The 55687-nt window shown below is 63.9% G+C and carries 54 protein-coding genes and 1 other RNA gene (2 of these 55 only partly in view); 20 read left to right on the top strand and 35 right to left on the bottom strand.

Going from position 1 to position 55687, the window contains the following annotated elements; all coding sequences use genetic code 11:
- The 6 genes in view from CK219_RS22745 to mraZ are tightly spaced (at most 54 nt apart) and all read right to left on the bottom strand, a layout consistent with a single transcriptional unit that may run on beyond the window.
- Positions 1-404: the start of a UDP-N-acetylmuramoylalanyl-D-glutamyl-2,6-diaminopimelate--D-alanyl-D-alanine ligase gene (locus tag CK219_RS22745; RefSeq protein ID WP_095768990.1), read on the bottom strand. The gene continues 1030 nt to the left of window position 1, outside the view; 404 of the gene's 1434 nt are visible here — the first part of the coding sequence; its start codon is at positions 402-404; its stop codon lies off the left edge, out of view.
- A complete protein-coding gene (locus CK219_RS22740; RefSeq protein ID WP_095768989.1) occupies positions 401-1855 on the bottom strand; it encodes a UDP-N-acetylmuramoyl-L-alanyl-D-glutamate--2,6-diaminopimelate ligase in 1455 nt (484 codons plus the stop codon). Before CK219_RS22740 ends, CK219_RS22745 begins: the two co-directional genes overlap by 4 nt.
- A gap of 54 nt (positions 1856-1909) precedes the next feature.
- Complete coding sequence (locus CK219_RS22735; RefSeq protein ID WP_095768988.1) at positions 1910-3631, bottom strand: penicillin-binding protein 2; 1722 nt, start codon at positions 3629-3631, stop codon at positions 1910-1912.
- On the bottom strand, positions 3628-4023 hold the full coding sequence (locus CK219_RS22730) for a hypothetical protein (protein WP_095768987.1): 396 nt from the start codon (positions 4021-4023) through the stop codon (positions 3628-3630). Before CK219_RS22730 ends, CK219_RS22735 begins: the two co-directional genes overlap by 4 nt.
- 4 nt (positions 4024-4027) lie before the next feature.
- Positions 4028-5044 carry a 16S rRNA (cytosine(1402)-N(4))-methyltransferase RsmH gene (gene rsmH / locus CK219_RS22725; RefSeq protein WP_095768986.1) on the bottom strand — a complete coding sequence of 339 codons (1017 nt, stop codon included), beginning with the start codon at positions 5042-5044 and terminating at the stop codon, positions 4028-4030.
- A complete protein-coding gene (gene mraZ / locus CK219_RS22720) occupies positions 5041-5499 on the bottom strand; it encodes a division/cell wall cluster transcriptional repressor MraZ (RefSeq protein ID WP_095768985.1) in 459 nt (152 codons plus the stop codon). The genes rsmH and mraZ overlap by 4 nt, the downstream gene beginning before the upstream one ends.
- Before the next feature lie 389 nt (positions 5500-5888).
- On the opposite strand from mraZ, the gene CK219_RS22715 reads away from it, so the two are divergent.
- Positions 5889-7004: a cystathionine gamma-lyase gene (locus tag CK219_RS22715; RefSeq protein WP_095768984.1), complete on the top strand. Its 1116-nt coding sequence runs from the start codon at positions 5889-5891 to the stop codon at positions 7002-7004.
- Positions 7005-7012: 8 nt separating this feature from the next.
- Here CK219_RS22715 and CK219_RS22710 read toward each other — a convergent pair whose 3' ends face one another.
- From CK219_RS22710 to CK219_RS22680, 7 genes are all read right to left on the bottom strand, one after another.
- The gene (locus CK219_RS22710) at positions 7013-7309 is read right to left on the bottom strand and encodes a type II toxin-antitoxin system RelE/ParE family toxin (protein ID WP_245340584.1); all 297 of its coding nucleotides are present in this window, start codon (positions 7307-7309) and stop codon (positions 7013-7015) included.
- A complete protein-coding gene (locus CK219_RS22705) occupies positions 7306-7581 on the bottom strand; it encodes a type II toxin-antitoxin system ParD family antitoxin (protein ID WP_095769032.1) in 276 nt (91 codons plus the stop codon). Before CK219_RS22705 ends, CK219_RS22710 begins: the two co-directional genes overlap by 4 nt.
- A gap of 156 nt (positions 7582-7737) precedes the next feature.
- Positions 7738-8134, bottom strand: an RNA gene (rnpB, locus tag CK219_RS22700) — RNase P RNA component class A.
- Between the two features lie 136 nt (positions 8135-8270).
- Positions 8271-8972 carry a transglycosylase SLT domain-containing protein gene (locus CK219_RS22695; RefSeq protein ID WP_095768983.1) on the bottom strand — a complete coding sequence of 234 codons (702 nt, stop codon included), beginning with the start codon at positions 8970-8972 and terminating at the stop codon, positions 8271-8273.
- Between the two features lie 185 nt (positions 8973-9157).
- On the bottom strand, positions 9158-9925 hold the full coding sequence (locus tag CK219_RS22690) for an N-acetylmuramoyl-L-alanine amidase (protein WP_095768982.1): 768 nt from the start codon (positions 9923-9925) through the stop codon (positions 9158-9160).
- Positions 9922-10641, bottom strand: coding sequence for a DnaJ family molecular chaperone (locus tag CK219_RS22685; protein ID WP_095769031.1), 720 nt, complete (start codon positions 10639-10641; stop codon positions 9922-9924). Before CK219_RS22685 ends, CK219_RS22690 begins: the two co-directional genes overlap by 4 nt.
- Positions 10642-10776: 135 nt before the next feature.
- Positions 10777-10989, bottom strand: a complete 213-nt coding sequence (locus CK219_RS22680) for a hypothetical protein (protein WP_095768981.1) — start codon at positions 10987-10989, stop codon at positions 10777-10779.
- A 175-nt stretch (positions 10990-11164) separates the two neighbouring features.
- On the opposite strand from CK219_RS22680, the gene CK219_RS22675 reads away from it, so the two are divergent.
- Genes CK219_RS22675 through CK219_RS22665 form a run of 3 tightly spaced genes read left to right on the top strand, consistent with a single transcriptional unit; the run spans position 11165 to position 16790 of the window.
- A complete protein-coding gene (locus CK219_RS22675) occupies positions 11165-14797 on the top strand; it encodes a hydantoinase B/oxoprolinase family protein (protein WP_095768980.1) in 3633 nt (1210 codons plus the stop codon).
- A 32-nt stretch (positions 14798-14829) separates the two neighbouring features.
- Entirely contained in the window at positions 14830-16128 is a 1299-nt protein-coding gene (locus tag CK219_RS22670; protein ID WP_095768979.1) for a DUF3419 family protein, read from the top strand.
- Positions 16125-16790: a class I SAM-dependent methyltransferase gene (locus CK219_RS22665; protein WP_095768978.1), complete on the top strand. Its 666-nt coding sequence runs from the start codon at positions 16125-16127 to the stop codon at positions 16788-16790. Before CK219_RS22670 ends, CK219_RS22665 begins: the two co-directional genes overlap by 4 nt.
- A gap of 10 nt (positions 16791-16800) precedes the next feature.
- Here the strand turns inward: CK219_RS22665 and CK219_RS22660 are convergent, their stop codons facing one another.
- Positions 16801-18183 (bottom strand): serine hydrolase, encoded by a 1383-nt coding sequence (locus CK219_RS22660; RefSeq protein WP_095769030.1) that lies wholly within the window; start codon positions 18181-18183, stop codon positions 16801-16803.
- A gap of 234 nt (positions 18184-18417) precedes the next feature.
- Between CK219_RS22660 and CK219_RS22655 the strand changes: the two genes are divergently transcribed.
- Positions 18418-19209, top strand: coding sequence for a GH25 family lysozyme (locus CK219_RS22655; RefSeq protein WP_095768977.1), 792 nt, complete (start codon positions 18418-18420; stop codon positions 19207-19209).
- A gap of 183 nt (positions 19210-19392) precedes the next feature.
- Positions 19393-20571 (top strand): lytic murein transglycosylase, encoded by a 1179-nt coding sequence (locus CK219_RS22650; protein WP_095768976.1) that lies wholly within the window; start codon positions 19393-19395, stop codon positions 20569-20571.
- A 94-nt stretch (positions 20572-20665) separates the two neighbouring features.
- On the opposite strand, the gene CK219_RS22645 is transcribed toward CK219_RS22650, so the two are convergent.
- Positions 20666-21886, bottom strand: coding sequence for an alanine racemase (locus CK219_RS22645; protein WP_095768975.1), 1221 nt, complete (start codon positions 21884-21886; stop codon positions 20666-20668).
- A 216-nt stretch (positions 21887-22102) separates the two neighbouring features.
- On the opposite strand from CK219_RS22645, the gene CK219_RS22640 reads away from it, so the two are divergent.
- Positions 22103-23023, top strand: coding sequence for a DMT family transporter (locus tag CK219_RS22640; protein WP_095768974.1), 921 nt, complete (start codon positions 22103-22105; stop codon positions 23021-23023).
- A 370-nt stretch (positions 23024-23393) separates the two neighbouring features.
- On the opposite strand, the gene metF is transcribed toward CK219_RS22640, so the two are convergent.
- Positions 23394-24311, bottom strand: a complete 918-nt coding sequence (gene metF / locus CK219_RS22635; RefSeq protein WP_095768973.1) for a methylenetetrahydrofolate reductase [NAD(P)H] — start codon at positions 24309-24311, stop codon at positions 23394-23396.
- Positions 24311-25333: a metalloregulator ArsR/SmtB family transcription factor gene (locus CK219_RS22630; RefSeq protein ID WP_095768972.1), complete on the bottom strand. Its 1023-nt coding sequence runs from the start codon at positions 25331-25333 to the stop codon at positions 24311-24313. The genes metF and CK219_RS22630 overlap by 1 nt, the downstream gene beginning before the upstream one ends.
- Positions 25334-25472: 139 nt before the next feature.
- Here CK219_RS22630 and tsaA point away from each other — a divergent pair, with 139 nt between their 5' ends.
- From tsaA to CK219_RS22615, 3 genes are all read left to right on the top strand, one after another.
- Positions 25473-25979, top strand: a complete 507-nt coding sequence (tsaA, locus tag CK219_RS22625) for a tRNA (N6-threonylcarbamoyladenosine(37)-N6)-methyltransferase TrmO (protein WP_095769029.1) — start codon at positions 25473-25475, stop codon at positions 25977-25979.
- Entirely contained in the window at positions 25976-26290 is a 315-nt protein-coding gene (locus CK219_RS22620; protein WP_095768971.1) for a DUF2293 domain-containing protein, read from the top strand. Before tsaA ends, CK219_RS22620 begins: the two co-directional genes overlap by 4 nt.
- 145 nt (positions 26291-26435) lie before the next feature.
- The gene (locus tag CK219_RS22615; protein ID WP_095768970.1) at positions 26436-27278 is read left to right on the top strand and encodes an SDR family oxidoreductase; all 843 of its coding nucleotides are present in this window, start codon (positions 26436-26438) and stop codon (positions 27276-27278) included.
- Between the two features lie 40 nt (positions 27279-27318).
- Here the strand turns inward: CK219_RS22615 and CK219_RS22610 are convergent, their stop codons facing one another.
- Positions 27319-27948: an MOSC domain-containing protein gene (locus CK219_RS22610; protein WP_095768969.1), complete on the bottom strand. Its 630-nt coding sequence runs from the start codon at positions 27946-27948 to the stop codon at positions 27319-27321.
- A gap of 181 nt (positions 27949-28129) precedes the next feature.
- On the opposite strand from CK219_RS22610, the gene CK219_RS22605 reads away from it, so the two are divergent.
- Positions 28130-28696, top strand: coding sequence for an isoprenylcysteine carboxylmethyltransferase family protein (locus CK219_RS22605; RefSeq protein ID WP_095768968.1), 567 nt, complete (start codon positions 28130-28132; stop codon positions 28694-28696).
- On the opposite strand, the gene CK219_RS22600 is transcribed toward CK219_RS22605, so the two are convergent.
- The 3 genes from CK219_RS22600 to ettA form a co-directional block, all read right to left on the bottom strand.
- Complete coding sequence (locus CK219_RS22600) at positions 28693-29814, bottom strand: beta-ketoacyl-ACP synthase III (protein WP_095768967.1); 1122 nt, start codon at positions 29812-29814, stop codon at positions 28693-28695. The two genes, CK219_RS22605 and CK219_RS22600, sit on opposite strands and share 4 nt — an antisense overlap.
- Before the next feature lie 119 nt (positions 29815-29933).
- Positions 29934-30701, bottom strand: a complete 768-nt coding sequence (gene tam, locus CK219_RS22595) for a trans-aconitate 2-methyltransferase (protein WP_095768966.1) — start codon at positions 30699-30701, stop codon at positions 29934-29936.
- 42 nt (positions 30702-30743) lie between these two features.
- The gene (gene ettA, locus CK219_RS22590) at positions 30744-32393 is read right to left on the bottom strand and encodes an energy-dependent translational throttle protein EttA (RefSeq protein ID WP_095768965.1); all 1650 of its coding nucleotides are present in this window, start codon (positions 32391-32393) and stop codon (positions 30744-30746) included.
- Between the two features lie 266 nt (positions 32394-32659).
- Between ettA and CK219_RS22585 the strand changes: the two genes are divergently transcribed.
- Complete coding sequence (locus CK219_RS22585; protein ID WP_095769028.1) at positions 32660-33937, top strand: GGDEF domain-containing protein; 1278 nt, start codon at positions 32660-32662, stop codon at positions 33935-33937.
- A gap of 28 nt (positions 33938-33965) precedes the next feature.
- Here the strand turns inward: CK219_RS22585 and CK219_RS22580 are convergent, their stop codons facing one another.
- Positions 33966-34976 carry a ribonuclease gene (locus CK219_RS22580; protein WP_095768964.1) on the bottom strand — a complete coding sequence of 337 codons (1011 nt, stop codon included), beginning with the start codon at positions 34974-34976 and terminating at the stop codon, positions 33966-33968.
- A gap of 194 nt (positions 34977-35170) precedes the next feature.
- Between CK219_RS22580 and CK219_RS22575 the strand changes: the two genes are divergently transcribed.
- The 3 genes from CK219_RS22575 (at position 35171) to CK219_RS22565 (ending at position 39005) form a co-directional block, all read left to right on the top strand.
- Positions 35171-36103, top strand: coding sequence for an alpha/beta hydrolase (locus tag CK219_RS22575; RefSeq protein ID WP_095768963.1), 933 nt, complete (start codon positions 35171-35173; stop codon positions 36101-36103).
- An 83-nt stretch (positions 36104-36186) separates the two neighbouring features.
- The gene (locus CK219_RS22570) at positions 36187-37359 is read left to right on the top strand and encodes a CaiB/BaiF CoA-transferase family protein (protein ID WP_095768962.1); all 1173 of its coding nucleotides are present in this window, start codon (positions 36187-36189) and stop codon (positions 37357-37359) included.
- Positions 37356-39005, top strand: a complete 1650-nt coding sequence (locus CK219_RS22565; RefSeq protein ID WP_095768961.1) for a thiamine pyrophosphate-binding protein — start codon at positions 37356-37358, stop codon at positions 39003-39005. Before CK219_RS22570 ends, CK219_RS22565 begins: the two co-directional genes overlap by 4 nt.
- Positions 39006-39070: 65 nt before the next feature.
- Here CK219_RS22565 and CK219_RS22560 read toward each other — a convergent pair whose 3' ends face one another.
- The 5 genes from CK219_RS22560 to CK219_RS22535 all read right to left on the bottom strand — a co-directional run bounded on the left by CK219_RS22560 (position 39071) and on the right by CK219_RS22535 (position 43972).
- On the bottom strand, positions 39071-39508 hold the full coding sequence (locus tag CK219_RS22560) for a CHRD domain-containing protein (RefSeq protein WP_095768960.1): 438 nt from the start codon (positions 39506-39508) through the stop codon (positions 39071-39073).
- 168 nt (positions 39509-39676) lie between these two features.
- On the bottom strand, positions 39677-40648 hold the full coding sequence (locus tag CK219_RS22555; RefSeq protein ID WP_095768959.1) for an ABC transporter substrate-binding protein: 972 nt from the start codon (positions 40646-40648) through the stop codon (positions 39677-39679).
- Between the two features lie 39 nt (positions 40649-40687).
- A complete protein-coding gene (locus tag CK219_RS22550; protein WP_095768958.1) occupies positions 40688-41842 on the bottom strand; it encodes an ABC transporter permease in 1155 nt (384 codons plus the stop codon).
- Positions 41839-42717: an ABC transporter permease gene (locus CK219_RS22545; RefSeq protein WP_095768957.1), complete on the bottom strand. Its 879-nt coding sequence runs from the start codon at positions 42715-42717 to the stop codon at positions 41839-41841. Before CK219_RS22545 ends, CK219_RS22550 begins: the two co-directional genes overlap by 4 nt.
- 463 nt (positions 42718-43180) lie before the next feature.
- The gene (locus CK219_RS22535) at positions 43181-43972 is read right to left on the bottom strand and encodes an ABC transporter ATP-binding protein (protein WP_095768956.1); all 792 of its coding nucleotides are present in this window, start codon (positions 43970-43972) and stop codon (positions 43181-43183) included.
- Between the two features lie 113 nt (positions 43973-44085).
- Between CK219_RS22535 and CK219_RS22530 the strand changes: the two genes are divergently transcribed.
- A complete protein-coding gene (locus CK219_RS22530) occupies positions 44086-44496 on the top strand; it encodes a cupin domain-containing protein (protein ID WP_176477124.1) in 411 nt (136 codons plus the stop codon).
- An 86-nt stretch (positions 44497-44582) separates the two neighbouring features.
- Here the strand turns inward: CK219_RS22530 and CK219_RS22525 are convergent, their stop codons facing one another.
- From CK219_RS22525 to CK219_RS22515, 3 genes are all read right to left on the bottom strand, one after another.
- A complete protein-coding gene (locus tag CK219_RS22525) occupies positions 44583-44960 on the bottom strand; it encodes a hypothetical protein (protein WP_095768954.1) in 378 nt (125 codons plus the stop codon).
- A 2-nt stretch (positions 44961-44962) separates the two neighbouring features.
- Positions 44963-46414 carry a dihydropyrimidinase gene (hydA, locus tag CK219_RS22520; protein WP_095768953.1) on the bottom strand — a complete coding sequence of 484 codons (1452 nt, stop codon included), beginning with the start codon at positions 46412-46414 and terminating at the stop codon, positions 44963-44965.
- A 64-nt stretch (positions 46415-46478) separates the two neighbouring features.
- Positions 46479-47729 carry a Zn-dependent hydrolase gene (locus tag CK219_RS22515; protein ID WP_095768952.1) on the bottom strand — a complete coding sequence of 417 codons (1251 nt, stop codon included), beginning with the start codon at positions 47727-47729 and terminating at the stop codon, positions 46479-46481.
- Between the two features lie 121 nt (positions 47730-47850).
- Between CK219_RS22515 and CK219_RS22510 the strand changes: the two genes are divergently transcribed.
- Positions 47851-48489, top strand: coding sequence for a TetR/AcrR family transcriptional regulator (locus CK219_RS22510; RefSeq protein ID WP_095768951.1), 639 nt, complete (start codon positions 47851-47853; stop codon positions 48487-48489).
- Positions 48490-48579: 90 nt separating this feature from the next.
- Here the strand turns inward: CK219_RS22510 and CK219_RS22505 are convergent, their stop codons facing one another.
- Positions 48580-49908: an aspartate aminotransferase family protein gene (locus CK219_RS22505; RefSeq protein ID WP_095768950.1), complete on the bottom strand. Its 1329-nt coding sequence runs from the start codon at positions 49906-49908 to the stop codon at positions 48580-48582.
- Between the two features lie 230 nt (positions 49909-50138).
- On the opposite strand from CK219_RS22505, the gene CK219_RS22500 reads away from it, so the two are divergent.
- Positions 50139-50768, top strand: coding sequence for a TetR family transcriptional regulator C-terminal domain-containing protein (locus CK219_RS22500; RefSeq protein ID WP_095769027.1), 630 nt, complete (start codon positions 50139-50141; stop codon positions 50766-50768).
- Between the two features lie 285 nt (positions 50769-51053).
- On the opposite strand, the gene CK219_RS22495 is transcribed toward CK219_RS22500, so the two are convergent.
- Complete coding sequence (locus tag CK219_RS22495; RefSeq protein WP_095768949.1) at positions 51054-51926, bottom strand: helix-turn-helix transcriptional regulator; 873 nt, start codon at positions 51924-51926, stop codon at positions 51054-51056.
- Between the two features lie 103 nt (positions 51927-52029).
- Between CK219_RS22495 and CK219_RS22490 the strand changes: the two genes are divergently transcribed.
- Together CK219_RS22490 and CK219_RS22485 are read left to right on the top strand one after the other, a co-directional pair.
- Positions 52030-52875 carry an SDR family oxidoreductase gene (locus CK219_RS22490; RefSeq protein ID WP_095768948.1) on the top strand — a complete coding sequence of 282 codons (846 nt, stop codon included), beginning with the start codon at positions 52030-52032 and terminating at the stop codon, positions 52873-52875.
- Positions 52872-53594: an SDR family oxidoreductase gene (locus CK219_RS22485; protein WP_095768947.1), complete on the top strand. Its 723-nt coding sequence runs from the start codon at positions 52872-52874 to the stop codon at positions 53592-53594. The genes CK219_RS22490 and CK219_RS22485 overlap by 4 nt, the downstream gene beginning before the upstream one ends.
- 44 nt (positions 53595-53638) lie before the next feature.
- Here the strand turns inward: CK219_RS22485 and CK219_RS22480 are convergent, their stop codons facing one another.
- The 3 genes from CK219_RS22480 to preA form a co-directional block, all read right to left on the bottom strand.
- Positions 53639-54097, bottom strand: coding sequence for a carboxymuconolactone decarboxylase family protein (locus CK219_RS22480; protein WP_095768946.1), 459 nt, complete (start codon positions 54095-54097; stop codon positions 53639-53641).
- A gap of 37 nt (positions 54098-54134) precedes the next feature.
- Positions 54135-54653 (bottom strand): Rrf2 family transcriptional regulator, encoded by a 519-nt coding sequence (locus tag CK219_RS22475; protein ID WP_095768945.1) that lies wholly within the window; start codon positions 54651-54653, stop codon positions 54135-54137.
- Between the two features lie 664 nt (positions 54654-55317).
- A protein-coding gene (preA, locus tag CK219_RS22465) for an NAD-dependent dihydropyrimidine dehydrogenase subunit PreA (RefSeq protein WP_095768943.1) crosses the window boundary here: on the bottom strand, positions 55318-55687 show its final stretch. 944 nt of this gene lie beyond the right edge of the window; only the last 370 of its 1314 coding nucleotides appear in the window; its start codon lies beyond the right edge, outside the window; its stop codon occupies positions 55318-55320.

Genomic DNA, 55687 nt, shown 5'->3' with positions numbered 1-55687 from the left:
ACCTTGCCGACCGCCGACAGCACATGCCGTAACGCTTCCTTGGTGGTCGTCTTGCCGGCCGATCCCGTGACCGCGATGGTCCTGGCCTTCGAGCGGACGCGGGCCGCGACGCCGAGCTTCTCAAGCGCTGCGAGCACGTCCTGCACGACGATCATCGGCGCCGTCAGCCGGCCGAGCGACGGCAGCTTGCCCTCGGCGACGACCAGCACCGCCGCTCCGGCTTTGACCGCCGCTGTCGCGAAATCATGGCCGTCCATCGCTTCGCCCTTGATGGCGAAGAAGGCATTTCCCGGCTCCAGGCTGCGGCTGTCGATCGAAATGCCGGTGATGCCCTCCGGCAGCAAGCCGATCGGCCTGCCGCCCATGGCTTCGACGAGCGCTTCCGACGTCCACAGCAGGTTCATGCGGCACGCTCCTTGAGCGCCTCACGCACTTCCTCATGGTCGGAGAAGTGAAAGGTTTCGGTGCCGACGGTCTGGCCTTCCTCATGTCCCTTGCCGGCGACGATGAGCGTGTCGCCAGCGCGAAGCATCGCCACCGCCTCGTGGATCGCCTTGCGGCGGTCGCCGATCTCGATGGCGCCGGGCGCGGCAGCAAGGATCGCGGCGCGGATGGTCTCGGGCACTTCCGTGCGCGGGTTGTCGTCGGTGACGATGACGACATCGGCGAGCCGGGTCGCGATCTCGCCCATGATCGGCCTTTTTCCCCGGTCGCGGTCGCCGCCGCAGCCGAACACCACGACGACGCGCCCCGTGGTGAAAGGCCGGACCGAGGTCAGCACATTCTCCAGCGCATCGGGCTTGTGGGCGTAGTCGACATAAACGGGAGCGCCGGCCGCGGTGGCGCCGACGAGGTCGAGCCGGCCCGGCGCACCCTTCAATTTCTCCAATGCCGCCAAGGCTTTGCCCGCGGGTGTTCCAGTCGCGATAGCAAGCCCGGCCGAGACCAGCGCGTTGGCGATCTGGAAATCGCCGGCCAAAGGCAGGTCGACCTCGTGCAGCACGCCGTCGGCCACGATTTCGGCGCGCTGGCGATGCCGCTCATGCTCGACCCGCTTCAGCGTCAGGAAATCGCCATGGCGGCCGACGGTCAGCACTTCCAGCCCCGCCGCTTTCGCGGCTTCGATGGTCGGCTCCGACCACGGATCGTCGGCAAAGACGATGGCGGGCGCGCCCTTCGGCAGCAGCGTGTCGAACAGGCGCAGCTTGGCGCGGTGATAATCCTCCACTGTCGGATGGTAATCCATGTGGTCGCGGCCGAGATTGGTGAAAGCGCCGGCCGCCAGCTTCACCCCGTCGAGACGGCGCTGGTCGAGACCGTGGCTCGAGGCTTCCATCGAGGCGTGGGTGACGCCCGCATCCGCCAGCTCCTTGAGCAATCGGTGCAGCGCCACCGGATCGGGCGTCGTCAGCGAGCCATATTCGTTGCGGCCGGGCGCCACCACGCCGGTCGTGCCGATCGAGGCGGCGGCAAAACCCGCCTGCTCCCAGATCTGGCGGGTGAAGGCGGCGACGGATGTCTTGCCGGCGGTGCCGGTGACGGCGACCATGGTCTGCGGCTGGCGTCCGAAGAAGCGCGCCGCGCTGAGCGCCAGCGCCAGGCGCGGATCATCGACGGCAAGGACCGGGATCGACAGGCTGGAGACGCTCGCGCCCTTGCCGGTGACGATCGCCGCGGCGCCGCAGGCCGCGGCGTCGGCCGCATAGGTCGAGCCGTCGGCCTTGCTGCCGGCAAGCGCGAAGAAGACGACGCCGGCCTTGACCGCGCGGGAATCGGAGGAAAGTCCGGTCACCTCCAGGTCGGGGGAAGCTGTTCCCTCGACAGGTAGGATGCCGGCTAGATCTTTTAGATGCATTGAGTCCCGTTCACCGCAACAAAATAGCGCGCAGTTGCCGGCGCGCCCCAAGAATCACTGATAGGAAACCAGCGTTGCACCATTTTCATGGCTGAAATCTGGCTTCACGCCAAGCATGGCCGCAGAACGCCTGATGATATTGCCAGCCATAACTCCCGCATTGTTGGCGGCGACGTCGGTCATCCCGGGCTTTTCCGGATGAGGAGCGTCGGCGATCGTGAACACCAGAAATTGCGGATCGTCCATCGGGAAGGCGGCGACGAAGGTGTTGAAGTTCAACTCCTTGGAGTAGCGGCCGTTGATGACCTTCTCGGCCGTTCCGGTCTTGCCGCCTACACGGTAGCCGGGGGCCCTGGCATTCCTGGCTGAGCCCTTCTCGGCGTTCAGCGTATAGAGATAGCGCATGCCTTCGACAGTCTTGTCGCTGACCACTTTCTTGGCCACCGCCATGGCCTCCTCCTCGCTGCGCACCAGGAATGTCGGCTCGATCAGATAGCCCTGCATCAGCGCCGCGCAGCCGACGGCGGCTTGCAGCGGCGTCGTCGACACGCCGTGACCGAAGGCGATGGTGAACGAGTTGACCTGTTTCCAGACCTTTGGTTCGGTCGGGCGGGCGACCTCCGGCAGTTCGGTCTGCATCCGGTCCAGAATGCCGAGGCGGTGCAGGAATTCGCGGTGCCCATCGATGCCGACCAGCTCGGCCTCCCTGGCCGACCCGATGTTGGACGAAAAGAGAAACACTTCCGGCAGCGACAGCACGCGGTTCTTGCCGTGGAAATCGTGGATGGCCTGATGGCCGACCCGGATCGGATGCGACGCGTCGAAGCGGCTGTTCATTGTGGCCTTGCCGGAATCCAGCGCCATGGCCGAGGTGAAGCTCTTGAAGGTCGAGCCCATCTCGTAGAGCCCGGCCGACATGCGGTTCAGCCGGTCTTTCTCTTGGGCGTTGTAAGGATTGTTCGGGTCGAAATCCGGCACGGAGGCCATGGCGATCACTTCGCCGGTCTTGATGTTCAGCACGACGGCGCCGGCGCCGATGGCGCGATAGCGCTCCAGGCCGGCGGCGATCTCGTCGCGCACCACATGCTGGACGCGCAGATCGATCGAAAGCTTGACCGGCTTGAGATCCTTGGCCACGGCGAGCCCCGACGCCTGCAGGTCGCTCAGCCCCTGCTCGTCGATATACTTCTCCATGCCGGAGATGCCCTGGTTGTCGATGTTGGTGAGGCCGACGATATAGGACGAGGTCTCGCCGCTCGGATAGAAGCGGCGCTTTTCGGTGCGGAAGCCGAGGCCGGGAACGCCCAGCGCCAGGATGTCGGCCTGCTGCTTCGGCGTCAGCTGGCGCTGCAACCAGACGAAGCCGGCGCCGCTCTTGAGCTTGCGATAGGTCTGCTCGTAGTCGATCTCCGGCAGCACGGTCGACAATCTCTCGATCGCTTCGTCGGCGTCTACAATGCGGCGCGGCTCGGCAAACAGCGACGCCGTCTTGATGTCGGTCGCCAGCACCTCGCCATTGCGGTCGACGATATCCGGACGCGATGCAGTGACGCGGTTCTCCGGGCCGCCCGAAAGATCGGGATTCTGCAGCCCGAGATAGACGAGCCGGCCGGCAATGGTTGAATAGATGGTGAAGAACACCGCCATGGTCATGACGATGCGCGTCTTGGCCTTGCCGCCAGTCGCCTTGCGGGCGGCGTCGACGACGATCGAGCCGTCCTCAGCCTGCTTCTTCCGGCGCGTCAGCAGGCTGCCGATCCTTGGAAGGCCAATCATTGAACGGTGCTCCCGGTGACCACCGGATCCTTGCCGTCCGAGGGCTCCTTGCCCGAATTGTCGGCCATGCCGCCAAGCTGCTGCGAGGAGAGGTCTTCGATGGTCACGGGTTTCACGGGAATGTCGTCGAGCCCGCCGATCTGGTGCGCGTTGACCGGTTCGAGCCCGAGCTGGCTCTTATAGACGTCGGCAAGCTTCTGCAGTCGCGACGGCTGAGTGAGCAGGCTCCAATCCGCCTTGAGGAGATCGATGGTCTCTTCCTCGTAGTGGATCTGCGCCTGGATCTTCTGCACCGCCGCCTGTTGCTCTTCGGCTTCGCGCTTCGTTTTGTAGGTCAGCGCCGCGGCCGAGACCATGACGGCGATCAGGACTATGTCGCTGGTACGAAACACGTGCTCACCTCTCCCCCGGCCGCTCGACGGCGGGAAGCTTTGGAAGGCCGAAAATCGAAAAATCGCCGGCGCGCGCCGGCGCCTCGGTGCGGATCGCGGCGCGCAGCCTGGCCGAGCGCGCCCGCGGGTTGGCGTCTAGCTCGGCCTCTCCCGGCGTCACGCCGCCGCCGGCTTTGCGGAAGGTGGCAATGCGCACGGGCGCGTCAGGCATGTGCCGCGAGCCGCTGGCCGCCTCGGAGCGGTCGGCGACGAAGCGCTTGACGATGCGGTCTTCCAGCGAATGGAACGTCACCACGGCTAGCCGTCCGCCGGGTTTCAGCGCCCGCTCGGCAGCCAGCAGCGCCCTTGCGAGCTCGCCAAGCTCGTCATTGACGAATATGCGCAGCGCCTGGAAGACACGCGTTGCCGGATGGATCTTGTCCTTCGGCCCGCGTCCGATATGGGTTTCGATGGCGTCGGCGAGATCGAGCGTGCGTTCGAAGGGCTTCTTCTCGCGACGGCTCTCGATCATGCGCGCGATGCGGCCGGCATGGCGCTCCTCGCCGAGAAAGCCGAAGATGCGGGCAAGGTCGCCCGCCTTGAAGGTGTTGACGACGTCGGCGGCGGACAGACCCGCCTGCGCCATGCGCATGTCGAGTGGCCCGTCGGCGCGAAAGGAAAAGCCCCGCTCCGCCTGGTCGAGTTGCATCGAGGAAACGCCGATATCGAGCACCACGCCGTCGGCGCCCTCGACATGCTCGTCCAGCGTTGAGAACGGTGCCTGGACAAGCCTCAGCCTGCCGCCGGACTGTCGTTCGAGCGCCCTGCCCGCCCCGATCGCGTCCGGGTCGCGGTCGATGGCGACGACGGAGGCGCCGCGCTCGAGGATGGCGCTGGTGTAGCCGCCGGCGCCGAATGTCCCGTCGACGATCGTCTCGCCGGCCTTCGGCGCAAGCGCGTCGATCACCTCGGCAAGGAGGACCGGAATGTGACGGGCCGGTCCGCCAACGGCGTGAGGGTCATCGCCGTGGCCAGCCATCATTCCGATCGCTCCCCGGGCTTCGTCCCCTGCCGAAGCTGCAAAAGCCGGGCCCGCGCCTGCGCCCCATAGGCGGCAAGCCGTCCGGGCTCCCAGATCTGAAAGAAATTGCCGCGGCCGACGAAGGCCACCTCGTTCGAGATGCCCGTATGCTCGCGGATGAAATCGGTCATGGTGATGCGGCCGTCCTGGTCGAGCTTCAGAAATGTCCCGTCGCCATGGCAAAAGAACGACATGTCGTCCGCCGTCTGCAGAAAGGGATCCTCCAGCGCGATCCGCTGCTCGTAGCGGTCGAGCAGATCGAGCCCGCCGACATCCATGGCCGGCAGATCCAGGCAGCGTAGCGCGTAGAGTTCCGAATAGCCGCGTTTTTGCACCACGGCGCGAAAATGCGCCGGAACGGACACCCGCCCCTTCGCATCGATCTTGCTCACCGTGTTTGACAGAAACCGGTCCAATAAACGCTACAGCCGCTGTTGCCGCTGCACCCCTCATGTTGTTCTCCGCGCCCCTGCCGCATTTGCGGCAAATCGCTTCATTCACCGTAGCGAGAACCGACAAACGCGCAGCCGCCGCGGCTGCCCGATTGGCGTACGCTTCACCCTGACGCGGAACGAAAGCTTGATCTGAATGGGATATCATGGGGCACTATGGGCGTCAACGGGAACAGGCGTCACAAACAAACGCGCCACAACCAGAAAGCGCAGGCTGAAGACACGTCTCGTCTTTATCGTCCATTAAGCCTAACGAAGCGTTTAGAGCCCTCTGGCCCAAAAAGACCCAGCTTGCCGCGCACAGCCGGCGCGCATAGCGTCGGTTGAAGTTTTCTGCCCAAAGGATCGAGCCGATGTCCGACACCGCGAAGTCACGCGCCGCAACACTTGCCCATTTGCGCAGCGCCGATTTCGCCAAGGGTGATCCCATTCCCTTGCCGCTGACCATGGCCTCGATCTTCCACGCACCGGGCGACGCGACGGGTTTCGATCAATATGGCCGCTTCAGTAATCCGACCTGGCATGCGGTCGAGCATGCGCTCGGCCATCTGGAAGGGGCGCAATGCATTATTTTTCCGTCGGGAATGGCAGCGATTTCCGCGGCTTTCTTCGCGCTCGTCAAATCGGGCGACCGCATCCTCTTGCCGTCGGACGGTTATCACACGACGCGGGCCTTGGCCGAACGTTTTCTGAAACCGCTCGGCGTCGCTTATGACGTGAGGCCGACGGCAAGCATGCTCGATGGCGGCTTCGCCGGCTACCGGGCGGTTTTCGTTGAAAGTCCGTCGAACCCGCGACTGGACATTTGCGACATCGCCGCCGTCACCAGGGCAGTCCATGCGCAAGGCGGAACCCTGATCGTCGACAACACGACGATGACGCCCTTCGGCCAGCGCCCGCTCGATCTTGGCGCCGACATCGTGGTCTCGGCCGACACCAAGGCGATCAATGGCCATTCGGACGTTCTCTTTGGCCATGTCGCCAGCCGCGATCCCGACATTGTCGCCAGGGTGAAGGATTGGCGCGAGACGGCCGGCGGCATCCCCGGTCCGTTCGAAGCATGGCTGGTGCATCGCGGCCTCGAAACGCTGGAAGTGCGCTTCGATCGCATGTGCTCGTCGGCTGAAACCATCGCGCGGCGGCTGAGGGGTCATCGCGCCGTCAGCGGCCTGCGCTTTCCCGGGCTCGAGGGCGATGCCTCGCACAATCTGGCGCGCGCCCAGATGGAGCGCTTCGGCTTCCTGATTTCGTTCGAGCTGGCCTCCGAAGAACAGGCCGAGGCGTTCATCGACGGTTGCGCGCTGATCGAATCGGCAACGTCCTTCGGCGGCGTGCACACATCGGCCGAGCGGCGCTCGAAACGCGGCGACGCCGTTCCGCCGGGCTTCGTTCGCCTGGCCATCGGCTGCGAGCCGGTCGAGGAGCTTTGGCAGGCGATCGAGGCGTCGCTGGACAAGATCGGCACATAGTCCGCCAACTATATCAGATCGTCGGCCTCAATTTTGCGCCGGCCGTGCAGCACGCGGAGGATTTCGATCGCATCCTCTCCAACGCGGTAAAACGTTAGATATTCGCCAACGATGAGATGGCGAATGCCCGGAGTGATATCGTCGCGTAAGGGACCAGATGACGGATAGATGGCGAGTTGCCAACGGTTTTCGATGCGATCGAGCAGTCGGTCCACTGCGGCTTCGCTATCACGCGCAACATATTGCCAGATGCAATCAAATCCTCTTCGGCGTACGAAGTTCGAACGATGCGCAGCAAGTGTCATACCGCTCCGCCAGACCGAAATCGCTTGCGCGCCTCAGCTTTGATCTCTTCCATAGATTCGAACCGGCCGGGCCCGCTGTCGATCCCCTCCTGCACCAGTTTCCGCAGCTCTTCGACGCTGTAGCCGAACAAGTCGCGCCGCTCCTTCCATTGCCTGAGCGCATCGCGGATCACCTCGCTGGCCGAGGCGTATTCGCCAGCCGCGACGACATCGTCGACCGCGGCCGCCAGTTCCGGTGAAAGCGTGATACTGCGTTTATCGACCTGGCCCATAATGCACTTCTGCTCTTCCGTATGGTACGATTTAATCGCACCAGCTTTAAGGACAGGTTCGACCACGCCGCCGAAGCTGTCTTGCAGAATAATTGAATCGGAAGATACGCCTGTCGGCGTAACCTCCTGATGCCGTTCATCTATCGCTACGAGAAAAATGCCAGCTGGCCTGTAAGCCGGGTTCTGTATGGCCCTCGCCTCGCGGCGAGAACGTGGCGGCCATTCATCTTGGGCGCATGTTGCCACACGCCTCACGCAACCTACCCGGACGGTGGGCCGGAAACAGCCCTCGAAGGTTTCCCCTCGCACCGCCCCTATTCGGTTTTGCTCCCGGTGGGGTTTGCCCTGCCGCTTCTGTTGCCAGTCGCGCGGTGGGCTCTTACCCCACCCTTTCACCCTTGCCGCGGTCGAAGCCGCGGCGGTTTGCTTTCTGTGGCACTTTCCCTGGGGTCGCCCCCGCCGGCCGTTAGCCGGCACCGTGTCTCCATGGAGCCCGGACTTTCCTCACCCGCAACCTTTCGGCACGCGCGGGCGCGGCCGCCCGGCCAGCTGACAAGGGCGTATAAAGGGATTCCCGCCCGAAAACGCAAACGAAAAAGCTGTTGCCGTCGCCCAAATGCGCAGCGGTTTGGGACAACGACGCGCTTGAAACAGACACGCGTCGCCCAAATCCACTTCGGCGGACGAGCTTAGGCCGGCGAACCCAGCGCTGCCATCTGCACCTTCACCTTGCTGCAATAGGCGGCCGAAATCGGATTCATCCGCGTCGCGCCGTGACCGGCATTGTATTTCAGGATCGTGCCGCAGGTGGTGCCACCGCCAAGACCCTGCGCCATGGCGAGGTACTTCATGCCGTATTTGATATTGGTGTCGGGATCGAACAGCCCCTTGGCCGAACCGGTGTAACCCATCATGCGCGCCGTGGCCGGCTTGATCTGCATCAGGCCGATCTCGCCGGCGCTGCCGACCAGATTCGGCCGGTAGTTGCTTTCGATCTTGATGACGGCGCTGGCCAGGGACACCGGCACGCCGTAGCTCGCGGCATAGCGGGCAATGATCGACGAATACTGGCCGCCGCCGGGTGCGGCGGGTGTCGCCAGAGCGATCTTGCCCGCGGGGATCGAGGCTGTCGTGGTGAGATCGATCGTCTTTCTGCCGCGCTTGGCGCGCTTGGCCGTCGATTTCGCCGCCCTGGTCGTGGCGGCCTTCTGCAGCTTAGCCGGGGCTCTCTTGATCTTTGGCGCTTTGTTCGCCGGGGCAGCCTTGGTCGTCGGGGCGACGGCAAGGCCATTGTCTGCCCTAAGGCTTAAGGGGGCGCTGTTTGCCGGACTGAAGGCAAAGCTTATTACTCCGGCAGCAACGGCTGCCGCTACAACGGTCAATTTCTGCATGTAATCCTGTTCTGTTAGAACCGCGCGAAGAACTTCGCGCAGTTGTGTCAATTCAACATCGGAGCATCAGAGGGGCTAGACGTCCAACAACTTGCGGGAGAGGCATTTGGCGGCGGAATTGGCGGCAATGAAGGCGGCGCAATTCACTTTAAGTAACGGGTTGTAATTTAATGACCTTATCGCGACTATTTGGCAGAGGCTGCCGTGACGGAAGTCAGGAGCCTCTGCAGCGTGCGGATCGTCGAATTGTCGGCCACGCCATCCACCAGCCGCCGCCGGAAATGCCGCTGGAACGCCGCCACCGCGATTTCCGTCTGCCGGTCGTAAATACCCGATATCTCAATACCATAGCCATAGAGCGCCAGCATCGACTGCAGCGCCTCGACACCGGAACCGGTGTCGCCGGCCTTCAACGCGGCGCCCGGTTTTATCGGCGCCGCCGGTACGAGGTGGCCGATACCGGCCGCGAACAGCGCCTTCCACGGAAATTTTTCGCCCGGGTCGACCTTGCGGCCCGGCGCCACGTCGGAATGGGCAAGCACCCTTGTCGCTGGGATGGAATAACGGCCCACGATGCCCGCGCACAAACCGATCACGGCATCGATCTGCCGCCTCGGGAAGGCTTTGTAGCCGAGTGAATGCCCGGGATTGACGATCTCGATACCGACCGAACAGGAATTGATGTCGGTGCGCCCCAGCCAGGAGCTCTTGCCGGCATGCCAGGCGCGATCGCTCTCGCGCACCATCTGGATGATGCGGCCATCCTCGTGGACAAGATAATGCGAGGACACTTCACTTGCTGGATCGCACAGCCACGCCTCGGCGCCGGCGCCGGTTGCCATGCCGGTATAGTGCAGCACGATCATGTCGGGTCGCAGCGTCTCGCGGCGCGGACCGAAATTCGGCGACACCCGGACCTCGGCACCTGGCTGATCGGGCAGGAAACCGCTCATGCGTGCCTGAGGCCCCGCTCGATCATTTCATAAGCGGCATTGATCGCCGCGACCCTGGTCGTGGCGATCTTGATGAATTCCTGCGGCAGGCCGCGCGCGATCAACCTGTCGGGGTGATTGTCTGAGATCAGCTTGCGATAGCGTTTCCTGACCTCCTCGAACGGCTTGCCTCGCTCGATGCCCAGGACGGCGTAAGGATCGGCGGCGCCGAGATTGACGTGCCTGGACAGGATCGCCTCGTAATGCATCTCGTCGATCCGGAAGATCTCGGCGATGCGATGCAGGAATTGGCCTTCATGCTCATGAATGAGGCCGTCCGCCTTGGCGATATGGAAGAGACCGTCGAGGATATCTTCCAGCATCATGCAGTTGGCATGGCCGGAACCGCAGAGCTGCGCCATGCGCTGGGCATAAATCTCGAAGCCGGCGACGTCCTGCTTGGCGATGTCGTAAAGCCGCGCCACGTTGCGTGTCTCGCTCGGCGGCACCTCGAAGATTTCCTGGAAGGCGCGCACCTCGTCCTGCGTGACGATGCCGTCGGCCTTGGCCATCTTGGCCGAGAGCGCGATCATGGCCACGGAAAAGGCCACGCGCCGGCGCAGGTCCGGATCGCCGGAAAACACGGTGCGCACAGCTTCAACAACATCCGCGACGCCCGAGGACGCCGATGACGAAACACGAGCGATGAAGTCGCCAAGGCGGTCCCAAATCGACATGTCGGCTTCATAGAGCGAACCGGGCGGTTCTATCAAGCCGGGACGATGCCGCAGTTGACTGGGGATGCGCGGGATCGATAGCGCAAAAAAAGAAGGCCGGCAGTGCCGGCCTTCTTCGGTATTGTGGGACGGCCCTTACTGCGCAGGCGCGGTAGGAGCCGGTTTTGTTGCCGGAGCCGGTTCAGCAGGCTTCGAAGCGTCGGGCGAAGCCGGTTTCATCGGCTGTTCGTTGGCCGGCGGATTGGTGCTCTGGGTGGTGGTATTGTCAGTGCCGGTGCCACTGTCGCTACAAGCCGCGACCCCCAGCAGGGCGAGCGCCGAGACCGACGCCAGAATGAGCTTCTTCATGCTATCTCTCCTTCGACAGACGCTCACATTTCGGTGAGCGGTCGCAGGGGAAATGCATCAGCCAGCTGCCGGTTTCGTAACGTTGCATTTCCACGTGTAACATCAACTTGCGATTGCTGGCGCCGAAATCCCGAACTAACACAACATACGCCCAAAGAGATTATGGATAAGCAGAATGCCGGCAACCGTGGGAACTGGGAAATGGAACTTCTGGATCGACCGCGGCGGCACCTTTACCGACATCATCGGCCGTGATCCGTGGGGCCGGCTGCACCCCCGAAAACTCCTGTCCGAAAATCCCGAGGCGTATGCGGATGCCGCCATCCAGGGCATCCGCGACCTATTGGGCCTGAAAACCGGCGCCGCCATCTCCGCCGACGCGATCGGCGACGTCAAAATGGGCACGACCGTAGCCACCAATGCGCTGCTCGAGCGCAAGGGCGACCGTGTGCTGCTGCTCATCACCAAGGGGTTCCGCGACGCTTTGCGCATCGCCTATCAGGCAAGGCCGGATATCTTCGCCAAGGAGATCATCCTGCCGGAGCAGCTCTACGAGCGGGTGATCGAGATCAATGAACGCGTGCGCGCCGACGGCTGCGTCGAGCGCCTGCTCGACATCGCGGCCTGCCGCCCAGCGATCGAGCAGGCGAAGGCCGACGGCATCGATGCGGTCGCCATCGTCTTCATGCACGCCTGGAAATACCCGGACCACGAAAAGGCCGTGGCGAAAGTCTGCCGCAAGATCGGCTTCAGCCAGATCTCGGTCTCTCACGAGGTCTCTCCGCTCATCAAGCTGGTCGGCCGCGGCGACACCACCGTGGTCGACGCCTATCTGTCGCCGATCCTGTCGCGCTATGTGCAGCGGGTGGCCGGCGAACTGGGCGCCGGACCGCGCCTGATGTTCATGATGTCGTCGGGCGGCCTCACCGCCGCCGACATGTTCCAGGGCAAGGACGCGCTGCTTTCGGGACCGGCGGGTGGCGTCGTCGGCATGGTCGAGACGGCGAAGCTCGCCGGCTTCGAAAAGGTCATCGGCTTCGATATGGGCGGTACGTCGACCGACGTCGCCCACTATGACGGCGAATATGAGCGCGCTTTCGACACCGAGGTCGCCGGCGTTCGCATCCGCGCGCCGATGATGCGCATCCACACCGTCGCCGCCGGCGGCGGCTCGATCCTGCACTATGAGGCGGGCCGCTTCCGCGTCGGCCCGGATTCTGCCGGCGCCAATCCCGGGCCTGCCGCCTACCGGCGCGGCGGCCCGCTCGCCGTCACCGATGCCAATGTCATGCTCGGCAAATTGCAGCCCGATTTCTTTCCTGCGATTTTCGGCGCGGGCCAAGACCAAGCGCTCGACATCGGCACGGTTGGCGAAAAATTCGCGGCGCTTGCCGCCGAAATCGGCGACGGCCGGACGCCCGAGGCGGTCGCCGAAGGCTTTGTCACCATCGCCGTCGAGAACATGGCCAACGCCATCAAGAAGATCTCGGTGCAGCGCGGCTATGACGTCACCGAATATCTTTTGAACTGTTTTGGCGGCGCCGGCGGCCAGCACGCCTGCCTGGTCGCCGATGCGCTCGGCATGGAAGCGGTGCTCATCCATCCCTTCTCCGGCCTTCTCTCGGCTTACGGCATCGGCCTCTCGTCGGTCTTCGCCTCGCGCCAACAGGGTCTACTGCAGCCGCTTGCCGAAGAATCCCGCGCGGCGATCGAGGCACTCATCGCGGCACTGCGCGGCGACGTCATTGCCGAGCTCGGCGAGCAAGGCATTGCCGGGGACGCGGTTTCAACGAGGCCTGTCCTGCATATCCGCTATGACGGCACCGATACGGCGCTGCCGGTGAATTTCGAGCATGGCTCGATCTTCCGCGCCAGAAGCGATTTCGAGGCCGCGCACAAGGCGCAGTTCGGTTTCGTCTATGACGATAAGCCGATCGTCGTCGAGACCGTCGCCGTCGAAGGCATGGAAGCCGCCCGACAGGACAAGGCTGAAGCCCCTGTGCCCGCCGGACCGGCAGGAATTGACCCCAAACCTTTGGAAAGCCGGCGCATCTACACCGAAGGCCGCTGGCACGAGGCCGGCGTCTATCGCCGCGAAGGCCTGCGGCCGTCGCACACGGTCGCCGGGCCCGCGCTTATCATCGAGCCGAACCAGACCATCGTCGTCGAGCCGGGCTGGCGCGCGGAAATCACCGGTCTCAATCACGTTGTGATACGCCGGACAGAAAGAAAGGCGCGTGCCGCGGCACTCGGCACCGAGGCCGATCCGGTGATGCTGGAGGTCTTCAACAACCTCTCCATGTCGATCGCCGAACAGATGGGCGTGACGCTGCAGAACACCGCCTATTCGGTCAACATCAAGGAACGGCTCGACTTCTCCTGCGCCGTGTTCGACCGCCATGGCGCGCTGGTCGCCAACGCGCCGCATATGCCGGTGCATCTGGGCTCAATGGACCGTTCGGTGGAGACAATCATCCGCTTGAACTCCGGCGATATCCATCCCGGCGACGTCTTCGCGCTCAACGCGCCCTATAATGGCGGCACGCATTTGCCCGACATCACCGTAGTGACGCCGGTGTTTGACGACGCCCGCAAGGAAATCCTGTTCTGGGCGGCCTCGCGCGGCCATCACGCCGATGTCGGCGGCACCGCGCCGGGCTCGATGACGCCGCTTGCGACAACGGTCGACGAAGAAGGCGTGCTGTTCGACAATTTCCGCATCGTCGATCGCGGCCGCTTCCGCGAGAAGGAGCTGGAGACGCTGCTGACCGACCATCCTTATCCGGCCCGCAATCCCGCCCAGAACATCGCCGACTTGAAGGCGCAGATCGCCGCCAACGAAAAGGGCGTGGCGGAGCTGCGCAAGATGGTCGCGCATTTCGGCCTCGATGTGGTCGAAGCCTATATGGGCCATGTCCAGGACAATGCCGCCGAAAGCGTGCGCCGCGTGATCGAGCGGCTCCCCGACAGCGCGGCATATGAATATCCCACCGACACCGGCCAGGTGATCAAGGTGAAGATCACCGTCGACCGGCAAAAGCACGAGGCGACGGTCGATTTCACCGGCACCTCGCCTGTCATGAAGAACAATTTCAACGCGCCGGAGCCCGTCGCCCGCGCCGCGGTGCTCTATGCCTTCCGCGTCATGGTCGAGGACATGATCCCGATGAATGCCGGGTGCCTCAGGCCGATCAACATCGTCATTCCGGATGGCTGCATGCTCAAACCGTCCTATCCGGCGGCCGTCGTCGCCGGCAATGTCGAGACCTCGCAGCATGTCACCAACGCGCTGTTCGGCGCGATGGGCGCGATGGCAAACGCCCAAGGGACGATGAACAACCTCACCTTCGGCAACAAGAAATACCAGTATTACGAGACGATCTGCTCCGGCTCGCCGGCCGGCCGGATGAATTCAGGCCGGGGCTTTGCCGGCACGTCCGGCGTCCATACCCATATGACCAATTCGCGCCTCACAGATCCGGAGGTGCTGGAACTGCGCTTCCCCGTCGTGCTGGAAGACTTCCATATCCGCAAGGATTCCGGCGGCAAGGGCAAGTGGAATGCCGGCGACGGCACCAGGCGTACCATCCGCTTCCTCGAAAGGATGGAATGTGCGATCCTGTCCTCGCATCGCAACCGGCCGCCCCAGGGCCTCGACGGCGGCGGTGACGGCGAGGCGGGCTCGACCAAGGTCAGGCGAAATGACGGCTCGGTCGACGTCCTGAAGGCCTGCGACCAGACCACACTCGATGCCGGCGAGGCCGTCATCGTCACCACGCCGACACCCGGAGCGTTCGGAAAAGCGTAAGAACAGCGTCAACAGGCTGTCACCTGCCTGTCATGCCGCTGCGCTACCCGCTTGCGCCAAAGCAAACGGGGAATCACCTTTCCATGTCGGACGTATCCGGAGAACTCGTTTATCGTCGAGGCAAGGAAGTCGGAAAAGCCGTCTACCAGAACCGGGCATTGTCGAAGGACGGCATTTCCGAGCGGCTCTTCGCCTTCCTGTTCTCCGGCCTCGTCTATCCGCAGATCTGGGAAGATCCCGACGTCGACATGGAGGCCATGCAACTCGGCGCCGGCCACCGGGTCGTCACGATCGCCTCGGGCGGCTGCAACATCCTGGCTTACCTGACCCGCACGCCGGCCCGGATCGACGCCGTCGATCTCAACGCCGCGCATGTCGCGCTGAACCGCATGAAGCTGGAAGCGGTGCGCCACCTGCCCTCGCAGGGCGACCTGTTCCGTTTCTTCGGCGCCGCCGGCACCAGCCACAATTCCGATGCCTATGATCGCTTCATCGCGCCGCATCTCGATCCGGTCAGCCGCCATTACTGGGAACGCCGCAACTGGCGCGGCCGCCGCCGCATCTCGGTTTTCGACCGCAACTTCTACCAAACCGGCCTGCTCGGCCTCTTCATCGCCATGGGCCATCGCGTCGCAAAACTGTTCGGCGTCGACCCGGCCGGCATCATGAAGGCCGAGAACATCGGTGAGCAGCGCCGCTTCTTCAACGAGGAGCTGGCGCCGGTCTTCGAAAGGAAGCTCTTGCGCTGGGCAACGTCTCGCAAAGCCTCGCTGTTCGGCCTAGGCATTCCGCCGGCTCAGTACGATTCGCTCATCACCTCCGGCGACGGCACCATGGCGAGCGTGCTCAAGGCGCGGCTGGAAAAGCTCGCTTGCGACTTCCCACTCAAGAACAATTACTTCGCCTGGCAGGCCTTTGCCCGCCGCTATCCGCAGCCCGGCGAGGCGGCGCTGCCTGCTTATCTGGAAGAGCGCAATTACAAGACGATCCGCGACAACATCGATCGCGTCGCCATCCACCACGCCAATCTGATCAAATTCCTGGCCGCCAAGGATGCGGGCAGCGTCGACCGCTTCGTCCTGCTCGACGCGCAGGACTGGATGACCGACGACCTGCTCAACGCGCTGTGGACCGAGATCACCCGCACAGCCTCGGCCGGCGCCCGCGTCATCTTCCGCACCGCGGCCGAACCGAGCCTCCTGCCCGGCCGTGTCTCCAGTTCCTTGCTCGACCAGTGGACCTACGAGGCCGACGCCTCGCGCGAATATTCGGCAAAAGACCGCTCGGCCATCTATGGCGGCTTCCACCTTTATGTGAAGCGTCCCGCATGAGCACGACGGAGCTGCCGGCCAGCCATGCCGAACTGATGGACGGCGTCTACCGCTGGCAGCGTCATATCTACGACCTGACCCGCAAATACTATCTGCTCGGCCGTGACCGTCTGATCGACGGGCTGGACGTGCCGCGGGACGGCACGGTGCTGGAGCTCGGCTGCGGCACCGGCCGCAACATTGCGCTTGCCGCCCGCCGCTATCCGGATGCGCGCTTCTTCGGTTTGGACATCTCGGCCGAGATGCTGGAGACGGCTAGCGCGGCCATTGCTCGCGAAGGCCTGTCCGACAAAGTCAGGCTGTCGCGTGGCGACGCAACCGACTTCGATGCCATGGCGCTCTTCGGCATCGCGCAGTTCGACCGCGTCTTCATCTCCTATTCGCTGTCGATGATCCCCGGCTGGGAAAAGACGGTTTCAGCCGCCCTTGCCGCGCTCGCGCCCGGCGGATCGCTGCATGTCGTCGATTTCGGCCAGCAGGAAGGCCTGCCGCGCTGGTTCCGCGCCCTGCTGCGCGGCTGGCTGCGGAAATTCCATGTCGCACCGCGCGCCTCGCTGCGCGACGTGCTTGAATCGGAATCGCAGCGCACTGGCGCAACCTTCCGCTTCAGAACGCTTTATCGCGGGTACGCCTGGATGGCCGTGATCGGATCCCGCAAATAAAAGAACGCGATCAGTGCACGGCCTTCACCAGCGCGCTGACCATCGCTTGTGGCCGATAGCCAAACTTGCCCGGCGTCAGACCTAGCCTCACCACCACCAACTGCTCGGACGGAATGATCGCCACCGTCTGGCCGTCATGGCCCTCCATCCAATAGGTGTCCTTGGGCAGGCCTGCAGCGACGCCCGCGCCGGGATTTTCCTCATCGCCCGGCCCCTCGATCCAGACCTGGCCTTTGCCATACACCTTTGAGGCCGGTGCGGCCTCGCGCATCCAGTCGACGAAACCAGCGGGCAGGATCTGGTTTCCGTTCCAGACGCCGCCCTGCAGCAGGAACTGGCCGAAGCGCGCCCAATCATGGGCCGTGGCATAGAGATAGGACGAGCCGACGAAGGTGCCTTGCTCGTCAGTCTCGAGCACCGCGCTGTGCATACCGAGCGGCTCAAACAGCGCCGTGCGCGGCCATGCCAGCGCCTTCGCCTTGTCGCCGATCGCGTCCTGCCACAGCCGCGACAGCATCACCGCTGTGCCGCTCGAATAGGAAAACACTTTTCCCACCTCGCCGGCCAGCGGTTGTGCCTCGGCGAAGCGAGCCATGTCCGGCTCGAGATAAAGCATGCGCGTCACGTCGGCGACGTCCCCATAATCCTCGTTGAACGCCAGCCCGCTCGACATCGCCATCATGTCGGCAAGGCTGATGGCGGCGCGGCCGTCGGCCTTCCACGGCTTGAACAGGCCCTTATTGTCGAGCGCCAGCTTTCCGTCCTTGACCAGCGTGCCGACGATCGCGGCATTCACCGTCTTGGTCATCGACCAGCCGAGCAGCGGCGTCTTGGCCGAAAAGCCCTCGCCATAGCGCTCGGCGACGACGCGGCCGTTCTTCACGACCACGATGGCGCGCATGCCAATGCCGGCCATAGCGGCATCGTCGACGATCTTCGCGACTTCGGAGTTCTGCGAAGCATCCACGCGCTCGCCATCGGGCCAGAGCGCGTCGGGCTGCGCCGCCGCCGGCGGCGCGGCACGCAGCGATGTCTGCCTTGCCTTACCGGTGTCGCCGTCCGGAACCGACGCGCAGCCGACGCCATCGCGCTCGACGGCAACACTCTTGCCGAGAACCCAAAGCAAGCCCGCCGAAACCAGTCCCCTTTCCTTGTCGACGGAGACCTTCATCAGCTTGAGCAACGGGTGGCCGGGCGCCTGCACGTCGACGGCAAGGACCTCTTTGGCGTCGCGGCCGGCGATGAAGACATTCGAGCAGACGATTTTGGCCGAGTAGCCGGAGCCAACGCGGATCAGCTCCGGTGGCGCGAAATAGAGCCAGGCGAAGAGTGCCGCCACCGCCAGGATCACAAGCCCAAGCAGCCATTTGATGAACTTCACGACAGCCCGCATCTTTCCCCGCCTTTTGGATTCGCCGGCGCGATTTATGTCATCGATTTGCCGCCATTGCTTCCGCAAAATCGCCGGCATCGTCGAGCGCCGTCAATGGATTATCAACCATGTTCGGCGATCAAATGAGCGACTGTGACGGTCCTGTGGGGAGATCGTCCGGAGGGGGCCCGCGTAAGCGACCGCCATCAATGAAGGACCCATCAGCGGCCGGCTGATCCCGGCTCGGGGGATATCATGCGCCGTCTTGCGGCCATCCTGATGCTTACGTTGCTGGGCGCCTGCTCGACCGTGGAGGACCTCTCACCATTGTCGCCGTCGTCGCAGACGGTTGCTGTGCGCGCGCCCAAATTCGAGGACTCCAAGCCGCATGAGTGGGACAGCGGCGCACCGTGGACCTACGCCATCCACGGCACGGATGTCTCCAAATACCAGACCTCGGTCGACTGGCCGACCGCCAGGGCCAGCGGCATCTCCTTCGCCTTCATCAAGGCGACGGAGGGTGGCGATCGTTTCGACGACTATTTCAACGAGCACTGGGCGCGTACAAAAGCGGCCGGAATTCCGCGCGCCGCCTATCATTTCTTCTATTTCTGCACGCCGGCGGAAACCCAGGCGCGCTGGTTCATCGCCAATGTCCCGCGAGACCCGTCGGCGCTGCCGCCGGTGCTCGACATGGAATGGAACCCGAAATCGCCGACCTGCAGGCTGCGTCCCGATCCGGCCACCGTGCGCAGCGAAATGACCGTCTTCCTCCAAACGGTCGAGCGCTACTACGGCAAGAAGCCGATCATCTACACCTCGGTCGACTTCTTCGACGACAACCAGTTGGCGACCTTCCGCGGCTATCCCTATTGGCTGCGCTCGGTCGCCGGCCATCCGCGCGAGAAATACGGCAGCCACCCCTTCACCTTCTGGCAGTATACCGGCACCGGCATCGTGCCAGGCATGACCGGCAAGTCCGACATCAACGTCTTCAACGGCTCGGAAGCTGCCTGGAAGAAGTGGCTGCGGCAGAACACCCGTTGACATCGGCCGCCGCGCCTGCTTTTCGACACGGCGGGCGGCGAAACATGCAACCGCTGGTAATCTGGAGCGGCGTACTCGTGCGAGTGCCTAGCGAGGCTCCTGAGCTTTGAAATCCTCGCATGCGCCCGTCCGATCCAGTCCGGGGTCGCGATCGGGTCATGCGCCGGTCTCGAAAGGAAAGCGATGCGATTGCGCGTTGAAATCCTGGCGGCGCTCTTCGTCGGCGCGCTTGCGATGCCCGCGGCGGCGCAGGAATGCGGCGGCGATTTCGAGGCTTGGAAACAGGGCGTCGCGGCAGAAGCCAAGGCAGCCGGCGTCGGCGCCGTCGGGCTCGACGCGCTGGAGGACGCCACCATCGACCAGCGGGCGCTGGCGCGCGACCGCGCCCAGGGCGTCTTCACCCAGACTTTCACCGAATTTGCCAACCGCATGATTTCGACCTACCGCCTGAAGCAGGGTGCGGCCAATCTGAAGAAATATGCCGAAATCTTCGACCGCGCCGACAAGGAGTTCGGCGTCCAGCCGGCCATCATCGCTGCTTTCTGGGGGCTGGAGACCGACTTCGGCGCTGTCCAGGGCGACTTCCATACGCTGAATGCGCTGGTGACGCTTTCGCATGATTGCCGCCGCCCTCAGCTGTTTCGGCAGCAATTGGTGCCGCTGCTTACCTTGATCGACCGCGGCGTGCTGCCGGCCGACGTCAAGGGCGCCTGGGCCGGCGAAATCGGCCAGACGCAGATCCTGCCGACCGACTATCTGGCGCGCGGCGTCGACGGCGACGGCGACGGCAAGGTCGATCTGAGGAACAGCGTGCCGGACGTCATCATGACCACGGCCGACAAGATCATGTCGCGCGGCTGGAAGCGCGACCAGCCCTGGGTCCAGGAAGTGCGCGTCCCCGACGAAATGCCATGGGACCAGACCGGCCGCACCAACAAGCTGCCGCTGTCGCAATGGGCGCAGTGGGGCGTCACCGAACCCAACGGCAACCCGCTCATCGACAATGGTCTCAAGGCTGGCCTGGCGCTGCCGATGGGCCGCAAGGGTCCCGCCTTCCTGACCTATGACAATTTCGACGTCTATCTGGAATGGAACCAGTCCTTCACCTACGCGCTGACGGCGGCAGTGCTTGCGAGCCGCCTTGCCGGCGCGCCGCAATTCGATCCGCGCACGCCCGAGCAAGGCCTGAGCGGCGACCAGATGAAGGCGCTGCAGACCAAGCTAGAGGCCAAGGGCTACGACGTCGGCACCGTCGACGGCATCCTGGGCACCAACACGCGCGAAGCGGTCCGCAAGGAGCAGATGCGGCTCGGGTTGCCGGTAGACGGTTGGCCGACGCCCGAGCTTTTGGCGAAATTGTGAGAGCGAATAGCGAATAGAGAGTAGCGAATAGGGTTGGCCGGCGCTTCTTTCGCTTACACACTATTCGCTATTCGCTATTCGCTACTCCCTACTCCTAATCCGCCATCGTCTCCAAACTCGCGAACCCCTGCGGCGCGTCGCCCTCGTCGAACGGCGTCGTCACCTCGACGAATGTGTCGGGGAAGAAGCCGTTGAAGCGGGTTCTCAGCGACAGCGAGTAGGCGCCGATATGGCCGATCTCGATCCAGTCGCCGGTGTCGACCGTTTCCGGCAGCCAGAATGGCCTGGACAGGATATCGACGGAATCGCAGGTCGCGCCGCAGACCTTGAACGGCACGATGGTGTTTTCGTTGCCGTTGCGGGTACGGATCGCGGGATCGGGAATGAAGCGCGCCGGCAGCGTGATCTTGCCGGTCCATGAATCCGACAGCGACGCCCAGATGCCGTCATTGATGTAGAGCCGCTTGCCCTTGCGCAACAGCACACGCACGATCAGCGAGAGACATCGCGCTACGATCACGCGTCCGGGCTCGGCCACCAAGGGCATCTGGTCGAACTGATATTCTTTCAGGTCGCCGGCGAGCCGCGACATCAATTGGCCGAGCGACGGCATCTCGATGTGCCTGCGATTGGGGTCGTGGCCATATTCGGCGGGAAAGCCGCCGCCGACATCGAGCCCCGCAATGTCGAAGGTCAGGCGGTTGCGCACCCAGTCCGCCGAGGCGAGCGCGCGCTCATAGGTATCGGGATCCTCGATCTGGCTGCCGACATGGAAGCAGAGGCCGACCTTGTAGCCGGTGCGGTTCAGCCGCTCGGCAAGCTCGACCGCATTGGCCGGCCCGGCGCCGAACTTCTTCGACAGCTCGTAAGCCGCGTGGCCCTTGGTCTGGATGCGCACGAAGACGGTGAGAGCGCCTGGGTCGATATCGAGCGCACGCACGACCCGCGTCAGCTTGGTGATCTCGTCCTCATGGTCGAGCGAGATCACCCGGATGCCGTATTTTTCAAGCGCCAGCTTGATGTCCGACTGCGCTTTGACCGGGTGCATGTAGAGCATCTCGGCGTCGGGCGAGACGGCGCGCACGGCGGCGAACTCGCCGGGCGAGGCGACATCGAAGGCGCTGACGCCGGCCTCGACCAGCGTCTTGAGAACGATCTGCTCGCCATTGGTCTTGACCGCGTAAGCGGTCTTGCCGGGAAACATGCCCATGAATTGCAGGGCATCCTCCTTCAGCACCTGCGGGCGGAAACAGTAGACCGGGTCGTCGGGACGAAGCGCCAGTGCCGCCTCACGGGCATTTCCGAATCGCTGCATGGACGAATCCTCAGGTCTGGAGCGCGCACAATTAATCCTAGCTAGCCGCCAAAGAAAACAGTTCTGTGTCTTGGCGACCCGGAGCGGTCTGCTGCACATTTTGGCGACGCTAAACCACCGGTCATGTTTCGGGTGGCTCTTGCCGCCGAACCCGATATCCGTTCTTGAGATGCTTTACGGGCCGAGGTTGCGATCGGCCCCGGGGAGGAACAGGACATGTCGATTACGGCCGGCGCCGCGCCGACGCGCGGAGCGATGACGCTCAAGGATTGGGCGCAGCTTCTCCTGCTCGGCGCGATCTGGGGCGGTTCGTTCTTCTTTGCCCGCATCGCCGTTTCCGAGATCCATCCGCTGGCGCTGGTGCTGTTCCGCGTCGCCATCGCCGCGGCGGCACTTCACCTCTATCTGGCAGCCCGCGGCCCTTCGTTCCGGCTCGCCTTCCCGCATGCCGGCCTGTTCTTCCTGCTGGCGCTCACCAACAATGTCGTGCCCTTCTCGCTGATCTTCGCCGGCCAGACGCAGCTCGGCGCCGGCGTCGCTTCGGTGCTCAATGCCACGACGCCGTTCTGGACGCTGATCCTGGCCAATGCGCTCACGACCGACGAGAAGCTGTCCTGGAACAAGTTCGCCGGCATCGCGCTCGGTGTCGCCGGCACCGCGGTGATGATCGGACCCGGCCTGCTTGCCGGGCTTGGCGGACCGGTGTGGGCCAAGTTCGCACTGATCGGCGCTTCGATCTCCTACGCCGTCGCCCTGATGATCGCCCGCCGCTTCAAGGGCGTGCCATCGCCCGTCATCGCCACCGGACAGCTGACCGCATCGACCATCATCATGATCCCGCTCGTGCTGATTGCGTATGGCCCCGCGGGGCTTTTCTCGGTCTCGCCGCCCGTCTGGGCCGCGGTTTTGGGCCTGGCGCTGCTTTCAACCGCCTTTGCTTACATCCTCTATTTCAACCTCGTCGCCTCGGCCGGCGCCACCAATGCCTCGCTGGTCACCCTGGTCGTACCGGTGAGCGCGGTGCTGCTCGGCTTCCTGTTCCTCGGCGAGCGCCTGGCGCTGTTCGAAATCGGCGGCATGACGCTGATCGGACTCGGCCTGGTCACCATAGACGGTCGCCTGTTTGGCCGATGGTAGCGGTGTCATGCCACAGCTCCGCCACAATTTATTCACAACGCCTGAGGCGGCTTTTGCCGAAGAGTTTCAACGGCTAACGATAAATCGGAAGTCGCAAATCCCACAATCATGTCGCATTGCAGCACGTTTTCCGCTTGCCTGTAACCCAAATGACTCTAGATTCCGGCCATAGCTCTGAAGAGGAGGCTATGGCATGGGACTGACGAGGCCGATCAACGCGTTGATGATTTGTGCCGCATTCGCATTCATCGGTGCCCTTATCATAGGTGTTCTTCCCTGACCCGCCAAAACCGGGAAGACCAGTACCGAGGTATAGTCCAAACAGTTCAAAAAGGCCGGGTTCTACCCGGCCTTTCCGTTGCAGCCTGCCCTATGCGGCGGCCGAACCCGCCGCCTCCGTCTCATGCGAGCGGATGCCGATCATGTGGCAGACGGCAAAGACGAGATCGGCGCGGTTCATCGTGTAGAAATGGAAGTCGCCGACGCCGCGCTCGACAAGGTCGAGCACCTGTTCGGCGGCCACGGCGGAGGCCACGAGCGCATGCGTCTGCGGGTCGTTCTCCAGCCCCTCGAAGCGCTCGGCCAGCCAGGCCGGCACCAGCGCCCCGCAGCGCGACGAGAAATTGGCGACCTGGGTGAAATTATGCACCGGCAGTATGCCCGGCACGATCGGGATGTAGATGCCGGCGCGGCGCGCCCGCTCGACATAGCGCTCGTAAAGGTCGTTGTCGAAGAAGAACTGGGTGATCGCCCGCGTCGCGCCATTGTCGGCCTTGCGCTTCAGCATATCGATGTCGGTGGCGAAATCCGGGCTTTCCGGATGCTTTTCCGGATAGGCCGAGACCGAGATGTCGAAATCGCCGGCGTTCTTCAGCGCCCCGACCAGTTCGGCGCCATTGGCATAGCCATCGGGATGCGGACGGTAGCTAGTGCCGACACCTGCCGCCGGATCGCCGCGCAACGCGACGAAACGTTTGACGCCCATATCCGCGAATTCGCGAATGACCGTGTCGACCTGATCGCGCGCGGCATCGACGCAAGTCATGTGCGCCGCCGGCGTCAGCGTCGTCTCGTTCAAGATGCGCTTGACTGTGCGCGCCGTGCGCTCGCGGGTCGAACCGCCAGCGCCGTAGGTCACCGAGACGAATTTCGGCTTGAGCGGCTCCAGCTTTGTAACCGTGTCCCAGAGCCTTGCTTCCATCTCGTCGGTCTTCGGCGGGAAGAATTCGAACGAGACCCGGACCTTGTCGCCGATGTCGGGGCGGCGGGAAAAGCGGAACTGGTTCATCAGGCTGTTTCCCCCATTGGATATGCCTTGGCGGGTAGCGAGTCATTGGATGGATCGGCGATCAGCAGTCGCCGATCGCGGCCGAGCCAGAGCTTGACGGTGAGCCTTGCCTCATTGCCGCCGCGCGGCTCGAATTCCTGGCTGTCCTCGAGATCGAGGCCGGCCTCGGCGAACCAGTCGGACATCTGCCGGTCGGAAAAGCCCAGCCGCATATGGGCGTGCTGGTCGCGTAGGAATTCGAGCGCGTGCGGCGCGAAGTCGACGACGATCAGCCGGCCCGATGGCCTGAGCAGCCGCGCCGCCTCGGCGATGGCGCGCGCGGGATCGTCGAGATAGTGCAGCACCTGGTGGATTGTGACGAGATCGAAGGCGTTGCGCTCGACCGGCGGCGAGAAGATGTCGCCCTGGCGTACCTGCGCATTGGCGATGCCGGCCTTGTCGAGATTGGCGCGCGCCACGCTCAGCATCTCGCGCGACATGTCGATGCCGACGCCGCGCCGGTAGAGCGGCGCGAAGATTTCGAGCAGCCTGCCCGTGCCGGTGCCGAGGTCGAGCATCGACTGGAACGGCCGCTTGCCGACGAGCTTGATGAGTGCCGCTTCCACCGCACGATCCGGCACATGCAGCGAGCGGATATGATCCCAGCTCGCGGCGTTCTCGGAGAAATACTCGGCAGCCCGGTCCTGCCGCTTGCGCTTGACCGCCGCCAGCCGCTCGAGATCTCGCACCACCTGCGGATCGGCCTCGCTTATGGCCGAGACCAGACGCTGGACGAAATCGCGCGAATTATCGATGTCGGTCAGCCTGAAAAAAGCCCAGGACCCTTCCTGATAGCGGCCGATCAGCCCGGCATCGAGCAGCAGCTTGAGGTGCCGCGAGACGCGCGGCTGCGACTGGCCGAGGATCTCGGTGAGGTCGGAGACGGTGAGATCCCCGCGCGAAAGCAGCACCAGGATGCGCAGCCGGCTGGATTCGGCCGCCGCCTTCAATGTATCTACCATTGTGTCGAGCGAGACATGCATGAGCGGGCTCTCGTTGAAAGATATAAAGATATGTTTATGTCGATTTTGATACCCTGGCAAGCGCTATGTCGCTTCCGGACAAGAAAATGGCGCAGCCGCGATCCGCGCCGGCAGGCGGTTTCTGGGCGGGATGAACAGGATGTTTGAGACACGCCAAGGTGAAATGCTTCTTGCGGCCGACCCGGCGCAGTTGCCGCCGGACGGCCATGTGGTCTTCATCGGCCGCATCGTCTCACCATGGACCAGTCGCGAGGATTGCCCCAAGAACATGCGCGCCGCCCGGGAAACCGGGCGACCCGGGACAATCCTGATCGACCAGCCCTATCGCCCGGGGTTGCAAAACCTGGAACGCGCCAGCCACGTCGTCATCCTGTCCTGGCTCCATCACGCGCCGCGGAATCTGATTGTGCAGAAACCGCGCCACGCGGCTGAAGCGAAAGGCGTTTTCTCGCTGCGCTCCCCTGCCCGGCCCAACCCTGTCGGCCTGCATGTAGCGAAGCTCGCCGCGCTCGACATCGAGGCCGGCCGGATCGGGATCGACGCCATCGATGTGCTCGACGGGACACCGGTCATCGACATCAAGCCCTATTACGCTTCCACGGATGCTTTCTCCGAAGCGACGGTCGCCGGGCGAGACGAGAAATGAGCGTCCCCACCGGCCGCCGCCGCGCCATAGCCAAGGCGCTGACCGCGCTTTTGCCGCTCGCGCCCTATGCCGACATGGAAAAGATCCGCGCCGACGCCGGTTCCGTGCATATGAAGACCCTGCCCCCGACGATCGCGGTATGGCTGGCCACCATCGCCCATGTCCGCCATGTCCACACAGATTATGAGAAGTTGCTCGCCGAGGGCTATGACCGGGATTCGGCGCGCTTCTTCGTCATCGGGCGGACCAATGAGGTGCTCACCCGTTGGCGCGCTACACGCCTGCTTCAGGAAGACGACGAGGACGAATAGGCGTCTGCGCCCTCTACGCCGCATCCCGCCAATTAATTCGGGCGCCGCCTCTGGAAAAACGGCGGCGGCGCCGTACATGGGGATAAACGGAGATTCCTCCGTTTACCCCCCGAATTCATCGCCCTCTAGGCAAGGATAGCAGATCATGACTGATAAGGTTTGGTTTATCACCGGATCGTCGAAGGGTTTTGGCCGCGTCTGGGCCGAGGCCGCGCTCGCCCGCGGCGATCGCGTCGCCGCAACCGCGCGCGACGCAGGCACGCTTGCCGATCTCGTGAAGAAATATGGCGACAAGGTTGCTGCCATGCAGCTCGACGTCACCAATAAACAGGCGGTCCACGCCGCGATTGCCGAAGCGCAGAGGCGCTTCGGCCGGCTCGACGTGGTCGTCAACAATGCCGGCTACGGCCATTTCGGCGCCATCGAGGAAGTCACCGAGCAGGAAGCGCGCGACCAGATCGAGACCAACGTCTTCGGCGCGCTTTGGGTGACGCAAGCCGCGCTTCCCATCATGCGGGCGCAACGCTCAGGCCACATCATCCAGATCTCCTCGATCGGCGGCGTCAACGCCTTTGCCTCGCTCGGCCTTTATCACGCCTCAAAATGGGCGCTGGAAGCCTTCAGCCAGTCGCTCAGCCTCGAGGTCGCGGAGTTCGGCATTCACGTGACCTTGGTCGAGCCGGGCGGCTTCTCCACGGACTGGGCCGGGCTGTCGGCCAGGGTCTCCAAGCCATTGGACGCCTATGAGCCGGTCCGCGCAGCGATGGCCGAGCGCCGCAGCCGTTCCGTCGCTGGCGATCCGCAAGCGACCGGCCCGGCGATGCTGGCGATCGTCGATGCCGCCGAGCCGCCGCTCAGGGTCTTCTTCGGCGACGGCGGACTGCCGATGATCCGGCAGGAATATGCCAACCGCATCGCCACTTGGGAGAAATGGGATCACGTCTCGGTAATGGCGCAGGGCGCCAACAAGAACCGCAAGGCGGCCTAACCGCGAACGCCGCGCCGCGAAAGCGGCGCGGCCTCTTTGTTCAGGCCCGATAGATCCACTGCTCGGGCACCCGGATGGAAATCTCTTCGCCAGCTCTTATGACGCCCGGCTTCTCGACCCAGGCGACAAGGCCGCGCAGCCGTTTCGCCTCCTTTGGGAAGAGCAGCGCGGTGACCTCCTGATCCGCTGCGCCGACATGCTCGGCGATCGACTGCCCGGCGAACCGGCACGGCTTGTTCTGGCCGTCGACCTTGAGCGTCACGCCGCCCTTGAAGAACATCAGCGAGCCGGCCGGCAGCATCGAAAGATGCGGCACGCCCTCGACCACAAGATTGGCGCCGATCCACTCCGGTTTGATCTGCTCGAGCCCCATGCGTTGCGCGATGATGGCGAGCTCGTCCGCGGCCACAAGCGACAATTGCCGCTCGTTGCGCATTTCGGTGCCGCGCGGATACCAAGGCTCGCGCCCGCCCGACCGCCGCGTTGCGCCGGCATGGAAATCGCCCTCGATGCCGTCGAAGCCGAGCCGCAGTTCCTCCACCCGTTTTGTCTCGAAATGATCGTGCGGAGCGGCATAGAGCGCCGCCGCCTTTGCCGTCAGCTTGCGGCCGGGCACGATGTCGATTGTCGGTTCGGCCGCTGGAAAAAGCTCTAGGTTCGTTTCCTGCATGCCGCTGGTCTAAAGGCCGCTGAGAAGGCGGTCCAGTCGAAAGCGCTGATGATCCGATCACATCGTTTGATGGCGATCACGACGTTATTACCAGAAAACGCCGCCACGCTGCACACGCGTCGCATTGCCGCCGTGCGGCCGTCATAAACGATGCGCATATCGGGAGGGAGGAGGCCTGATCATGCAGGTCGGACACGCTGTAGCGGCGCTTTGGCTGTTCTGGGTGGTATCCTGGATCCTTGCCGCTGGCTGGGCAGACCCAGCGCAAAAGCGCGCCGATCTCAAGTCGGAGGCGCGTTATCGGGTCCTTTGGCTCGCCGGCACCATCCTGCTGTTCGTGCCGGCGCACGGCTATGCCGGCAGGCTGCGGCTGTGGACGCCGACGCTTGCCGAAGCCTGGATCTGCGTCGCCCTGATCGCCATCGGCATCGCTTTCGCCTGGTGGGCGCGCCTGCATCTCGGCCGCTTGTGGTCGGCAAATGTCACCGCCAAGGCTGATCATCGCGTCGTCGATACCGGCCCCTATGGCCTGGTCCGCCACCCGATCTACACCGGACTGCTGCTGTCCGTCCTGGCGACCATGGCCGTCAAGGGCACGGTCTGGGGCATCGCCGGCGCCGCGCTGTTGCTCGTCGGCGTCGTCGTCAAGGCGCGGTTGGAAGAGAGCTTCCTGCGCGGCGAGCTTGGCCCGGCCTATGACGACTACGCCAGGCGCGTGCCGATGCTGGTGCCCTTCGCGCCGGCTTAAAGCATCCTGAGCAGCGCGCCGCCGATCGAATAGCCGGCGCCGAAGGCGCAGATCAGGCCGAAATCGCCGGCCTTCATGTCGGCATGGTTCTCCGACAGCGCCACGATCGCGCCGGCCCCGGCGGTGTTGCCGAGCCGCTCCAGCACCATCGGCGCGCGGTCATGGTCGACGTCGTGACCGAAGGACAGTTTCAGGATCATCGCATTCATGCGCGCATTGGCCTGATGCAGCCAGAAGCGGCGGATGCCTGCCGGCGTCAGCCCGTGCTCGGCCAGGAACTCGACGATGAATTTCTGGCCGGCGACGGTGACTTCCTTGAACACCTTGTTGCCGACCTGCTTGATGAGGTTGCCTTCCAGGTTGATCATGTAGGGATCGTTCTGGGCGGTGCGCGTGTAATAGCCGAGATTGGTGCGGATGTTGTTCGACATCTGCGTCCAGGTGCGCGTGTCGAGCACCTCGAAACGTCCTGGCCGCTTCTCGCCTTGCGCCAGCCCCTCGACGACCATGGCGACCGAGGCGTCGCCGAAGATGAAATGCGTCTGCCGGTCGCGGAAGTTGAGATGCCCGGTGATGATCTCCGGCGTCGACACCAGGATGCGCTTGTGCGCCCCTGCCCTCACCAGGTTGACCGCGACATGCAGCGCCGCCGCGGCGGAAGAGCAGCCAAGCCCCATGTCGAAGCCGGCGCCCCTGGTTCCCAGCGCCTCCTGCATCTCGATGGCGATGGCCGGATAGGGCCGCTGATGGTGCGAGGCCGAGCAGATCACCAGGTCGATGTCCGACCCGTCGACCCCGGCATGGGCAAGCGCCTTCCTGGCCGAGGCGAGGCCGAACTCCGCCTCCAATGACAACGCGTCGTCTGGCCGCGCCGGAATGCGCGGCGACATGCGGGTCGGGTCGAGGATGCCCTCGCGCTCGATCACATGGCGGCTTCTCACGCCGGAGGCATGGACGATGAAGTCGCTGTCCGATTTCTGCAAAAGCGGCTCGCCGGTGTCGGCGCGGCGCGCATTCTCGGTATCGACCCAGCTGTTGAAGCTTGCGACCAGCTCTTCATTGGTGATGACGGGTTCAGGGATTTCGGCACCGATGCCGCTGATGATGACGCGATGCATGTCCAATCCGTCCGAGGGGGCGCCAAGTTGTGCCGAGGCGAGGCGCTACACTTGTCGCATTTGCCCGGTTTATTCCAGCTTAATTCGACAACCACCGCTGGCATTCAGGTGGTGGATGCTCAAGCGCGCTTGGCCACGATGAAGATGCGCGGGAAGCGCAGCAGCACCTTGCCGGTAGCCGTTTTCGGATAGGCTTTGGCGATCTTGGCGGTGTAGTTGGAGAGAAACAGCTTCTTCTCGTCCGCGTCGAGCGGATCGAGGAAGGGCTTCAGCCCCGTCGCCTCGACCCATTCGACGATCGCCTCGGCATCGGCCAGCGGATGGTTGTAGATGGTGTGCCAGATGTCGAGCCGGTCGGCGAGCGGCGACAGAAGATCGTAGTAGAAGGAAACCGGCGGCAGCGGCCCGCGCGCCGCGCCCTCGAGCTTCGCCGAGAACGGCATCTCGGCCGCCGTATCGCGCATCAACTGGTGCGACGGCTCGCCGAGATTGTCGGGCATCTGGATGGCGAGGGCGCCGCCTGGCGCCAGCAATCCCGTCAGCCGCTGGAACACCGCCGGATGCTCCGGCAGCCATTGGAAGACGGCATTGGCGAAGATGACGTCGACGGCATGCTCGGGCTGCCATCCGGCGGCGTCCGCCAGCTCGAAATTGACATTCGGCAGCCGCGCCCGCGCCTTCTCGATCATGTCGGGCGAAGTATCGAAACCAAGCACCTCGGCGTCCGGCCAGCGCTCGACCAGAAGCTCGGTGGAATTGCCCGGACCGCAGCCGATATCGACGACGCGGCGCGGAAAATCGACCGGCACCTGCGCCACCAGGTCCCGCGCGGGCCGCGTGCGCTCATCCTCGAATTTGAGATATTGGGCGGCGGACCAGTCAGCCATGTGAGAGAACCTTGCTTTGTTCGCCGCCCTTGGGGACTGATCCTACCGCGTCAGGCGCTTGTGGGTCATGCGGTGCGGAGTCGCCGCTTCGGCGCCCAGGCGGCGCAGCTTGTCCTTCTCATATTCCTCGAAATTGCCTTCGAACCATTCGACATGAGCGTCGCCTTCGAAGGCGAGCATGTGGGTGGCCATGCGGTCGAGGAACATGCGGTCGTGGCTGATGATGACGGCGCAGCCGGCATAGGCTTCGAGCGCGTCTTCCAGAGCGCCCAGCGTCTCGGTGTCGAGGTCGTTGGTCGGTTCGTCGAGCAGAAGAACATTGCCGCCGCCTTTCAGCATCTTGGCCAGGTGGACGCGGTTGCGCTGGCCGCCCGACAGGTTGCCGACCTTCTGCTGCTGGTCGCCGCCGCGGAAGTTGAAGGACGAGCAGTAGGCGCGGCTGTTGACCTCGTGCTTGCCGAGCTTGATGACTTCGGCGCCGCCGGAAATCTCTTCCCATACCGTCTTGTTCGCATCGAGCGCGTCGCGGCTCTGGTCGACATAGCCGAGCCGCACCGTCTCGCCCTTGCGGATCGAGCCGGCATCCGGTGTTTCCTGGCCCGTGATCATCTTGAACAGCGTCGTCTTGCCGGCGCCGTTCGGGCCGATGACGCCGACGATGCCGCCCGGCGGCAGCTTGAACGACAGGTTCTCGATCAGGAGCTCGTCGCCGAAGCCCTTGTTGAGGCCTTCGACCTCGATGACGAGATTGCCGAGGCGCTCGCTCGACGGGATGACGATCTGCGTGTCGGTCGGCTTGCGGTTCTGCGACTGCTCGACAAGTTCCTCATAGGCCTTGATACGCGCCTTGGACTTGGTCTGGCGCGCCTTGGGCGAGGACTGGATCCACTCGCGCTCGCGCCAGATCGACTTCTGGCGGGCGTCGTCCTCGCGGCCTTCCTGGATCAGGCGCTTGGCCTTGGCGTCGAGATATTTGGTGTAATTGCCCTCGTAAGGGATGCCGCGGCCGCGATCGAGCTCGAGAATCCAGCCGGTCACGTTGTCCAGGAAGTAGCGGTCGTGGGTGATGATCAGCACCGAGCCCGGATAGTCGCGCAGATGCTTTTCCAGCCATTGCGTGGTCTCGGCGTCGAGATGGTTGGTCGGCTCGTCGAGCAGCAAGAGGTCGGGCTGCTCGAGCAGCAGCCGGCACAGCGCCACGCGGCGGCGCTCGCCGCCCGACAGGTTGGTCACTTCGGAGTCAGGTGGCGGACACTGCAGCGCGTCCATCGCCATCTCGACCTGCTGCTCGAGGTCCCACAGGTTCAGGCGATCCATCTCGTCCTGGAGCTTGGCCGACTCGTCCGCCGTCTCGTCGGAATAATTCATCATCAGCTCGTTATAGCGCTCGATGATGGCGGTCTTCCTGGCGACGCCGTCCATGACGTTCTCGCGCACGGTCTTGGTGTTGTCGAGCTGCGGCTCCTGCGCCAGATAGCCGACGGTGGCGCCCTCGGCCAGCCATGCCTCGCCCTGGAACTCCTTGTCGAGCCCGGCCATGATGCGCAGGATCGTCGACTTGCCCGAGCCGTTGGGGCCGAGAATGCCGATCTTGGCATCCGGATAGAAGGACAGGTGAACGTTATCGAGCACCTTCTTGGTGCCATAGGCCTTCGACAGGCCGGACATGTGATAGATGAACTGGCGAGCCACGCGCGCTTTCCCTGGAAACTGAAGTGTCAAGGTGGATGGGGGTTGGGCGCTATGTAGGCGATGAAGCGTCGAACGGCAATCGCTTTCGGCGCGAAACGCGCCAATCCGCGCGGATTCGCCGGTTTGCGGTGCCCAAATTCACTCAGGGCTTTTTCGCCGCTCTCGCGATCGTGCGAAATCAGAGCTTAACCATTCGCCTTCAAAACGATGTCAGGTTGGGAAATCGCGGCCATGCTGCGGTTTCGGGGAAGGATCGGATCGACGACGTGCTGAACGGTGCCCTGCTCCTTGCCGAAGCGGTTCTCTATTTCGGCGCCATGGTCACGCTTTTCCGTTTCCGGCGCCGCATCGGGCTTGGCGTGTTCATCTGCGCGCTCGGCGTCATGCATTTCCTCGAAACCTACCTTGCCAGCGTCTTCTATGTCGCGCTGCCGTTCGGGCTGGTGTCGCCGGGCTCCGCCGTGCTCTTCTCCGGCAAGCTCGTCATGCTGCTTCTGCTCTACATGAAGGAAGATGCGGCGACGGTTCGCCAGCCGATCTACGGCCTGCTGCTTGGCAACGCCGTGATGATCGGGCTGGTGCTGGTCCTGCGCCTGCACGCGATCGCTCCACTTCCAAGCGGCAAGCTTCCCGACATCGCCTTCATCGACGAGATGGGTTGGCTGATGGTCTGGGGCACCTCGCTGCTCTTCGTCGACTCCATCCTGATCATCCTGCTCTACGAGAAGCTCGGCAGCTATCTGCGCGCTAGGCCATTCATGCGCATCCTCGCATCGGTCGCCTGCGTGCTCACCTTCGATCAGGCCGGCTTCTTCACCGCGCTGCATTTCGTCGCCGGCGCGCCGCTCGAGGTCTTCTTCGGCGGCTGGTTCGCAAAGATGGGCGCCGCGCTTGCCTATAGCGGCATGCTCGTCGCCTATCTGAAATGGGTCGAAGACCACGATGTCGCTGTGCCGCGCGGCCTCTCCGACATTTTCGACGCCCTCACCTATCGCGAACGCTACGAAGCGCTGATCAAATATGTCGGCCGCGACGGCCTCACCGGCCTGCTGCATCGCGGCAGTTTCGATGCCGACGGCGAGTCCGCGGTGTCGTCCGCCATCAGGATGGGCAAGCCGCTCAGCCTGCTCATTGTCGACGTCGACCATTTCAAGTCGATCAACGACAGCTTCGGTCATGCCGAGGGCGACAAGGTGCTGAAATCGATGGCTGCCCTGCTGGCCGAGACCGTCGGCGGCAACGATCAGGTGTTCCGCATCGGCGGCGAGGAATTCGCCGTGCTGACGCAACAGTCGCACGCGCCGGCCAGGCTGCTCGGCGAGACTATCAGGAACGCCACGAAGACCTCGGCGCATACCGGCCGCTACAACATCACCGTGAGTGCCGGCGTCTCCACCGTCAGCGAGACGACGCGCTGTCTTGCCGACATTTTCGCGCTGGCCGACCAGCGCCTCTACAAGGCGAAGTTGAGCGGCCGCGACCGCGTGGTCGGCGAACCTGGCAGCGAGGCTGTCATCCTGCAGGCGGCCTCCCGATCAGCCTGACAAAGAACGGGCTGACCAAAATTCTCGCCTATTGAAAACCGATCGCGTCGACCGTGCCCTTCGGGCAGCCGGCCTTGGCTGTCGGCGCAGACGCCATCAGGAGATCGGCCAGCTTGCTGTCCGGGCCGATCGGACCGGACAGGCCGAGCGTGATCTCGCCGATCATACGCCTGCCGCTCGACGGGTCGACCAGACAGGACACGCGTACGCGATCCCCGGCGCCGGGACCGAAAGCCTGGTTGAAGGCGCCGCGGATCGCATCCGACGTCAGCTGCTTACCGATGTTCTTGTTGAACAGATCGCGCACCGCCGAGGCGTTCACCGCCCGCATCAGGTTCAGCGCGTCGGAGAAATAGTCCTGCTGGTTCTTGCCGTAGCAGGTGCCGTGCTTGATCCATTCGTGGCGCTCGAGCCTGGACGCCGTGCCCGGCATCACCTGGTCGAGCTCGGCACGCGTCTTTGCGTCGAGCTCGACCGGCGGCAGGTCTCCCCAATGCGCCGGATTGTCATTGGCCTTGTCGTTCGCCGAGACCTGGCAATAGAAATTGCCGTTCGGCTGCGGCCACAGCCCATGCAGCGTGAAGTGCGAGGCATCGAACTCGCTCGGGCTCTGTGCCTTGCATTCGGGCTTGCTCGCCTTCGTCTCGCAGAAAGCCGGCTGCCAGCTCAGCGCAAAGACATATTCGGGTTTTCCGGAGGCTGACGGCGACGGTTTGGCCTGGCCGGAAGGCGCCGGCATGGTCGCAGCGCTGCCGCCGCTGACATGACCGCAGCTGATCTTCACCCAGCGCCGCTCTGGGTCGGCGCCCGGCACCTGGATAAGGTAGTGCGTGGGCTCGTCCTTGTTGCCGGCAAGAAGGTCGTAGCTTTTGCCGGCTTCGGTCGAGATGTTGCCGGGGTTCTTGCCGCTTTTGATGGCCTGCGTCGCCGGGCAGGCGCTGTCGGCAACGAACGTGCCGCTCATCTTCACGTCGGCATGCGCCACCCCGGCGCCGGCCAGCGCCAGCACCATCGAACCCCATAATGCCCAAACCCGCATCCCGCTCTCCTGGCGATCATTGAACCGTATTGGATACGTCACACTAGAACAGTCGACGTGTCAGAATTGCGATCTTTTTCGCCGCTCGAAAAAACAATCCCCAGCTGAGCGCTTCCCATTGGCATGTTCGCAAGCGCGCTCATCCTCTTGACGCCGGCAAACGCCGCGCCCAACAGTCGCCGAGGGAGCGACACATGCCATTCGACAGAATGACCAGCCTGGCCTCACCGACCGGGGCCGACCTCAACCTCTATGTGAAACACGCGGAGGCGAAGCCACGCGCCGTGGTCCAGATCAACCATGGACTGGCCGAGCACGCGGCGCGTTATGCCCGCTTTGCCGATTATCTCGCGCCGCGCGGATTCCACGTCTATGCCCACGATCATCGCGGCCATGGCGCGACGAAGGCGTCCGACGCGCCGCTCGGCAAATTCGCCGATAGCGACGGCATCGCCAAGGTGATCGCCGATGTCGACGCCGTTCGCGACCTGATCGCGGCCGAGCATCCCGGCTTGCCGGTGATCGCCTTCGGACATTCGCTGGGCGCCTCGGTGGCGCTGAACTTTGTCCTGCGCCATTCCGGGCGTGTCCATGCCGCCGCGATCTGGAACGGCAATTTCTCGCAGGGCCGGCTCGGGCAACTGGCGCTTGGCATTCTAGGCTGGGAGCGGATGCGGCTCGGCTCCGACGTGCCGTCGCGGCTTCTGCCCAAGCTCACCTTCCAGGCTTGGGGCAAGGCGGTGCCAAATCACCGGACCCTGTTCGACTGGCTGTCGCGCGACCCGGTCGAGGTCGACAAATATATCGCCGACCCGCTCTGCGGCTGGGATGCGTCGGTCTCGATGTGGCGCGACGTAGTCGACATGGCGCTTTACGCCGGCAAGGATTCCAGCTTCACCGGCGTCCGCCGCGATCTCTTCATCAACCTTGTCGGTGGCGAGAAGGACCCTGCGTCGGACTACGGCAAGGCGGTCCATCACCTGGCAACGCGCATGCAGGCAATGGGCTTTTCGAATCTGGTTTCAAAGGTTTACCCGGAAACCCGCCATGAAAGCCTGAACGAGATCAATCGCGATGCCGTCATGAATGATTTCGTCGCTTGGGCGGACAGCGTGCTGAAATCCTGATCCGGCTTGGCCCACTGCAAGGGCCGTGACAGGTGCGGCTGCTGTTGATAGAGCCTGCGTTTCCGACCCCATTACGGTGATCCATGGCCGAACCTCCGCTGAAAGGCATCCGCGTTATCGAGCTCGCCCGCATCCTGGCCGGTCCCTGGGCCGGGCAATTGCTCGCCGATCTCGGCGCCGATGTCATCAAGGTCGAGAGCCCCGATGGCGGCGACGACACCCGCAAATGGGGTCCGCCCTTCGTCATGAGCCATGACGGCGAGAACCTGTCGGCCGCCTATTACCACTCCTGCAATCGCGGCAAGCGTTCCATCGCCGTCGATTTCTCCAAGCCCGAGGGTGCCGAGACGCTGCGCAAGCTGGTCACTACCGCCGACGTGCTGATCGAGAATTTCAAGCTCGGCGGCCTGAAGAAATACGGCCTCGATTACGAGAGCCTGAAGGCGATCAATCCGCGCCTCGTCTATTGCTCGATCACCGGCTTTGGCCAGGACGGTCCCTACGCGCCGCGCGCCGGCTACGATTTCATCATCCAGGCCATGGCCGGCATGATGTCGATCACCGGCGAGCCCGGCCGCGAGCCGCAGAAGGCCGGCGTCGCCATCTCGGATCTCTTTACCGGCCTCTATTCGGTGATCGCCATCCAGGCGGCACTTCGCCACGCCGAAAAGACCGGCGAAGGCCAGCACATCGACATGGCGCTCTACGACAGTCAGATCTCGGCGCTCGGCAACCAGAACCTCAACTATCTGATTTCCGGCAAGTCGCCGGTGCAGATGGGCAATGCGCATATGAACATCGCCCCTTACGAGGTGCTGCCGGTCAGGGACGGCCACATCATCCTGGCGGTCGGCAATGACGGCCAGTTCGGCAAGTTCTGCGCGGCGGTCGGGCTGACCGATCTGCCCGCCAATCCGGATTTCGCCACCAATCCCGCCCGCGTCGCCAATCGCGCCAAGCTGCGCGAGCTGATCATCGCGACGCTGAGCACCTGGGACCGCGATCCGCTGTTGGCGAAGCTCGACGCTGCCGGTGTGCCGGCAAGCCCGATCAACACCATTGGCCAGATGTTCGACGACCCACAGACCATCGCGCGCGGCATGCGGCTCGATCTCGACGACGGCCACGGCAATCGCCTGCCTTCGGTGCGCGCGCCGATGGTGATGTCGGGCACGCCGCTCGTCTATGAACGCCCCTCGCCGCGCCTTGGCGAGCACACGGACGAAATCCTTGCCGAATTGGAGAGAGCAAAATGAAGACCGGCGGACAACTGATCGTCGAGGCGCTGGAAGCGAACGGCACCGACCGCATCTTCTGCGTTCCGGGCGAATCCTATCTCGCCGTCCTCGACGCGCTGCATGACTCTTCGATCCGCACCATCGTCTGCCGCCAGGAAGGGGGTGCTGCGATGATGGCCGACTGCCAGGGAAGGCTGACCGGCAAGCCCGGCATCTGCTTCGTCACCCGCGGCCCCGGCGCCACCAACGCTTCGGCCGGCGTCCACATCGCCATGCAGGATTCTGTGCCGATGATCCTGTTCATCGGCCAGGTCGCCAGCCACGCCAAGGAGCGCGAGGCCTTCCAGGAAGTCGATTACAAGCGCTTCTTCGGCGACATCGCCAAATGGGTGGTCGAGATCGACGACGCCGCGCGCATTCCAGAATTCGTGACCCGTGCCTTCGCCGTCGCAACCTCCGGCCGTCCCGGCCCGGTGGTCATCTCGCTGCCGGAAGACATGCTGACCGACGAGGTCGAGGCGCCGGAAGCGCTCCCGCACACGCCGGTCGAGACGCGTCCCGGTGAAGCCGAGCTCCACGCGCTGGAGATGTTGCTGAGCAACGCCAAGCGGCCGTTCGTCATTCTCGGCGGCACGCGCTGGAACGAGGAAGCGGTGGCGCATATGCGCCAGATCGCCGAGACCTGGTCACTGCCGGTCGGCTGCTCCTTCCGGCGCCAGATGCTGTTCGACCATCTGCATGCGAATTACGCCGGCGATGTCGGCATCGGCATCAATCCCAAGCTGGCGGAGCGGATCAAGCAGGCCGACGTCGTGCTTTTGATCGGCGGCCGCCTGGGCGAGATGCCGTCTTCCGACTACACGCTGCTGAAGAGCCCCTACCCCGATCAGGCACTGGTGCATGTTCATGCCGATGCCGGCGAGCTCGGCCGCGTCTACCGGCCGACGATAGCGATTAACGCGTCGCCCGCCGCTTTTGTCGAGGCTTTCGCCAGGCGCAAGCCAACGGCCAAGCCTGCCTGGGTGGCCGAGACGGAAAAGGCGCACGCCGCCTATCTCGAATGGTCGACGCCGCCGCAGACCGGCCCGGGCGCCGTCCAGATGGGCCCGATCATGGACTACCTCGGAAAGGTTCTGCCGGAAGATGCCATCCTCACCAATGGCGCCGGCAACTATGCCACCTGGGTGCATCGCTTCTACCGCTCGCGCCGCTTCGGCACGCAGGCGGCGCCCACGTCCGGCTCGATGGGCTACGGCACGCCCGCGGCGGTCGCCGCCAAGTCGCTGTTCCCGGATCGCACTGTGGTTGCCTTCGCCGGCGACGGCTGCTTCCTGATGAACGGCCAGGAGTTCGCGACGGCTGTCCAGTATGACCTGCCGATCGTCGTGATCGTCGTCAACAACGGCATTTACGGCACGATCCGCATGCATCAGGAGCGGGAATATCCAAGCCGCGTCGTCGCCACCACCCTCAAGAACCCTGACTTCGCGGCGCTCGCCCGCGCCTATGGCGGCCATGGCGAGACGGTGGAAAAAACCGCCGACTTCGCGCCGGCCTTCGAGCGCGCGCGCGCCAGCGGCAAGCCGGCGATCGTCGAGATCAAGCTCGATCCCGAAGCGATCACGCCGACCCGCACGCTGACGCAGATCCGCAACAAGGCGTAAGGCAGCCTGCTGCCTTTCTGCCGGCTGCACGACAAAAGCGGCGGTGAACCGCCCCTTTTGCGTCTTTACATCGCCTTCTCGATCTGGCCGCGGATCTCACCGTCCTTGTTCTTGGCGGTGTGGACGTTGACGTAGTATTTGCCGGCTTCCAGATCGGCTGCCTGCGCGTCGGTCAACGTCGCCGATCCCTTGATCGGACTCTTCAGCTTCTTGAACGGGATGACCGGGTCCGCGTTTGCGCCCATATCCGCCGGGCCGTGGATGTGGGCGGCCACGGCAGGCCCGCTAAGGCCGGAATATTTGACGTTCCAGCTGAGCTTCTTGCTTGTGGTGTCGAAGGTGAGCGTGGCGGTTCCCTTGCCCTTGGTGGTGACGGGCGGGCTCTGCTGACTGCCGTCGAGCGTCGCCTTGTACTTCACCATCTCGGCCAAGGCCGGCGATGCAAGAAGGAAGGCGGTCGAAACGGCCAAGGCCGAAAGCATCGGCACGGATAGGATGCGCATGAAGAACCTCCGTTGATTGCAGCATCCTTCGCGGCTCCCCGGCGCGCGGATGCGCCAATCAACGGCTGAGCGGCCCGATGTATCCCGGCGCACACGGTTATTTTACCGCGGGGCAACGAGAAAGGGGCGGTCGCCCGCCCCTTTCCGACTTCCGCGCTAGAGCGGAGCTTACTTGATCGCCTTGTCGGTGATCGCGGTCGTGTAGGCGCCGCTCGCTTCCTTGCTGATGATCTTCTGGTCGAGCAGCGCCTTGGCGGTGCGCTCGTAAGCGGCCGGGATCAGCTTGCCGTCGGCATTGTCGACCAGCTTGGCCACTTCCTTCATCATGAACTTCTGGTGGTTCTCATCCTGGCCGCCGGCGTCCACGACGATCTCGGCCGCCTCGTCGGTGTTCTCCGTGGCGTATTTCCAACCCTTCATCGAGGCGCGCACGAAGCGCACCATCTTGTCCTCGAAGGCTGGGTCCTTGAGCTTGTCCTCGAGCGTGTAGAGCCCGTCCTCCAGAAGGTCGTTGCCCATCGCGGAGTAGTTGAACACGACCAGGTCTTCCGGCTTGTAGCCGGCGTCCAGCACCTGACCGTATTCATTATAAGTCATCACCGAGATGCAGTCGGCTTGCTTCTGGATCAGCGGCTGCACGTCAAAACTCTGCTTGAGCACGGTCACGCCGTCGGGGCCGCCATCGGTCTTGAGGCCGATCTTGTTCATCCAGGCGTAGAACGGATATTCGTTGCCGAAGAACCAGACGCCCAGCGTATGACCCTTGAAGTCGGCTTCCGTCTTGATCGGGCCGTTCTTGGGGCAGACCAGTTCCATGCCCGCCTTCTTGAACGGCTGGGCGATGTTGACCAGCATCACGCCTTTGTCGCGGGCCGCGAGCGCGCCGCCCATCCAGTCGACGATGACGTCGGCGCCGCCGCCGGCGATCACCTGCTCGGGCGCAATGTCCGGGCCGCCCGGCTTGATGTCGACGTCGAGACCTTCGGCGTCATAGAAGCCCTTGGCCTTGGCGACATAATAGCCGGCGAACTGGGCCTGCGTGACCCATTTCAATTGCAGTGTCACCTTGTCGGCGGCCATCGCCTGGAAGGCGGCCAGCGACATGGCGCCGGCCAGAGCAGAAATCAGCAGTCTTTTCATCTTATTACCCTCTGAAGTTAGCACCCAAACCCACCGCCCCTATCCACCTCGGACAGAGGGATGCCAAAACGTGACGGCTCTCTCGATGAGAGCGACCACGCCATAAAAGACCGAACCCGCCAGTGCTGCAACTGCGATTTCGGCCCACACCATGTCGATGTTCATCCGCCCGACTTCAGTCGAGATGCGGAATCCCATGCCGACCACTGGCGTTCCGAAGAACTCCGCGACGATGGCGCCGATCAGCGCCAGCGTCGAGTTGATCTTCAGCGCGTTGAAGATGAACGGCATGGCCGCCGGCAGCCTGAGCTTGAGCAGCGTCGGCCAGTAGCCCGATGCATAAGTGCGCATCAGGTCGCGTTCCATATGTCCGGATGCGGCAAGCCCCGCGACGGTGTTCACCAGCATCGGGAAGAAGGTCATGATGATGACCACCGCGGCTTTGGACGGCCAGTCGAAGCCAAACCACATGACCATGATGGGCGCGACACCGATGATCGGCAGCGCCGAAACCATATTGCCGATCGGCAGCAGCCCGCGCCGCAGGAACGGCACGCGGTCGGCGAGGATGGCGACGGTGAAGCCGGCGAGATTGCCGACGATGTAGCCGATGAGCACCGCCTTGAAGATCGTCTGCCGCACATCCGACCCCAGGATCGGCAGAGAGTTGGCGATGCGCGCGCCGATGGCGCTTGGCGGCGGCAAAAGAATGAAGGGGATGCCGGCGCCGCGCGTCACCGCCTCCCAGATGATCAGGATCCAGGCGCCGAAGATCGCCGGGATGATCAGGCGCAGCGCGTTTCTCGCGACGCTCCCGCTCGGACGCAACCAGGAGAGCAAGGCAACGCAGCGCCAGGCCAGCAGCCAGGCCGCGGCAAGCAGCAGGAAATACGGCGCCAGCGCCGTGCCCTCGAAACCGGCTATGCCCTTGATCAAGAGCCAGGCTGCGGCATGGGCGCCGACGAAGAGCACGATGGCCTCGACGATCGGGGTGAGCTTCACCATCGAGACCAGCGCCGCAATGAGCAGCAGCCCGATGATCAGCCCCTTCGCGCCCATATAGGGATAGGCCAGCGTTGCGGCCGGCTCCGCCAGCGCGGCTGCCTCCGGCTTCGTCATTGCGCCAAGCGCAAAGGCGATGAGACAAAGCAGGATTGCCAGCACCGATTGCCATGATGGCTTCAGCCAATTCATGCCGGCCTCCCGCCCATGGCGCGGTCGACCAGGCGTCCGGCGATGCCCACGACCATCACCAGCAGCGCCGCGACGACGGACCCCGCGACCAGCGCCGACCAGATATCGATGGTCTGGCTGTAATAGGCGCCAGCAAGCAGCTTCGCGCCGATGCCGGCGACCGCACCCGTCGGCAATTCGCCGACGATGGCGCCGACGAGGCTTGCCGCCACCGCCACCTTCATCGAGGTGAACAGGAACGGCACCGAAGCCGGTACCCTGAGCTTCCAGAAGGTCTGCGAGGCGCTGGCGTTATACGTATGCATCAGGTCGAGATGCATGATCTCGGGTGAGCGCAGGCCCTTCACCATGCCGACGGCGACCGGAAAGAACGACAGATAGGTCGAGATCAGCGCCTTAGGGATCAGGCCGGTGATGCCGATCGCGGCCAGCACCACGATGATCATCGGCGCCACCGCCAGGATCGGAATGGTCTGCGAAGCAATGATCCACGGCATCAGGCTGCGGTCGAGCGTCGCCACATGCACGATACCCACCGCAATGACGATACCGAGCGCCGTGCCGAAGGCAAACCCGAGCAACGTAGAGGACAGCGTCACCCAGGCGTTGTAGACCAGGCTGCGGTTCGAGGTGACGGACCGCAGGAAGGTATTTTCGAAGAAATTCACCGCCACCTGATGCGGCGCCGGCAGCGTCGGCTTCGGCTGCGCCAGCGTCTTGCCGATGAATTCGACGGCGCCGGGGGTTTCCTTGGCTCTGGCGTCGAGATCGCGCTGGAACGGCGCGTTGAGGATGACGGCGAAGACGTACCAGAGCACCACCACGCCGGCGAGGATGCTGGTGACGGGGATGATTTTCGAGCGGAAGGTGTCCATCTAGCGCTGCCCTTCTCCTCTCCCCCACGGGGAGAGGGTGGCCGGAGCGAAGCGAAGGCCGGGCACGTTCGACTGGAGTGCTGCGGCGCGGGTATTTTTCGTCATCCTAGGGCGGAGCAAGGAGCGAAGCGACGCGGCGCAGACCCTAGGATCCATTCCGTTACTTCTGAGCTCCGCAACGTTCCAGAATACAGCTCCCTGCGCCACGCTCTGCTCGTCGGGTATTCTGAGCCGCTTACGCCCTTCGACCAGCATTACGGAATGGATCCTAGGGTCTGCGCTCCGCTTCGCGTCGCTACGCCCTAGGATGACGAAATCGCGATGGCCGGCTTCCTTAACACGCGGGGTGGCGCGCCTGTTCCGCCCTAGGATGACGAAGGCGCGAGTGGCCGTCCCTTCACCCGGCCGCTGCGCGGCGACCCTCTCCCCGGAGGGGAGAGGAGAGAGCTCATCCTCCCGCCCCTCAATCATCATAGCTATGCCCTGCCCTCAAGCCATCCCGCACCCGTGCGGCGATCGCCAGGAATTCAGGCGTCTCGCGGATGTCGAGCGGCCGCTCTCTCGGCAGCGTCGATTCGATGATGTCGGTGACGCGGCCTGGCCGCGGCGACATCACGACAATGCGCGTCGACAGATAGACCGCCTCGGGTATCGAATGGGTGACGAAGCAGATCGTCTTGTTGGTCCGCGCCCAGAGATCGAGCAGCTGCTCGTTCAGATGGTCGCGCACGATCTCGTCAAGCGCGCCGAACGGCTCGTCCATCAAGAGCAGGTCCGCATCGAAGGCGAGAGCACGCGCGATCGAGGCGCGCTGCTGCATGCCGCCGGAAAGCTGCCAGGGGTATTTCTTCTCGAAGCCGGAAAGGTTGACCAACTCCATCGTGCGCTTGATGCGCTCCGCCTGCTCGACTTGGCTGAGGCCGATGATCTCCAGCGGCAACGCCACGTTGCGCTCGATCGTGCGCCACGGGAACAAGGCCGCCGCCTGGAAGACATAGCCATAGGCGCGTTTCTCGCGCGCCTGCTCCGGCGTCATGCCGTTGACGGAGATCGCCCCGGCGGTCGCCTTCTCCAGATCGGCGATGACGCGCAGCAAGGTGGTCTTGCCGCAGCCGGACGGGCCGATGAAGGAGACGAATTCGCCCTTGCCGATGGTGAGATCGACGTTGGAGAGCGCCTGCACCGGACCGTCATTGGTCTGAAAAGTGAGGCCGAGCTTGCTTGCCGAAACGACGGCTGGCGGCTGTTCGGTCATTGGCTGCAGCCTGCATCTCGCAGCCGCTGCCGCACTGTCCGCAATCCGGTTGATTTTATGATAGCGTTGCTTTCCACTCGTCCTGTCCCACCCGATCGAAGCCGCCCGGAGCCTTGCCGATGTCGCCTAGACCCACCTGTCATCTCGTTCGCCCCGAAAGCACCTATCAGGGCAAGCAGGGGCTGAGCTATTTCGCCGGTATCGCCGCCGAAACCGTCGGTTCCTCCGGCATCTGCATGCATCTTCTCACCATGCCGCCCGGCGCGCGCGCCAAGGCGCACATGCATGAAAGCCACGAGACGGCCATCTACGTGCTCTCCGGCGAAGTCCACACCTGGTACGGCGACCGGCTCGAGCATCACATCGTCGTCAAGGCCGGCGACCTCTTCTACATTCCGGCGGGCGTGCCGCATCTGCCCGCCAACCTGAGCGGCGCCCCATCCTCGGCTGTCATCGCCCGCACCGATCCCAACGAGCAGGAAAGCGTCGTCCTGCTGCCGGAACTGGATGGCCTCGTCGCTTAGGGCATTTTGCAGCCAAGCGGCATCGCTTGGCGTCGCATAAATGCGGCCGGAACGAATACGTCTCACAGGAACGGACGGGATCGCCGTCATTTGCATCGCGCGACTTCGCCCATCACATTGCCGTCCTCGTCGGCCAGCACCAGCTTCTTCGCATTCTTCGCGCTGCGCTTGATGGTGAACTTTACCGGGGCCTGTCCCTCTTCGCCCTCCGCCTCGCACTTTGCCGTCACCACCAGCGATCCATCGGCTTGCGTCTGCTTGTCGCTGAAGGTGCAGGCGCTGCCCGCCGTGATCAGTTCCTTGTCGGTCAGAAGCAGCATCTTGTCGGCGGCCACTTGCTGGCCGTTTCGGTTGATGCAGCCATATTTGTCGCCATAGGGCTTGCTGAGGTCGATGCCGGCGGCAAGAACCTGACCGGCGGCAAGCATCGCGGCCGCCGCGATCGCAAGATGAAGAGCCCGCATGGTCAGACCCCGGTGGCCGGAATGCCGGTTCGCTCGACCTTGCGCGGCGCGGAAATCTCCTTCCAGGTCGACAGCGCCCGGTTGACCGCGGCGTTCGGCTCGCGGGCGACGAACTCGCCATGGCCGGTCTTGGCCTTCACCTCCGCTTCCTCGATCGACAGCTCGCCGCGCGAGAAGACGAAGCGCGGCAGACCGGTCACCTCGACGCCTTCGAAGACGTTGTAATCGATCACCGACTGCTGGTTCTTGGCCGAGATCGTCTTCTTGCGCTTCGGATCCCACACGACGATGTCGGCGTCGGCGCCTTCGACGATCGCGCCCTTCTTCGGATACATGTTGAGGATCTTGGCGATGTTGGTCGAAGTCACCGCGACGAACTCGTTCATCGTCAGCCGCCCGGTGTTGACGCCTCTCGTCCATAGAACCGGCAAGCGGTCCTCGAGGCCGCCGGTGCCGTTCGGGATCTTGGTGAAGTCGCCGATGCCGTTGCGCTTTTGGCTGGTGGTGAAGGAGCAATGGTCGGTCGCCACGACCTGCAGCGAGCCGGCCTGCAAGCCGGCCCACAGCGAATCCTGGTGCCACTTGCTGCGGAAAGGCGGGCTCATCACCCGGCGCGCCGCATGGTCCCAGTCCTTGTTGAAATACTCGGTCTCGTCGAGCGTCAGATGCTGGATCAATGGCTCGCCGTAGACGCGCATGCCCTTCTGGCGGGCACGGCGGATCGCCTCGTGGCTCTGCTCGCAGGAGACATGCACGACATAGAGCGGCACGCCCGCCATGTCGGCGATCATGATGGCGCGGTTTGTCGCCTCGCCCTCCACTTCCGGCGGCCGCGAATAGGCATGTCCCTCCGGACCATTGTTGCCGGCGGCTAAAAGCTTCTGCGAGAGCGCTGCGACCACGTCGCCATTCTCGGCATGGACCAGCGGCAGCGCGCCGAGATCGGCGCAGCGCTGGAACGACGAGTACATCTCGTCGTCATCGACCATCAGCGCGCCCTTATAGGCCATGAAATGCTTGAACGAGGTGATGCCCCGGTCGACGACTTGAGCCATCTCGTCGAACACCTGCTTGCCCCACCAGGTGATCGCCATGTGGAAGGAATAATCGCAGGACGCTTTCGAGGTCTTGTTGTCCCACATCTGCAGCGCTTCCAGCAGCGACTGCTGCGGCGCCGGCAGACAGAAATCGACCACCATGGTCGTGCCGCCGGAGAGCGCCGCGCGGGTGCCGGATTCGAAATCGTCGGCCGAATAAGTGCCCATGAAGGGCATTTCCAGATGGGTGTGCGGATCGATGCCGCCCGGCATGACATAGCAACCCGTGGCGTCGAACTCATGGTCGCCGTGCAGGTTGGAGCCGATGGCGACGATCTTGCCATGCTGCATCAGCACGTCGGCCTTCCAGGTACGGTCGGCGGTAACGATGGTGCCGTTCCGGATGACTTTGGTCATATCTGTTCCCCTGTTCTTTCGCGCTTCTTTGCGAGCGGCGTTGCGAGGTGACTGGTCTAGGCGGTCATTCAACGATTCCAGCTGTCTCGACCACCGCATGGAACAGCACATCGGCGCCCGCCGCCGCCCATTCCTTGGTGATCTCCTCGGCCTCGTTGTGGCTGAGCCCGTCGACGCAGGGGCACATCACCATCGCGGTCGGCGCGACGCGGTTGATCCAGCAGGCGTCGTGGCCGGCGCCGGAAACGATGTTGCGGTGCGTGTAGCCCAGCCTCTCCGCGGCATCGCGGATCGCCTTGACGCAATTCTTGTCGAAGGTGACCGGGTCGAAATGGCCGACCTGCTCGATCTCGTATTTGATATCGAGCGCGTCGCAGATCGTGTCGATGCCCTCGCGGATGCGGCTATCCATGGCATCGAGCACTTCCTTTTCCGGCGAGCGGATGTCGATGGTGAAGACCGTGCGGCCGGCGATGATGTTGCGCGAGTTCGGATAGGCCTGCATGTGGCCGACCGCGCCGACGGCGTCGGGCTGGTAATCCATGGCGATCTCGTGCACCAGCTCGATCACGCGCGCCATGCCGAGCCCGGCATTGCGGCGCTTCGGCATCGGCGTCGAGCCGGTATGCGCTTCCTTGCCGGTCAGAGTCACCTGCAGCCATTTGAGGCCCTGGCCGTGGGTCACGACGCCGATGTCGATGCCCTCGTCCTCGAGGATCGGCCCTTGCTCGATATGCAGTTCGAAGAAGGCGTGGATCTTGCGGTCGCCAACCTTCTCGGTGCCTTTCCAGCCGATGCGTTCGAGCTCCTCGCCGAACTTTTTGCCGTCCTTGTCGACATGCTGGTAGACATCGGCCTGGTCGAGCACGCCGGCGAACACGCCGGACGCCATCATCGCCGGGGCGAAGCGCGCGCCTTCCTCGTTGGTCCAGTTGGTGACGACGATCGGATGCCTGGTCTTGATGCCGAGATCGTTGAGCGAGCGCACGACTTCCAGTCCGCCCAGCACGCCGAGCACGCCGTCATACTTGCCGCCGGTCGGCTGCGTGTCGAGGTGGCTGCCGACATAGACGGGCGGCAGGCTGGGATCGGTGCCCTCGCGGAGGGCAAACATCGTGCCCATCTCGTCGAGGCCCATTTCGAGCCCCGCGGCCTCGCACCAGCGCTTGAACAGATGGCGGCCCTCGCCGTCCTCGTCGGTCACGGTCTGGCGATTGTTGCCGCCGGCAATGCCGGGGCCGATCTTCGCCATCTCCATGATGGAATCCCACAAGCGGTCTGAATTCACTCGCAGATTTTCACCGGGTGCGGCCATTTGCGGTTCCCATTTTCACCAGGGGTCTTGTCGCCCCTTGAGTGGTTTGCATCCTGACCGTATGGTCAGCTTTCAGACTACACAAGCTGACCAAGCGGTCAACGAGAATCTTGGGGGAGACATGAGCGAATCCACCCGTCCCATGCGGCGACAGGACATAAGGCGGGAGAATGAAAAAGCAATTCTGCTCGCCGCCGAAAAGGTGTTTGCGGAAGCCGGGTTCGGCGGCGCCACGATGCAGCTGATCGCCGATCTGGCGGGACTGCCAAAGGCAAATCTCCACTACTATTTCGCCACCAAGGAAGAGCTCTACCGGTCCGTCGTCCAGAACATTTTCGAGATCTGGCTGCAGGCGGCCAATTGCTTCGACGCGGCGCGCGGCCCGGTAGACGGCATCAGCGCCTACATCGACGCCAAGATGGAAATATCGCGTCGCCACCCGGACGGCTCGAAGGTCTGGGCCTCGGAAGTCATGCACGGCGCGCCCGTGCTTCAGGACTATATGGAATCGACGCTGCGCGAATGGACCGACGGTCGCGTCGAGATCATCAGGCGCTGGATCGAGGAGGGCAAGATGGACCCGGTCGACCCGCGTCATCTGCTTTACATGCTCTGGGCCACGACCCAGCATTACGCCGATTTCGGCCACCAGATCGAGACGCTGAACGGCGGCAAGTCGCTCTCCGACCGGCAATGGCGGGAAGCCAAGGAAAACATCAAACGGGTGATCCTGACCGGCATTGGCGCGCAGCCGGCCTGAATCGCACCGAAGGTCGGCGCTGCGGCGTCGACCTCAGCCGGCGGCTTCGCGGACACCCTCCCTCCACGGCAGAGTGTCCGCTCCGGCTTGTCAGTCGATCGACCTCAGCACCTCACGCACATGGTCGATGAGTTCGTTGATCTGGCCCTTGGTGATGATCAGCGGCGGCGACAGCGCGATGATGTCGCCGGTGGTGCGGATCAGCGCGCCGCGTTCGAACGCTTTGACGAAGGCTGAGAAGGCCCGCTTGGTCGGGCTGCCGGCGATCGGCGCCAGCTCGATCGCGCCGATCAGGCCGATGTTGCGGATGTCGATGACATGCGGCTCGCCCTTCAGCGAATGCAGCGCGTCCTCCCAGTAAGGCGCCAGTTCCTCGCCGCGGGTCAAAAGGCCCTCTTCCTTGTAGGTGTCGAGCGTGCCGAGCGCCGCGGCGCAGGCGATCGGATTGCCCGAATAGGTGTAGCCGTGGAAGAACTCGATCATGTGCTCCGGGCCGGTCATGAAGGCGTCGTGGATCTCTTTCTTGACGAACACCGCGCCCATCGGGATGACGCCGTTGGAGACGCCCTTGGCGGTGGTCATGATGTCCGGCGTGACCCCGAAATAGTCCGCCGCGAACGGCGTGCCGAGGCGGCCGAAGCCGGTGATCACTTCATCGAAAATCAACAATATGCCGTGCTTCGTGCAAATTTCCCGAAGCTTCTGCAGATAGCCCTTCGGCGGCAGGATGACGCCGGTGGAGCCGGCGACCGGCTCGACGATGACGGCAGCGATGGTCGAGGCGTCATGCAAGGCGACGAGACGCTCCAGCTCATTGGCGAGCTCCGCGCCATGTTCCGGAACGCCCTTCGAGAAGGCGTTCTTCTCCGGCAAATGCGTATGCGGCAGATGATCGACGCCGCCGAGCAGCGTGCCGAACATCTTGCGGTTGGAGACGATGCCGCCGACCGAGATGCCGCCGAAATTGACGCCGTGATAGCCGCGCTCGCGGCCGATCAGGCGGGTGCGCGAGCCCTCGCCGCGAACGCGGTGATAGGCGATCGCCATCTTGAGCGCGGTGTCCACCGATTCCGATCCGGAATTGGTGAAGAAAACATGGTCCATACCCTTGGGCGCGATATCGACTAGCCGGTTCGCCAGCTCGAACACGATCGGGTGGCCCATCTGGAAAGCCGGCGCGTAGTCGAGCTCGGCGGCCTGGTTCTGGATCGCCTCGGTGATCTTCGGCCGGCAGTGGCCGGCGTTGACGCACCACAGGCCCGCGGTGCCGTCGAGCACCTTGCGGCCGTCGCTGGTGGTGTAGTGCATGTCCTTGGCGGACACGAACATGCGCGGCGCCTGCTTGAACTGGCGGTTTGCCGTGAATGGCATCCAAAATGCGCTGAGATCGTTCGGCGTGACTTTCAGCCGGTTGGACATGACCAGGACTTCCCCTTGTAAGCGTGTTTCGGTGCGGCCAACGCTTGGTCTTCGCTGCGTTTTCGTGCTACGCAAATTTTTGACCGGTTGGACAAACGTTAGCACCGCCTGTCGGCGGTCAAGGGATTACTAGCGGAAATGCGGCATAAAAAGCGCGCTCCACAGCCCAAGGAAAAACTGGTCCAGACAATTGGTCCAGAGAGCTCGCGCGAAGACGGATGACGGCGGCGATGGAAGGCTCCGCTCCCCGCCGCACCCGCATCCAGCAGGAAAAGCGCGAGCTGATCCTGGAAGCCGCGCTCGAAGTCTTCTCCGCCAACGGGTTTCGCGGCTCGACCATCGACCAGATCGCCGAAGCCGCCGGCATGTCGAAGCCCAACCTTCTCTATTACTTCCGCCGCAAGGAGGACATTCACGAGACGTTGATGCAGCGTCTGCTCGACACCTGGCTGGCGCCATTGCGCGAGCTTGACGACATCGGCGATCCGCTGACGGAGCTCAGAAGCTATATCCGCAGGAAGCTGGAGATGGCGCGCGATTTTCCGCGCGAAAGCCGGCTGTTCGCCAACGAGATCCTGCAGGGCGCGCCGCGCATCAAGCCGATGCTGGAGGGCGAGCTGAAGACGCTGGTCGACGAGAAGGCCGCCGTCATCAAGGGCTGGATGCGCGCCGGCAAGATCGCCCGCACCGATCCCTGGCACCTGATCTTCTCGATCTGGGCGACGACGCAGCACTATGCCGATTTCGACGTCCAGGTGCGCGCCGTGCTCGGCGCCGACCGCGGCGGCGACGGCCGCTTCGAGGACGCGGCGCGGTTTCTGGAGCAGCTGTTCCTGGATGGGCTGAAGCCGAAGGGCTAGCGTCTCGCCGGACGGGGCCGTTTTGCCAGCCGGTTGGCTGTTGCTGTCCTTCGAGATTAGCCGAAGCCTCTCAGCTTCGTCATCCACGGGCGGAGCAAGGAGCGAAGCGACGCAGCGCAGACCCGAGGATCCATTCCGTGACCTCGAAGCGACGCGACGATCCAGAATTCTGCACCGCTGGCACCCACGGCAAAAGTAACGGAATGGATCCTCGGGTCTCCGCGTCCGCTTCGCTCCCGCTCCGCCCGTGGATGACGAAGTTGAGGGGCCTGCGACCTACTAACCTCACGCGCTACGACGCTCGGATGGCAGGTCGTCAAGCAGCTTCTTGAGCTTCACCACCGAGTTCTGCTCCGCCAGCGGCGTGTAGACGATCAGCCGCATGTCCGAACCGTCGTCGATCGACAGGCTCATATGCTCGAACGTCATCGCACCGGCGATCGGATGCCGCAGACGCTTCAGGCCGGAGAGTCGGTGCACCACATCGCGCTGCGGCCACCATTCGCGGAACTCGGGGCTTGAGCGCATCATCAACTCGATCAGCCGCTCGAAATCCGGATCGCCGGTGTATTTCGCGCTCTCGGCGCGGAAGGCGGCAAGGGTCGCGCGCGCCAGCTGTTCCCAATCCACCAGCAGATGTCGCCGGTGCGGATCGGTGAAGACGCCATGGATGATGTTGCGGGCGTCGCCCTCCAGCAGGCCGTAATCGCCGAAAATAGCGACGGCCGCATCGTTCCATGCCAGCACGTCCCAGCGCGGGCCGACGACATAGGCGGGCTGCAGGACCAGGCTCTGCAGCATGTGCAGCAGCGGCCCCTCGACCTTGCCCTGCACGATGCGGCGCCGCTCCGGCTGCTGGCGGCCGGCGAGCGTGAACAGATGCCGCTGCTCGGCGGCGTCGAGCCGCAACGCTTCGCAGAGCGCTGAGAGCACCTCGACCGAAGGCCGCACGTCCCTGCCCTGCTCCAGCCATGTGTACCAGGTCGTGCCGACACCGGCGATCATCGCCACTTCCTCACGCCGCAGGCCCGGCGTGCGCCGCCGCGCGCCGCAGGCGATACCGGCGGTATCCGGCGAAAGCCGCTCGCGACGGGAACGCAGGAAGGCGCCGAGCTCGCGCCGGCGATGATCTTCGGGGGAATGGGTAACGGCATCCATACGCCTATTATAGCAGTACCGATACCAGGATAAAGTTTGAACTGTTTGCGGCCCGCGCAATGTCCCATCTTTGCGTTCAGAGCAGCGCAAGGAGGCTCCGGACATGGAACTCAACAATAAAACAATTCTCGTCACCGGCTCGACCGACGGCGTCGGCCGCGTGGTCGCCGAGCGGCTCGGCGCCGGCGGCGCCCGCGTGCTGGTGCATGGCCGCGACGAAAGCCGCGGCAAGACGATCGTAGCCGCCATAGAGGCAAAAGGCGGCAAGGCGGAATTCCTCGCCGCCGACCTCGCTTCGCTTGCCGAAGTGCGCCGTCTCGCCGAAGCGGTGCGCGCAAGGACCGATCGGCTCGAAGTCCTGATCAACAATGCCGGCGTCGGCACCGGCGGCCAGGCCGCGAGCCGGCAGGTCAGCGCCGACGGCTATGAACTGCGCTTCGCCGTCAACTATCTCGCGGGCTTCCTGCTGACGTCGGAGCTCTTGCCGCTCATCAAGGCAAGCGCGCCGGCGCGCATCGTCAATGTCGCCTCGGCCGGCCAGCAGGCGATCGATTTCGACGACATCATGCTGACCCAAGGCTATAGCGGCGTGCGCGCCTATTGCCAGAGCAAGCTGGCGCAGATCCTGTTCACCATCGATCTGGCGGAACAGCTCGACGGCACAGGCATCACGGTCAATGCTCTGCACCCGGCAAGCTACATGGACACAACGATGGTGCGGCAGGCCGGGGTCACGCCATGGAGCTCGGTCGAGACCGGCGCCGACGCCATTCTCAACCTGGCAACATCGCCGGCGCTGGAAAGCCGCAGCGGCCGTTACTTCGACGGCCAGCGGGAGTCGCGCGCCGACGCCCAGGCCTATGACGAGAAAGCCCGCCGCCGGCTGCGCGCGCTTAGCCTCGAGCTGATCGGGCAATCTTCCGCAACATCCAGGGAAAAGCACTCATGAGCGAGACCACCGAACACTGCGTCGTCATCGGCGGCTCGTCCGGCATCGGCCTTGCCACGGCCAAAAGGCTGGTCAGCCCCACGATGAAAGTCACGATCACCGGCCGTAACGAGGAGAAATTGAAGAGCGCCTGGAAGAGCCTCGACGGCACCGTCGGCAAGGCCGCCTTCGACGCCACCAAGCTGGACGAGGTCCGGAATTTCTTCGAGCGCCTCGGACCCTTAGATCACCTGGTTCTCGCCGCCAGCGGCGGCAAGGGCCTGGGACCGTTCGCGACGCTCGACCTCGCCGATATCGGCAGCGGCGTCGACGAAAAGATCCGGCCGCAACTCTCCTGCCTGCAGGCGGCCCTGCCGACCTTGAACAAAGCCGGATCGGTGACTTTCATCTCGGCCGTGTCGGCGCAGATTGCCGCGCCCGGCGTCGCCGGCATCGGCGCCATCAACGGCATGCTTTTGACCGTCGCGCCGATCCTCGCCGTCGAGCTGAAGCCTTTGCGCGTCAATGTCGTGGCGCCCGGCGTCATCGACACGCCCTGGTGGGACTTTTTGCCGGACGACCAGCGGCAGGCGGTGTTTGCCGAATATGCCGGCAAGACGCCGGTCGGCCGCATCGGCCGCGCCGAGGACGTCGCCGAGGCGATCGCCTTCCTGGTCTCGAACAGCTTCATGACCGGTCAGGTGCTGACCTGCGACGGCGGCCTGCGCTTTGCTGCGTGACAATGAGGCGCGCGGATCTCTCATCCGCGCGCCAGGCCGTTCGATCAGGCGGCCCTGGCTGCCGGCATCGGATGAATCGCGTGGAAGGGAATGCACAGCCGGTTCCAGGTGTTGATCATGCCGAGCGCGACCGAGAGCTTGACCAGTTCCTCTTCCGAGAAATGCTCGAGCGTGCGGGCGTAGAGCTCGTCCGATACGCCATTGTCGGCGATCAGCGTCACCGCTTCGGTCCAGGCAAGGGCGGCGCGCTCGCGCTCGGAAAACAGCGGCGATTCCTTCCAGGCCGCGACGAGATAAAGCCGCGTTTCGGTCTCGCCGTCGCGCCTCGCCTCACGGCTGTGCATTTCGACGCAATATGAGCAGCCATTGATCTGCGATGCCCTGAGCTTGATCAGGTGCAGCAGGCTCACTTCCAGCCCGCATTCGTCGACGGCCTTGTTGAGCGCCGACACCGCCTTCATGATTTCCGGCGCCTTGGCAAAGAACTGCAGTCTCTGTTTCATCGTCTTTTCCTTCCGGGTTTTTGGTGGGGTTAGAGGTTCAAATCTGCTTCGGTGAAGCGGATTTCTGGCGCCGCTGGTGACGCTCGACGAAGGCGCAACTCGCGGCATAGGATCGCGGATCGCCTTCGGCCGCGTACTCCGCCACGATGTCGGACAGCTTCACTTCGGCGAGCGCCGCTCGATACGCGCGCTCGGCCTTGAGCATCGCGGCATTGATGCCGCAAGGCTTCACATAGGCCGAGGCGTCGATCTTGACCGGGCCGCGCTGGCGGATCTCGCCGCAACGGAAGGCGGGCTCCCTGCCCTCCACTGCAAGCACAATGTCGAGCAGCGTGATGCGCTCGGCCGCCCGCGCCAGCCTGTAGCCGCCCGCCGGTCCCGGCACCGATTCCAGGATGCGCGCCGCCGTGAGCTGGTTGAGATGCTTGAGCAGATAGCTCGGCGACAGACCAAACGCCTCAGCCAACGCCGCGCCCGGCATCGTGCTGTTGCCATCAACGCTGGCCAGCGTCGCCGCGCAATGGATTGCCGCCTCAACGCCATCGCCCAGTTTCATTATGCTGATCTCCTACTCATGGATATCTTTTATCGTGGATAATTTTTATCTGCAATGGAAAAATGAAGATTGCCCGCAGATTCGCAATGACAGAGTGAGGGAGAATTGGCGCTTCGCGGGACTTGGGTTCCTCGCACCCCGCAAAGCGGGGGAGAGGTGGCCCGGCGAAGCCGGGACGGAGAGGGGGACGCCTTCTGTGAGCTCAGAGTCGGTGAAGAATGAGGTGTTAGCAAGATAAACAGGCGGTCAGGAGCCTGGACTAGTTCCCATCCGTCCCGAAGACCCCTCTCCGTCCCAGCTTCACCGGGCCACCTCTCCCCACTTCGTCTACGGCATGCACACGTTTCCAAGCGGCCTGGCCTTTGGCGATAGCGTGCATGGCAGTTTGGCGCATGCGTTGTCTTATGTAGCGCTGGTCGACCCCCACTCCGTCTCGGCTTCGCCGAGCCACCTCTCCCCCGATCGACGGGGTAGAGGAAGGCGCCAAGCTTTTTGCCGTCAACGCTCGTCCAGCAACGCTCCCTTCCTTTCCCTCCGGGGGGGGAAAGGTGGCGCTGCGAAGCAGCGACGGATTGGGGGAACCACGTCGCAATCAAGGCTCGGCCTGATCAGTCGCGCCAGTCACAGAAGATCTGTGCCCACTACGTGGGGCGAGGAACCAATCCTACTCCGCAGCCACCTTGGCCATCGGATTGTTGGGGTGCGTGGTCCAATTGGCGTAGACCGGCGACACCGGCAAGCCGGTGCGCTGGTCGAGCACGCCGGCGGCCAGCGGCTGCATGGTGATGCAGCCCTCCACCGGACAGACATTGACGCAAAGGTTGCAGCCGACGCATTCGGCTTCGATCACCTCGAAATGCCTGACACCGTCGACCATGCTGGTGATCGCCTGATGCGAGGTGTCCTCGCAGGCGATGTGGCAGCGGCCGCATTTGATGCAGGCATCCTGGTCGATATGCGCCTTGGCGACATAGTTGAGGTTGAGATACTGCCAGTCGGTGACATTGGGCGTGGCACGGCCGATGATGTCGGAG

Source organism: Mesorhizobium sp. WSM4313, from assembly GCF_002294725.1.
Lineage (GTDB): Bacteria > Pseudomonadota > Alphaproteobacteria > Rhizobiales > Rhizobiaceae > Mesorhizobium.
Note: the sequence above shows the minus strand (reverse complement) of the source record. Positions and strands in the feature narration are given on the sequence as shown.

Coding starts and splice junctions, on each gene's coding strand:
- CK219_RS22740 (WP_095768989.1), bottom strand. CDS start 1,855: ATGCATCTAAAAGATCTAGCCGGCATCCTACCTGTCGAGGGAACAGCT.
- CK219_RS22735 (WP_095768988.1), bottom strand. CDS start 3,631: ATGATTGGCCTTCCAAGGATCGGCAGCCTGCTGACGCGCCGGAAGAAG.
- rsmH (WP_095768986.1), bottom strand. CDS start 5,044: ATGATGGCTGGCCACGGCGATGACCCTCACGCCGTTGGCGGACCGGCC.
- CK219_RS22715 (WP_095768984.1), top strand. CDS start 5,889: ATGTCCGACACCGCGAAGTCACGCGCCGCAACACTTGCCCATTTGCGC.
- CK219_RS22710 (WP_245340584.1), bottom strand. CDS start 7,309: ATGACACTTGCTGCGCATCGTTCGAACTTCGTACGCCGAAGAGGATTT.
- CK219_RS22705 (WP_095769032.1), bottom strand. CDS start 7,581: ATGGGCCAGGTCGATAAACGCAGTATCACGCTTTCACCGGAACTGGCG.
- CK219_RS22695 (WP_095768983.1), bottom strand. CDS start 8,972: ATGCAGAAATTGACCGTTGTAGCGGCAGCCGTTGCTGCCGGAGTAATA.
- CK219_RS22690 (WP_095768982.1), bottom strand. CDS start 9,925: ATGAGCGGTTTCCTGCCCGATCAGCCAGGTGCCGAGGTCCGGGTGTCG.
- CK219_RS22685 (WP_095769031.1), bottom strand. CDS start 10,641: ATGTCGATTTGGGACCGCCTTGGCGACTTCATCGCTCGTGTTTCGTCA.
- CK219_RS22680 (WP_095768981.1), bottom strand. CDS start 10,989: ATGAAGAAGCTCATTCTGGCGTCGGTCTCGGCGCTCGCCCTGCTGGGG.
- CK219_RS22675 (WP_095768980.1), top strand. CDS start 11,165: ATGCCGGCAACCGTGGGAACTGGGAAATGGAACTTCTGGATCGACCGC.
- CK219_RS22670 (WP_095768979.1), top strand. CDS start 14,830: ATGCCGCTGCGCTACCCGCTTGCGCCAAAGCAAACGGGGAATCACCTT.
- CK219_RS22665 (WP_095768978.1), top strand. CDS start 16,125: ATGAGCACGACGGAGCTGCCGGCCAGCCATGCCGAACTGATGGACGGC.
- CK219_RS22660 (WP_095769030.1), bottom strand. CDS start 18,183: ATGCGGGCTGTCGTGAAGTTCATCAAATGGCTGCTTGGGCTTGTGATC.
- CK219_RS22655 (WP_095768977.1), top strand. CDS start 18,418: ATGCGCCGTCTTGCGGCCATCCTGATGCTTACGTTGCTGGGCGCCTGC.
- CK219_RS22650 (WP_095768976.1), top strand. CDS start 19,393: ATGCGATTGCGCGTTGAAATCCTGGCGGCGCTCTTCGTCGGCGCGCTT.
- CK219_RS22645 (WP_095768975.1), bottom strand. CDS start 21,886: ATGCAGCGATTCGGAAATGCCCGTGAGGCGGCACTGGCGCTTCGTCCC.
- CK219_RS22640 (WP_095768974.1), top strand. CDS start 22,103: ATGTCGATTACGGCCGGCGCCGCGCCGACGCGCGGAGCGATGACGCTC.
- metF (WP_095768973.1), bottom strand. CDS start 24,311: ATGAACCAGTTCCGCTTTTCCCGCCGCCCCGACATCGGCGACAAGGTC.
- CK219_RS22630 (WP_095768972.1), bottom strand. CDS start 25,333: ATGCATGTCTCGCTCGACACAATGGTAGATACATTGAAGGCGGCGGCC.
- tsaA (WP_095769029.1), top strand. CDS start 25,473: ATGTTTGAGACACGCCAAGGTGAAATGCTTCTTGCGGCCGACCCGGCG.
- CK219_RS22620 (WP_095768971.1), top strand. CDS start 25,976: ATGAGCGTCCCCACCGGCCGCCGCCGCGCCATAGCCAAGGCGCTGACC.
- CK219_RS22615 (WP_095768970.1), top strand. CDS start 26,436: ATGACTGATAAGGTTTGGTTTATCACCGGATCGTCGAAGGGTTTTGGC.
- CK219_RS22610 (WP_095768969.1), bottom strand. CDS start 27,948: ATGCAGGAAACGAACCTAGAGCTTTTTCCAGCGGCCGAACCGACAATC.
- CK219_RS22605 (WP_095768968.1), top strand. CDS start 28,130: ATGCAGGTCGGACACGCTGTAGCGGCGCTTTGGCTGTTCTGGGTGGTA.
- CK219_RS22600 (WP_095768967.1), bottom strand. CDS start 29,814: ATGCATCGCGTCATCATCAGCGGCATCGGTGCCGAAATCCCTGAACCC.
- tam (WP_095768966.1), bottom strand. CDS start 30,701: ATGGCTGACTGGTCCGCCGCCCAATATCTCAAATTCGAGGATGAGCGC.
- CK219_RS22580 (WP_095768964.1), bottom strand. CDS start 34,976: ATGCGGGTTTGGGCATTATGGGGTTCGATGGTGCTGGCGCTGGCCGGC.
- CK219_RS22575 (WP_095768963.1), top strand. CDS start 35,171: ATGCCATTCGACAGAATGACCAGCCTGGCCTCACCGACCGGGGCCGAC.
- CK219_RS22570 (WP_095768962.1), top strand. CDS start 36,187: ATGGCCGAACCTCCGCTGAAAGGCATCCGCGTTATCGAGCTCGCCCGC.
- CK219_RS22565 (WP_095768961.1), top strand. CDS start 37,356: ATGAAGACCGGCGGACAACTGATCGTCGAGGCGCTGGAAGCGAACGGC.
- CK219_RS22560 (WP_095768960.1), bottom strand. CDS start 39,508: ATGCGCATCCTATCCGTGCCGATGCTTTCGGCCTTGGCCGTTTCGACC.
- CK219_RS22555 (WP_095768959.1), bottom strand. CDS start 40,648: ATGAAAAGACTGCTGATTTCTGCTCTGGCCGGCGCCATGTCGCTGGCC.
- CK219_RS22550 (WP_095768958.1), bottom strand. CDS start 41,842: ATGAATTGGCTGAAGCCATCATGGCAATCGGTGCTGGCAATCCTGCTT.
- CK219_RS22545 (WP_095768957.1), bottom strand. CDS start 42,717: ATGGACACCTTCCGCTCGAAAATCATCCCCGTCACCAGCATCCTCGCC.
- CK219_RS22535 (WP_095768956.1), bottom strand. CDS start 43,972: ATGACCGAACAGCCGCCAGCCGTCGTTTCGGCAAGCAAGCTCGGCCTC.
- CK219_RS22525 (WP_095768954.1), bottom strand. CDS start 44,960: ATGCGGGCTCTTCATCTTGCGATCGCGGCGGCCGCGATGCTTGCCGCC.
- hydA (WP_095768953.1), bottom strand. CDS start 46,414: ATGACCAAAGTCATCCGGAACGGCACCATCGTTACCGCCGACCGTACC.
- CK219_RS22515 (WP_095768952.1), bottom strand. CDS start 47,729: ATGGCCGCACCCGGTGAAAATCTGCGAGTGAATTCAGACCGCTTGTGG.
- CK219_RS22510 (WP_095768951.1), top strand. CDS start 47,851: ATGAGCGAATCCACCCGTCCCATGCGGCGACAGGACATAAGGCGGGAG.
- CK219_RS22505 (WP_095768950.1), bottom strand. CDS start 49,908: ATGTCCAACCGGCTGAAAGTCACGCCGAACGATCTCAGCGCATTTTGG.
- CK219_RS22500 (WP_095769027.1), top strand. CDS start 50,139: ATGGAAGGCTCCGCTCCCCGCCGCACCCGCATCCAGCAGGAAAAGCGC.
- CK219_RS22495 (WP_095768949.1), bottom strand. CDS start 51,926: ATGGATGCCGTTACCCATTCCCCCGAAGATCATCGCCGGCGCGAGCTC.
- CK219_RS22490 (WP_095768948.1), top strand. CDS start 52,030: ATGGAACTCAACAATAAAACAATTCTCGTCACCGGCTCGACCGACGGC.
- CK219_RS22485 (WP_095768947.1), top strand. CDS start 52,872: ATGAGCGAGACCACCGAACACTGCGTCGTCATCGGCGGCTCGTCCGGC.
- CK219_RS22480 (WP_095768946.1), bottom strand. CDS start 54,097: ATGAAACAGAGACTGCAGTTCTTTGCCAAGGCGCCGGAAATCATGAAG.
- CK219_RS22475 (WP_095768945.1), bottom strand. CDS start 54,653: ATGAAACTGGGCGATGGCGTTGAGGCGGCAATCCATTGCGCGGCGACG.